At 58.8% G+C, this 57,671-nt stretch carries 48 protein-coding genes, 1 tRNA gene and 1 pseudogene (1 of these 50 running past the window's edge); 29 read left to right on the top strand and 21 right to left on the bottom strand.

Going from position 1 to position 57,671, the window contains the following annotated elements:
* The 3 genes in view from MWU38_RS07920 to rsmD are tightly spaced (at most 10 nt apart) and all read left to right on the top strand, a layout consistent with a single transcriptional unit that may run on beyond the window.
* Positions 1–540: the 3' end of an aromatic ring-hydroxylating dioxygenase subunit alpha gene (locus MWU38_RS07920; RefSeq protein WP_247271315.1), read on the top strand. The gene continues 630 nt to the left of window position 1, outside the view; 540 of the gene's 1,170 nt are visible here — the last part of the coding sequence; its start codon lies beyond the left edge, outside the window; the stop codon is at positions 538–540.
* Between the two features lie 10 nt (positions 541–550).
* Positions 551–1,339, top strand: coding sequence for a pseudouridine synthase (locus MWU38_RS07915; RefSeq protein WP_247271314.1), 789 nt, complete (start codon positions 551–553; stop codon positions 1,337–1,339).
* A complete protein-coding gene (gene rsmD, locus MWU38_RS07910) occupies positions 1,339–1,884 on the top strand; it encodes a 16S rRNA (guanine(966)-N(2))-methyltransferase RsmD (protein WP_247271313.1) in 546 nt (181 codons plus the stop codon). The genes MWU38_RS07915 and rsmD overlap by 1 nt, the downstream gene beginning before the upstream one ends.
* A gap of 76 nt (positions 1,885–1,960) precedes the next feature.
* On the opposite strand, the gene MWU38_RS07905 is transcribed toward rsmD, so the two are convergent.
* Complete coding sequence (locus MWU38_RS07905; protein ID WP_247271312.1) at positions 1,961–2,263, bottom strand: hypothetical protein; 303 nt, start codon at positions 2,261–2,263, stop codon at positions 1,961–1,963.
* A gap of 295 nt (positions 2,264–2,558) precedes the next feature.
* Positions 2,559–2,948, bottom strand: coding sequence for a hypothetical protein (locus MWU38_RS07900; protein WP_247271311.1), 390 nt, complete (start codon positions 2,946–2,948; stop codon positions 2,559–2,561).
* A 272-nt stretch (positions 2,949–3,220) separates the two neighbouring features.
* Here MWU38_RS07900 and MWU38_RS07895 point away from each other — a divergent pair, with 272 nt between their 5' ends.
* Entirely contained in the window at positions 3,221–5,536 is a 2,316-nt protein-coding gene (locus MWU38_RS07895; protein WP_247271310.1) for a UvrD-helicase domain-containing protein, read from the top strand.
* On the opposite strand, the gene MWU38_RS07890 is transcribed toward MWU38_RS07895, so the two are convergent.
* From MWU38_RS07890 to MWU38_RS07880, 3 genes are all read right to left on the bottom strand, one after another.
* Positions 5,533–6,180 (bottom strand): hemolysin III family protein, encoded by a 648-nt coding sequence (locus tag MWU38_RS07890; protein WP_247271309.1) that lies wholly within the window; start codon positions 6,178–6,180, stop codon positions 5,533–5,535. The two genes, MWU38_RS07895 and MWU38_RS07890, sit on opposite strands and share 4 nt — an antisense overlap.
* Positions 6,181–6,204: 24 nt before the next feature.
* A complete protein-coding gene (locus MWU38_RS07885; protein WP_247271308.1) occupies positions 6,205–7,602 on the bottom strand; it encodes a DEAD/DEAH box helicase in 1,398 nt (465 codons plus the stop codon).
* A gap of 158 nt (positions 7,603–7,760) precedes the next feature.
* Complete coding sequence (locus MWU38_RS07880; protein WP_247271307.1) at positions 7,761–8,375, bottom strand: hypothetical protein; 615 nt, start codon at positions 8,373–8,375, stop codon at positions 7,761–7,763.
* 185 nt (positions 8,376–8,560) lie between these two features.
* Between MWU38_RS07880 and MWU38_RS07875 the strand changes: the two genes are divergently transcribed.
* Both MWU38_RS07875 and MWU38_RS07870 read left to right on the top strand, forming a co-directional pair.
* Positions 8,561–10,000 carry an FAD-binding oxidoreductase gene (locus MWU38_RS07875; RefSeq protein WP_247271306.1) on the top strand — a complete coding sequence of 480 codons (1,440 nt, stop codon included), beginning with the start codon at positions 8,561–8,563 and terminating at the stop codon, positions 9,998–10,000.
* Between the two features lie 137 nt (positions 10,001–10,137).
* Entirely contained in the window at positions 10,138–10,923 is a 786-nt protein-coding gene (locus MWU38_RS07870; protein ID WP_247271305.1) for a SapC family protein, read from the top strand.
* Between the two features lie 246 nt (positions 10,924–11,169).
* Here the strand turns inward: MWU38_RS07870 and MWU38_RS07865 are convergent, their stop codons facing one another.
* Positions 11,170–12,234: an N-formylglutamate amidohydrolase gene (locus MWU38_RS07865; protein WP_247271304.1), complete on the bottom strand. Its 1,065-nt coding sequence runs from the start codon at positions 12,232–12,234 to the stop codon at positions 11,170–11,172.
* Between the two features lie 250 nt (positions 12,235–12,484).
* Between MWU38_RS07865 and MWU38_RS07860 the strand changes: the two genes are divergently transcribed.
* The 5 genes from MWU38_RS07860 (at position 12,485) to MWU38_RS07840 (ending at position 18,065) form a co-directional block, all read left to right on the top strand.
* A complete protein-coding gene (locus MWU38_RS07860) occupies positions 12,485–12,874 on the top strand; it encodes a response regulator (protein WP_247271303.1) in 390 nt (129 codons plus the stop codon).
* Between the two features lie 94 nt (positions 12,875–12,968).
* Positions 12,969–13,043: transfer RNA gene (locus tag MWU38_RS07855), tRNA-Val, on the top strand.
* A gap of 219 nt (positions 13,044–13,262) precedes the next feature.
* Positions 13,263–14,483: an NADP-dependent isocitrate dehydrogenase gene (locus tag MWU38_RS07850; RefSeq protein WP_247271302.1), complete on the top strand. Its 1,221-nt coding sequence runs from the start codon at positions 13,263–13,265 to the stop codon at positions 14,481–14,483.
* Positions 14,484–14,604: 121 nt separating this feature from the next.
* Positions 14,605–16,248, top strand: coding sequence for a bifunctional GNAT family N-acetyltransferase/carbon-nitrogen hydrolase family protein (locus MWU38_RS07845; protein WP_247271558.1), 1,644 nt, complete (start codon positions 14,605–14,607; stop codon positions 16,246–16,248).
* Between the two features lie 53 nt (positions 16,249–16,301).
* Positions 16,302–18,065 carry a cation:proton antiporter gene (locus MWU38_RS07840; protein WP_247271301.1) on the top strand — a complete coding sequence of 588 codons (1,764 nt, stop codon included), beginning with the start codon at positions 16,302–16,304 and terminating at the stop codon, positions 18,063–18,065.
* Here the strand turns inward: MWU38_RS07840 and alaS are convergent.
* The 7 genes from alaS to smpB all read right to left on the bottom strand — a co-directional run bounded on the left by alaS (position 18,062) and on the right by smpB (position 29,411).
* On the bottom strand, positions 18,062–20,731 hold the full coding sequence (gene alaS / locus MWU38_RS07835) for an alanine--tRNA ligase (protein ID WP_247271300.1): 2,670 nt from the start codon (positions 20,729–20,731) through the stop codon (positions 18,062–18,064). The genes MWU38_RS07840 and alaS overlap by 4 nt on opposite strands.
* A gap of 279 nt (positions 20,732–21,010) precedes the next feature.
* The gene (gene recA, locus MWU38_RS07830) at positions 21,011–22,066 is read right to left on the bottom strand and encodes a recombinase RecA (RefSeq protein WP_247271299.1); all 1,056 of its coding nucleotides are present in this window, start codon (positions 22,064–22,066) and stop codon (positions 21,011–21,013) included.
* Between the two features lie 168 nt (positions 22,067–22,234).
* A complete protein-coding gene (locus MWU38_RS07825; protein WP_247271298.1) occupies positions 22,235–23,932 on the bottom strand; it encodes a hypothetical protein in 1,698 nt (565 codons plus the stop codon).
* A 15-nt stretch (positions 23,933–23,947) separates the two neighbouring features.
* The gene (locus MWU38_RS07820) at positions 23,948–25,444 is read right to left on the bottom strand and encodes a DUF4139 domain-containing protein (RefSeq protein WP_247271297.1); all 1,497 of its coding nucleotides are present in this window, start codon (positions 25,442–25,444) and stop codon (positions 23,948–23,950) included.
* A 76-nt stretch (positions 25,445–25,520) separates the two neighbouring features.
* The gene (locus MWU38_RS07815) at positions 25,521–27,893 is read right to left on the bottom strand and encodes a PAS domain-containing sensor histidine kinase (protein WP_247271557.1); all 2,373 of its coding nucleotides are present in this window, start codon (positions 27,891–27,893) and stop codon (positions 25,521–25,523) included.
* A gap of 210 nt (positions 27,894–28,103) precedes the next feature.
* Entirely contained in the window at positions 28,104–28,649 is a 546-nt protein-coding gene (locus tag MWU38_RS07810) for a DUF2062 domain-containing protein (protein ID WP_247271296.1), read from the bottom strand.
* Between the two features lie 282 nt (positions 28,650–28,931).
* A complete protein-coding gene (gene smpB / locus MWU38_RS07805; RefSeq protein ID WP_247271295.1) occupies positions 28,932–29,411 on the bottom strand; it encodes an SsrA-binding protein SmpB in 480 nt (159 codons plus the stop codon).
* A 67-nt stretch (positions 29,412–29,478) separates the two neighbouring features.
* Between smpB and MWU38_RS07800 the strand changes: the two genes are divergently transcribed.
* Positions 29,479–30,570, top strand: a complete 1,092-nt coding sequence (locus tag MWU38_RS07800) for a succinylglutamate desuccinylase/aspartoacylase family protein (RefSeq protein WP_247271294.1) — start codon at positions 29,479–29,481, stop codon at positions 30,568–30,570.
* Here MWU38_RS07800 and dapA read toward each other — a convergent pair.
* Positions 30,567–31,448, bottom strand: coding sequence for a 4-hydroxy-tetrahydrodipicolinate synthase (gene dapA / locus MWU38_RS07795; protein ID WP_247271293.1), 882 nt, complete (start codon positions 31,446–31,448; stop codon positions 30,567–30,569). The genes MWU38_RS07800 and dapA overlap by 4 nt on opposite strands.
* Before the next feature lie 195 nt (positions 31,449–31,643).
* Between dapA and MWU38_RS07790 the strand changes: the two genes are divergently transcribed.
* From MWU38_RS07790 to MWU38_RS07780, 3 genes are read left to right on the top strand one after another with little or no spacing between them, the layout of a single operon-like run.
* The gene (locus MWU38_RS07790) at positions 31,644–33,509 is read left to right on the top strand and encodes a lytic transglycosylase domain-containing protein (protein ID WP_247271292.1); all 1,866 of its coding nucleotides are present in this window, start codon (positions 31,644–31,646) and stop codon (positions 33,507–33,509) included.
* Positions 33,510–33,518: 9 nt separating this feature from the next.
* Positions 33,519–34,001, top strand: coding sequence for a GreA/GreB family elongation factor (locus MWU38_RS07785; protein ID WP_247271291.1), 483 nt, complete (start codon positions 33,519–33,521; stop codon positions 33,999–34,001).
* Positions 33,994–34,470 (top strand): hypothetical protein, encoded by a 477-nt coding sequence (locus MWU38_RS07780; protein ID WP_247271290.1) that lies wholly within the window; start codon positions 33,994–33,996, stop codon positions 34,468–34,470. The genes MWU38_RS07785 and MWU38_RS07780 overlap by 8 nt, the downstream gene beginning before the upstream one ends.
* Before the next feature lie 94 nt (positions 34,471–34,564).
* Here the strand turns inward: MWU38_RS07780 and MWU38_RS07775 are convergent, their stop codons facing one another.
* A complete protein-coding gene (locus MWU38_RS07775) occupies positions 34,565–35,233 on the bottom strand; it encodes a porin family protein (protein WP_247271289.1) in 669 nt (222 codons plus the stop codon).
* Positions 35,234–35,544: 311 nt separating this feature from the next.
* On the opposite strand from MWU38_RS07775, the gene rlmN reads away from it, so the two are divergent.
* The 4 genes from rlmN to MWU38_RS07755 all read left to right on the top strand — a co-directional run bounded on the left by rlmN (position 35,545) and on the right by MWU38_RS07755 (position 38,663).
* Positions 35,545–36,804 (top strand): 23S rRNA (adenine(2503)-C(2))-methyltransferase RlmN, encoded by a 1,260-nt coding sequence (rlmN, locus tag MWU38_RS07770; protein ID WP_247271288.1) that lies wholly within the window; start codon positions 35,545–35,547, stop codon positions 36,802–36,804.
* Positions 36,801–37,394, top strand: a complete 594-nt coding sequence (locus MWU38_RS07765) for a class I SAM-dependent methyltransferase (protein ID WP_247271287.1) — start codon at positions 36,801–36,803, stop codon at positions 37,392–37,394. Before rlmN ends, MWU38_RS07765 begins: the two co-directional genes overlap by 4 nt.
* A complete protein-coding gene (locus MWU38_RS07760; protein WP_247271286.1) occupies positions 37,391–38,047 on the top strand; it encodes an MOSC domain-containing protein in 657 nt (218 codons plus the stop codon). The genes MWU38_RS07765 and MWU38_RS07760 overlap by 4 nt, the downstream gene beginning before the upstream one ends.
* Positions 38,048–38,180: 133 nt before the next feature.
* A complete protein-coding gene (locus MWU38_RS07755) occupies positions 38,181–38,663 on the top strand; it encodes a glycine zipper 2TM domain-containing protein (RefSeq protein ID WP_247271285.1) in 483 nt (160 codons plus the stop codon).
* Positions 38,664–38,667: 4 nt separating this feature from the next.
* Here the strand turns inward: MWU38_RS07755 and MWU38_RS07750 are convergent, their stop codons facing one another.
* Positions 38,668–39,528, bottom strand: a complete 861-nt coding sequence (locus tag MWU38_RS07750) for a PhzF family phenazine biosynthesis protein (protein WP_247271284.1) — start codon at positions 39,526–39,528, stop codon at positions 38,668–38,670.
* 87 nt (positions 39,529–39,615) lie between these two features.
* On the opposite strand from MWU38_RS07750, the gene MWU38_RS07745 reads away from it, so the two are divergent.
* Genes MWU38_RS07745 through MWU38_RS07735 form a run of 3 tightly spaced genes read left to right on the top strand, consistent with a single transcriptional unit; the run spans position 39,616 to position 41,820 of the window.
* Positions 39,616–40,371, top strand: a complete 756-nt coding sequence (locus tag MWU38_RS07745; protein WP_247271283.1) for an SDR family oxidoreductase — start codon at positions 39,616–39,618, stop codon at positions 40,369–40,371.
* Positions 40,368–41,063 (top strand): cytochrome b/b6 domain-containing protein, encoded by a 696-nt coding sequence (locus MWU38_RS07740; protein ID WP_348646870.1) that lies wholly within the window; start codon positions 40,368–40,370, stop codon positions 41,061–41,063. The genes MWU38_RS07745 and MWU38_RS07740 overlap by 4 nt, the downstream gene beginning before the upstream one ends.
* A complete protein-coding gene (locus tag MWU38_RS07735) occupies positions 41,056–41,820 on the top strand; it encodes a molybdopterin-dependent oxidoreductase (RefSeq protein WP_247271282.1) in 765 nt (254 codons plus the stop codon). Before MWU38_RS07740 ends, MWU38_RS07735 begins: the two co-directional genes overlap by 8 nt.
* Positions 41,821–41,823: 3 nt before the next feature.
* Here the strand turns inward: MWU38_RS07735 and MWU38_RS07730 are convergent, their stop codons facing one another.
* Positions 41,824–42,267, bottom strand: coding sequence for a DUF1801 domain-containing protein (locus MWU38_RS07730; protein WP_247271281.1), 444 nt, complete (start codon positions 42,265–42,267; stop codon positions 41,824–41,826).
* Between the two features lie 92 nt (positions 42,268–42,359).
* Between MWU38_RS07730 and MWU38_RS07725 the strand changes: the two genes are divergently transcribed.
* Entirely contained in the window at positions 42,360–43,706 is a 1,347-nt protein-coding gene (locus tag MWU38_RS07725; protein WP_247271280.1) for a cyclopropane-fatty-acyl-phospholipid synthase family protein, read from the top strand.
* A gap of 1 nt (position 43,707) precedes the next feature.
* On the opposite strand, the gene MWU38_RS07720 is transcribed toward MWU38_RS07725, so the two are convergent.
* Positions 43,708–45,048 carry an acyltransferase gene (locus tag MWU38_RS07720; protein ID WP_247271279.1) on the bottom strand — a complete coding sequence of 447 codons (1,341 nt, stop codon included), beginning with the start codon at positions 45,046–45,048 and terminating at the stop codon, positions 43,708–43,710.
* Between the two features lie 164 nt (positions 45,049–45,212).
* Here MWU38_RS07720 and MWU38_RS07715 point away from each other — a divergent pair, with 164 nt between their 5' ends.
* The gene (locus MWU38_RS07715; RefSeq protein WP_247271278.1) at positions 45,213–46,427 is read left to right on the top strand and encodes an argininosuccinate synthase; all 1,215 of its coding nucleotides are present in this window, start codon (positions 45,213–45,215) and stop codon (positions 46,425–46,427) included.
* Between the two features lie 71 nt (positions 46,428–46,498).
* On the opposite strand, the gene MWU38_RS07710 is transcribed toward MWU38_RS07715, so the two are convergent.
* A complete protein-coding gene (locus tag MWU38_RS07710; protein ID WP_247271277.1) occupies positions 46,499–47,050 on the bottom strand; it encodes a hypothetical protein in 552 nt (183 codons plus the stop codon).
* A gap of 517 nt (positions 47,051–47,567) precedes the next feature.
* On the opposite strand from MWU38_RS07710, the gene MWU38_RS07705 reads away from it, so the two are divergent.
* On the top strand, positions 47,568–48,137 hold the full coding sequence (locus MWU38_RS07705) for a septal ring lytic transglycosylase RlpA family protein (RefSeq protein ID WP_247271276.1): 570 nt from the start codon (positions 47,568–47,570) through the stop codon (positions 48,135–48,137).
* Here MWU38_RS07705 and MWU38_RS07700 read toward each other — a convergent pair.
* Positions 48,127–48,741, bottom strand: a complete 615-nt coding sequence (locus tag MWU38_RS07700; RefSeq protein ID WP_247271275.1) for a hypothetical protein — start codon at positions 48,739–48,741, stop codon at positions 48,127–48,129. The two genes, MWU38_RS07705 and MWU38_RS07700, sit on opposite strands and share 11 nt — an antisense overlap.
* Positions 48,742–48,858: 117 nt before the next feature.
* On the opposite strand from MWU38_RS07700, the gene MWU38_RS07695 reads away from it, so the two are divergent.
* Genes MWU38_RS07695 through MWU38_RS07685 form a run of 3 tightly spaced genes read left to right on the top strand, consistent with a single transcriptional unit; the run spans position 48,859 to position 51,349 of the window.
* Positions 48,859–49,701: a Dam family site-specific DNA-(adenine-N6)-methyltransferase gene (locus MWU38_RS07695; protein ID WP_247271274.1), complete on the top strand. Its 843-nt coding sequence runs from the start codon at positions 48,859–48,861 to the stop codon at positions 49,699–49,701.
* Positions 49,702–50,214, top strand: coding sequence for a hypothetical protein (locus tag MWU38_RS07690; RefSeq protein ID WP_247271273.1), 513 nt, complete (start codon positions 49,702–49,704; stop codon positions 50,212–50,214). It begins immediately after the preceding gene.
* Complete coding sequence (locus tag MWU38_RS07685; RefSeq protein ID WP_247271272.1) at positions 50,204–51,349, top strand: DGQHR domain-containing protein; 1,146 nt, start codon at positions 50,204–50,206, stop codon at positions 51,347–51,349. Before MWU38_RS07690 ends, MWU38_RS07685 begins: the two co-directional genes overlap by 11 nt.
* 38 nt (positions 51,350–51,387) lie before the next feature.
* Here MWU38_RS07685 and uvrA read toward each other — a convergent pair whose 3' ends face one another.
* Positions 51,388–54,309: an excinuclease ABC subunit UvrA gene (gene uvrA / locus MWU38_RS07680; RefSeq protein ID WP_247271271.1), complete on the bottom strand. Its 2,922-nt coding sequence runs from the start codon at positions 54,307–54,309 to the stop codon at positions 51,388–51,390.
* Between the two features lie 303 nt (positions 54,310–54,612).
* Between uvrA and MWU38_RS14920 the strand changes: the two are divergent.
* Positions 54,613–57,671, top strand: a pseudogene (locus MWU38_RS14920) (hypothetical protein); the annotation flags it as partial.

The following is a 57,671-nucleotide window of genomic DNA, read 5'->3' as shown; positions in this document are numbered from 1 at the left end:
GTGAAGGGCAATTGGAAGCTCATCATGGATGCCTTCCTCGAAAGCTACCATGTGACGCGCCTGCACGCGAACACCATTGGGCCGTTTTTCAAGGACGGCATCACCAGCGGCGATATGGTCGGCCCGCATATGCGATCGGCCGTCGGGCGGCTTGAGGAAATGGAGAATGTCGATTTCACCGATATGGCCGCGATGCGCCGGGTGATCACCTTTGCCTATCAGCTTTTCCCCGCGACCGTCATCGTGCCCAGCCCCGACTACATCAACGTCATGGTCCTCATGCCGACCGCGCATAATCACACCATCGTGGAAGACTTCATGCTCATTCCGGAGGAGCCCAAGAGCGAGAAGGCATTGGATCACTGGGAGCGCAGTTGGAAGCTTCTGGATGGCGGCGTTTTCGCCAGCGAAGACTTCCGCGCAGCCGAGCTTGGCCAGCAAGGGCTGGAAAGCGGCGCGATCAAGCAACTGACAATGGGGACACTCGAAAGCGGCATCGTTCGCTTCGATGCGATTGTGCAGGAGCACTTGAACGCTTAAGGGGCTTTTCATGCCCACAAACCCCAAAAAGTCAGAGGATCGCCCAGAGGGCGACCGTATCGCCAAACTGCTCGCGCGCGCTGGCGTTGCCTCGCGCCGCGAGATTGAGCGCATGATCGCTGACAAACGCGTCACCCTTGATGGAAAGCCGGTCGAGACGCCTGCAACCTTTCTCAAGGACTTGCGCGGCGTCAGCGTCGATGGGAAACCCGTCGGCGGACCTGAGCCCGCGCAGCTTTTCGCGTTCAACAAGCCGACCGGACTCATCACCGCAGAACGCGATCCTGCGGGCCGTGCGACGATTTATTCGGCCCTGGTGAACGCCCTTCCCAAGGGCACTCCGCGCATGATGCCCATCGGGCGACTCGACCTCAACACCGAGGGGCTGTTGCTTCTCACCAATGATGGCGGCCTCAAACGCACCATGGAATTGCCTTCATCAGGCATCCCGCGCACCTACCGCGCCAGGGCGTTTGGCGAGATCGCGCAAGAACAGCTCGAAGCGTTGAGCGAAGGCGTTGAAATCGAGGGCATCCGCTATGGTCCGATTGACGCCAATCTCGATCATGGATCGGGCGGTAAGGGGCACAAGAACCACTGGATCGAGATCACCATCACCGAAGGCAAGAACCGTGAGGTTCGCCGCGTGCTTGAATATCTCGGGCTCAAGGTGAACCGGCTTATCCGCATCGGCTATGGCCCCTTTGCGCTGGGCGACTTGCCGCGTGGACAGGCGGCGCGCATCAAGAAGGGCGACCTTGATCGCTTTGTCGCGAGCCTCAAGGGAGGGCGCCGTTGATGCGCATTATCGCTGGCGAATGGCGCGGGCGTAAGCTTTCCGCGCCCAAGGGCGATGCCACCCGCCCTACCGCCGATCGCACGCGCGAGACATTGTTCTCCATGCTCACAAGCCGGCTGGGAAGCTTTGAGGATTTGCGCATCGCCGACCTGTTCGCAGGTTCGGGCGCGTTGGGGCTCGAGGCGCTTTCGAGGGGCGCTGCGCATTGCCTTTTCGTTGAACAGGACCGTGACGCCGCGGACATGATCCGCGCCAATATCACGGCGCTGGATGCGCGTGGACGTTGCACCGTGGAAGCAGGTTCCGTGATGGGCCTTCGCGCAGCAAAGGAACCGCTCGACCTGATCCTGCTCGACCCGCCCTATCGCTCTGGCGCTGGCGAAGTGGCGCTTGACCGGATGCTGCGCCTTGGCTGGATTGGCGAGGCCACGTGGATCGCGCTGGAAACCGCATTTGACGAAGAACCCCAGATCAAGGGTCTCACCGTCGAGACAAGCCGCAAGGTCGGAAAAGCACGCCTTCACATCATGCAGCGCGCTGCCTGACTCGCCTTGCGACATCAGACACAAAAAAGGGCAGCGTAAACCGCTGCCCTTTTTTGTTGTCGCCAGTTTTGCGATCTTACATCTGGCTCGCGGGCTTGCCCGGCCAGTAATCAAGCGGGCGATTGCCCCAATCAAGGCCTGCTGCACGCGGATTGATGCAGCCGTCATGATCGTCATTCATGCACACATCATAGACCTTGCCGTTGACGCGAACCTTGGTCGCCTTGCCGTCGTCGTTGCGCTCGATAATCACCGGCGTTTGCGCCTTGGTCGAACCATCGCGGGAAGAATATTCGTCGCCCTCTGCCAGAGCGGTTCCTCCGACGCTGAGTGTTGCAATGGATGCTGCGGTGATGAGGCTTGCTACAAGGTTCTTCATGGGCTTGTCCTGTGATTGTCCTTTTTTCCGTTCCGTCGATGCTAAGTTAATCAACCATCACCGGCATCGTTCCGAAAAAAACCAAATTGTCTGCCCAGCGCGACCACTGCCGCAACCGTTGGCGCGACCGTTGGCGAGTTCCCAAAAGGAAGGCAGACCCACGCTTTTTCCAAGCGCGAGTCTGCCTTTGCGAGGGTTGATAAGGAAGAGGATCAGGAAAGGGCGGCAAAGGACTGAATAAGCGCCCAAACCGTGTGTCCTCCCGACCAACCGCTTGCCTCTTGTCAGGCCTTTCCTAACCGGGAGAAGACGCTGCACGTGCCTCAATCTGGCTCCACGCCCCCTCGCGTTCGGGGCCGGTCATCGCCGTAAGCGCAATTTTGTCCTTGTCGGTAAGCATCCAGAACATTGTCTGACGCGGCTCGGACAGCTCCCAGTAGTAACCTTGCGTCTCTTCCGGCCAACTCATGTAGGCGGTCTGCTTGTCGGCGGGCCATGTGCCGATCTCTGCCTGCTGCCCTGCCGAAAGCTGCGGCGCGTTCGTTGCCTCAGGGGCTGCATCGCCGGCGCCATCTTCCTGCGGCTGCGCGGCGGTGAGCGGCGCGTCGGCAAGAGCGGGGGATGCTGCAAGAAAGCCCAGCGCTGCTGCGACAAGACCGGAGGTGTGATAGTTTGATTTAGGCATTGGATACTCCTTGAAAGGTGAAACCCAAGCGCTGACGAACAACCGTCTTGTGGCAGGCCATTATCGCGGCGCATAGCCTGCCCCCCCTGCCCCAATCGCGTGAGGCCCACGGATCAGCGAATGACGTTCACAAAACCGGACGGGTTGAATTGCCACAAGAAATTAGCGCCAAGATTAGTCGGGGAGTGGCGCTTGCCGACAGGTGCGTGCGCCCCCACATTATGCAAGATTGCAATCCCAACATTTGTTCTATACTTGTTCCCCAATATCCTATGAGTGCACAATTGCCCCAATCTGTTTCTTCCGGCGCGCCTGATAATGGTGTCCCGCCCTATGCTGCGCGTTTGAACCCGCCGCAGCGTGAGGCTGTGTTGACGACCGAAGGGCCGGTGCTGATGCTAGCTGGCGCTGGCACGGGTAAGACGGCGGCGCTGACGGCGCGCATGGCCCACTTGGTGGCAACGCGGCGTGCATGGCCAAGCCAGATCCTGTGCGTGACCTTTACCAACAAGGCTGCACGCGAAATGCGTGAGCGGGTGGCCGCCCACTTGGGCGCACCCGGTGAGGGATTGCCGTGGCTCGGCACCTTCCACTCGATCTGCGCCAAGATGCTGCGCCGTCATGCGGAACTCGCCGGGCTACAGAGCAATTACACGATCATCGACACCGACGATCAACTGCGGCTTTTGAAACAGCTTATCAACGATCACGAGCTGGATGAGAAACGCTGGCCCGCACGTTCATTGGCTGGGCTTATTGACCGTTGGAAAAACCGCGGGCTCAACCCCGATGATCTCGATGCAGCCGAAAACGAAGCCTACGCCAATGGCAAAGGCGCGCAGATGTACGGTGCGTATCAGGAGCGTTTGAAGGCTCTCAACGCCTGCGATTTCGGCGATTTGATGCTGCATATGCTGAACATCTTTCGGAAGCACACCGATGTTCTCGCCGAGTATCAGCAGCGTTTCAAATACATCATGGTGGACGAATATCAGGACACCAATGCGGTCCAGTATTTGTGGCTGCGACTGCTCGCGCAGGCGCACAAGAACATCTGCGTGGTCGGTGATGATGACCAGTCGATCTATTCATGGCGCGGCGCAGAAGTTGCCAATATCCTGCGGTTTGAAAAGGATTTTCCGGGCACCGCCGTGGTGCGACTGGAGCAGAATTATCGCTCCACCCCGCAGATCCTGGGAGCGGCCTCCGGCCTGATCAGCGCCAATTCGCAGCGCCACGACAAATCGCTTTGGACCGAAAGTAACGGCGGCGACAAGGTCAAGGTGATCGGCGTATGGGACGCACCCGAAGAAGCGCGGCGCGTTTCCGAGGAGATAGAGCGGCTGGAGCGCGAGGGCGCGCCGCTTAACCAGGTCGCCATCCTCGTACGCGCGCAATATCAGACGCGCGAATTCGAAGACCGCTTCATCCAGGTCGGCATCAACTACCGGATTATCGGCGGTTTCCGCTTTTACGAGCGCGCCGAGATCCGCGATGCGCTCGCCTACCTTCGCGTGATCGCTCAACCGCAGGACGATCTGGCGTTCGAGCGCATCTATAACCAGCCCAAGCGCGGGCTCGGCTCCAAGACGCTTGAGAAGATGCACATTCATGCGCGCCAGGTCGGTCTGCCGCTCGCGGCGGCATCGCTGCAACTGGCTGACAGCGACGAATTGCCCAAGCGCGCGGCGAACACCATCGGTTCGCTGATGCGGCAATTCTTGGCGTGGCGCGAGGCGGCCGAAGTCATGCCGCCTTCGGATCTGTTGCGACAGGTGCTCGACGAAAGCGGCTACAACGACATGCTCGCCAAGGACCGCTCTGCCGAAAGCGCAGGTCGTGCAGAAAACCTTTCCGAACTTGCCCGCGCAATGGAAGAGTATGACAGCCTTGGCGACTTCCTCGAACACGTCAGCCTCGTTATGGACAATGACCGCAGCGACGCGGAAGAGACCGTCACCATCATGACGATGCACGCGGCCAAGGGCCTCGAATATGACAATGTCTTTTGCGTGGGCTGGGAGGAAGGCGTCTTCCCATCGCAACGCGCAATCGACGAAGGAGGTCTTGCCTCTCTGGAGGAGGAGCGCCGACTTGCTTACGTCGCGATCACGCGGGCCAAGCGCAAATGCACGATCCTGCACGCGGCAAACCGCCGGATTTACGGCCAATGGACCAGTTCGATCCCCTCGCGCTTTATCGAGGAATTGCCCGAAGAATTCATCGATTCCGAAACGACCATGAGCGGCGGCGCATCGCTCTGGCGCGCAAACTGGAGCGAAAGCGAAGACCCGTTTGCCCATGTCGCCGAGCAAAACCCCACCCGTGCGCAGGCGCGCGGCCCCGGTTGGCAGCGCGCGATTTCATCGGGCTATGAAACCAAGCAAAAACGGCTTGCGGAACCCGGACGTTCGGCGGCAAGCTTCGCCGCAGCGCCCCGCTCCGACATCGCAATTGGCGCCATGGTCGAGCACAAGAAATTCGGCACAGGCTGCGTGATCGATCAGGAAGGCAATAAGCTTACCATCCAGTTTGAAGAAGCGGGCGAAAAGCGCGTGATCGACAGCTTTGTGAGCGTGGTGAGCTAGGGCCCGACGCCCACCTCAGATACTGCGATCCAGATGCTGGCGAAAAACGATAGCCCGCCAAACGTGCCAAAGGCGTGCCAGATCGGATAGCGGTAGAGCATCGCTTTGCGGCGATAGAACAGCGTCCCCACAGTGTAGAAAATCCCGCCCCCCGCAATTAGGGCAAGGCTCAGTTTGGGCAGGCCAGCGGTGAAATCAGGCAGCGCGAAAAGCGCAAACCAGCCCATCCCGAGATAGGACATGAGCGACCACGGCGAATCAGGATTGCCTCCCGCAAGCTTGAAACCGACGCCGATGAGCGCGAAAAACCACAGAAGGCCCTGAATCACGAAGGCGCTCGGCGTGCCGCACACCACCAGCAGCGGGCCGAATACCCCGGCAATCACGACATAAATCGCGGCATGGTCCAAGCGGCGCAGAACGGCTCGCAAGTCATGGCGGGGGAGTAAGTGGTAAGCGAAAGAAATGCCAAGCGAGAACAGCGCCGCACACGCATATATGACAACCGCCGCATTCAGCAGCGCATCACCGCGCGCGCTCGCTTCGCGGACCAAAAGAATGCTCGCCGGAATGAGAAATGCAAGCCCGCCCGCATGGACCCAGAAATCGGCCCGGCGCTCAGGAAGCGTCTTGCTGGGAAACATCGTCTCGTCCCAAATCGGGTGAGTTTATTCGCCGAACCCTATGTCGAGGAAACCGGGCTTTGGACCGTTCCACTCGCCTGCTGGCACGGGTGCATCGTCCTCGTCCTGCTTGCGGGCGCGGGTCTTGCGCTTGGGCTTTTCTTCCGATGGCTCCGAACGTTCACGACGCGGCTTCCTGGACGCTTCGTCTTCGCTGTCCTTTTTCGCGCGGCGGCTTCGGGTGGGCTTCTTCTCTTGGGGCTTTTCTTCGGCAGCATCCTCGTCGGATGGTTTGCTCTTGCCCGGTTGGGCAAGTTCAACCCGCACGTCTTCCTTGCCGAACACTTTGACCGGATTGCCGGTCAGCTTCTCGACATTGACCATGGCCTCTTCGTCGACCTTGGAGACCAAGGTGAAAGCGCGCCCTTTGGCCCCTGCCCGGCCTGTGCGGCCAATGCGGTGAACGTAATCATCCGGGTGCCAGGGCGTATCGAAATTGAAGACGTGCGAGACGCCTTTGACATCGAGCCCGCGCGCCGCAACGTCGGAGGCGACAAGAATGTTCACATCACCAGATTTGAACCGCTCAAGCTCTTTCAGACGCGAGCTCTGGTCCATGTCCCCGTGAATTTCGCTCGAGGCAAAACCGTGGCTCTGCAGGCTCTTGTTGAGCTCGCGCACGGTGGTCTTGCGGTTGGCAAAAATGATCGCGGTCTCGACCTGATCATTCTTGAGCAGCCAGCGCAAAGTCTCGCGCTTCTTGCGTTGATCGACCGGTATCTTGAACGCGGTAATATCCTTGTTCGTGGTCGCCGCGCGGGCCGTCTCGATCCGCTTTGGATTGTTCAGGAATTTCTTGGAAAGCTTTTCGATCGGAGGCGGCATGGTCGCCGAGAAAAGCATGGTCTGACGCGTCTCCGGAAGCTTGTCACAGATGAACTCGATATCCGGGATGAACCCCATGTCGAGCATCCGGTCGGCTTCGTCGATCACCAGGAGCTCGCAGCCCGAAAGAAGGATCTTGCCCCGTTCAAACAGGTCCATCATCCGGCCCGGCGTCGCGATAAGAACATCGACGCCCTCGTTCAGAGCCTTCACCTGATCGCCCATCTGCACTCCGCCGATAAGCAGCGCCATCTTGAGGTCGTGGTTCTTGCCGTATTTCTCGAAATTCTCGGCAACCTGTGCGGCAAGTTCGCGTGTGGGCTCCAGGATCAAAGAGCGCGGCATAAGCGCGCGTCTGCGGCCCGATGCCATGACGTCGATCATGGGCAGCACGAAGCTTGCGGTTTTACCCGTGCCGGTTTGCGCAATCCCGATGATGTCCTTCATCATGAGGATGGGCGGGATCGCTTCAGCCTGAATAGCGGTTGGCTCGGTATAGCCAGCCTCTTCGACGGCTTTGAGCAATTCGGGAGAAAGGCCGAGATCGGCAAATGTCATATGTTCGAATATGTCCGGATAAAGTGATGCACTATAGTCGTTTCGCAATGGCCCTCGGTGCTGCATTGCACAAGCGCGGTTACGAAGGTGCGCTCCGCTTGGCCAAAAAGGCCTCTAAAGTCAAGAAATGGGGCGAAGGGTCGTGCGCTGCGGCACAATCAATCGTCGACCGCGACGAGGCGGCGCATCCCTGCAACCTCGCATTTTGCGCCGCTGCGCGATTGCAGAAGATCGCGTTTGACGCACAAACGTCCATCTTCATTGCGCTCGATGTAAAAGCCCGAATAAAAGTCGCGCGCCCTGCATCCGCGCTCAAGATTGAGGCTGACGATGCGCTGATCGTTCAGAAACAACAGCAGGCGATTGCCATTGCCCGTCTGAACCCCGGCGATACCCGACACGGGCACGCAATTGTCCATCTTGCGCTCTTCAAACGTTCTCGAGACGCCTTGACGCGGCAGCCTTGCAAGCAGGCTGTTGCGACTGCTCTGGCGATAGGGCGAGATGCGGATGGTCACCCGCCGCTCGATCCGCACCTGATTGGCCCTGTGCGAATTGTAAAGTGCTTCCAACGGGTTGGCGGCGCTCACCTCGGGTTGCAGCGAAACCTTTGGCGGTTCGCTGTGCGACGCGTTTTCGATACCGGGCGCGGTGCATTGGGGGGTTAGCGGCGTTGCAACATCGTGCGTTTCGTCTGCTCCTGCTGCAACGCTTCCGAAGCCCAAAGGCAAAAGAAGCGCAAGCGAAGTCGCAAAGGCGAAACTGCTAGGCATGAAGTCCCTTCAACCCTCCAGGAAAACCGAGCCTCAAAAACCAGACCCCGAAACCAGGTGCGCCAACGATCGGGCGCTGCGAAAGCACACGAACTAGCAGTGATCGTTGAACGCTGCCTTAATGTGCGCCCCAATCGCCGCAAAGCGCTGGTAAAATCGGCCAGCGGTGTGGCATAGACGCCGCAATGAATGCAGCTTTTCCCCACCTCAGCAGTTTTGCAGCCAAGGCCGGCGACATGCTCGGCCCAAAGGGCTGGACCACCCTTGCCGACGATCTTGAGCCATGGCTTACCGATTGGCGCGGACGTTACACCGGCAAGGCATTGGGCCTTGCGAGCCCTGCATCGACCCAGGAAGTCGCCGCATTTGTGAAGCTTTGCGCTGAATATGACGTGCCCATCGTGCCACAGGGCGGCAACAGCGGAATGGCCGGCGGCGCAACGCCCGACGAAAGCGGCGCCTCGGTGCTTTTGTCGATGCGCCGCATGAACGCGATCCGCTCGCTTGATGCGGGCGCCGGTCAGGCGGTTTGCGAGGCGGGCGTCATTCTACAGACGTTTCACGAGGCAGCCGAAGAGGCGGATCTGCGCTTCCCCCTCACCCTTGGCGGCAAAGGGTCAGCGACGATTGGCGGGCTTATATCGACCAATGCGGGCGGCACGCAGGTGCTGCGCCATGGCACCATGCGCGCACAGGTTCTGGGGATTGAGGCGGTGCTTGCCGACGGGAGCATCTTCAACGCTTTGACAGTCCTCAAAAAGGACAATCGCGGATTTGACCTCAAGCAGCTCCTGATCGGATCGGAGGGCACTTTGGGCATCGTCACCGCGGCCACCTTGCGCCTTCTTCCTGCGCCACGGGCGCGTGCGACCGCATGGGTGGGCCTTGGCGCCCTGCCCGATGCGCGCACGCTTCTTCGCAGGATTGACCGGGCGCTGGGAGAGACCCTGGAAGGCTTTGAAATCATTCCCGACCATTGCCTCGACAGTGTTCTTGCCCACCTTCCCGATGCGCGCAGTCCACTGCAAAACCGCCATGCGTGGAACGCGCTTATCGAATGTGTCGCGGTCGAAGGTGACGATGCGGCCTTGCGCGACGGGCTGGAAGAAGCTCTTGCACAGGCAGTGCAGGACGGCCTTATCGAGGACGGCGTAATTGCCGCGAATGAGCGACAGGCAGAAGACTTCTGGACCTTGCGCGATTCCATCTCCGCCGCCGAACGCGCGCTTGGCCCTGCGATGCAGCACGACATCAGCGTGCCGGTCGAAAAAATGCCCGAATTCATTCTTGAGGCCTCGCCCGCTATCGAATCCGAGTTCAAAGGCAGCCGCGCGGTTGCATTTGGCCATCTGGGGGATGGAAATGTGCACTTCCACGTGCTCGCGCCAAGCGGCGCAGTGCCGGGCCAATGGGAAGAGAGCGAAGGCAAGAAAGTCAGCGCGCGGGTCTATGATCTGGTAACCCGGTGGGGCGGCTCGATCAGTGCAGAACACGGCATCGGCCAGATGAAGGTCGGCGATCTCCATCGCCTCAGCGATCCTGTCGCTCTTGGCATTATGGCAAGCGTCAAGGACGCGCTCGATCCCAAGGGCCTGCTTAATCCGGGCAAGCTTTTGGCCAAATAGGACGCGCAAGTGGGCACACCGCTTGCGCCGCGAAGCAGGAGCGCCTAAAGCCGCGAGCGCATTTGACGGGTGGGGGATATGCGAGCTTCGCGCGAACCCGTCTCCCATATGAGATTAACCGGTTTAGGAGAAACCACATGGCCAGCGCGCCGAAACCGCAACTTCCACTGTTTTACAACGACCTGCTTCCGCTCAACAGCCGCGATCACGGCGATCATGTCGTAACCGCTTTTGGCGATGCGTCTTTCCTCGCCGACACCCACGCGATCCCGCTCACCGTTGACGAATTCGTCGATGCACAGCGCAACTACCCGATCGTCTTCACCGCAAACGACTCTCCGCTGCCGATTGCTCTGATGGGTTTGAATGAAGGCGTGAACACCTTCATCGACAAAGAGAACAAGCTTGAGCCGGGCGTCTATGTCCCTGCTTACATCCGCCGCTACCCCTTCATCCTCGCAAAACTTCAGTCCGACAGCGAAGACATGTCGCTGTGTTTTGATCCAAAATCGGGTGTTGTTGTAGAAGGTAAAGAAGGCAACGCACTTTTCGAAGGCGAAGGCGAAGAGCGCAAAGCAACCGAATACACCAACAACATTCTCGAGTTCTGCCGCCGCTTCGAAGAGTCGGGCCAGCGGACCAAGGCCTTCCTTGAAAAGCTCACCGAACTCGACCTTCTGATGGACGGCGAAATCGCCATCACTCGCAACGACATGCCCGATAAACCCTTCGTTTATCGCGGGTTTAAGATGGTTGACGAGAAGAAGCTGCGCGAGCTTGCAACCGACAAGGTCGAAGAGCTCAACAAAAGCGGCATGCTTATGCTGATCCACGCGCACCTGTTCTCGATGAACCTCATGCGCATGGTGTTCGAGCGTCAGACCGCGCAAGGCAAGGTGCCGCTTCCCGAGGCTAAAGCTTAAGGGTTTCTTCCCTAACCCTAGGGAAAACAAGACCATTTCCGATTAAGTTGGGGCGGCCTGCTGGTTGAAAGCGGGCCGCCCTGAACTTATATCAGGCCTGTTGGCGGTTACCCCCTCATGAGCCGCCGCGGAGCGCTCGATATTTCGCAGCGATCCTCCCTGAACCTGGCCACCTCGTGCTTCCCCCCCCTTTCGCACGAGGTGGCTTTTTTGTCGGGAGAATTCGAAAGACCGGCGACGCGGGCTCTATTCCGCCGCTTGCGCCACATGACGCCCGGAGCCAAGCCCCGCCGTTTCCGCCCCGAGAATGCGCACCAACCCGGCCAGCATCTGCGCAAGGGGCCGGACGTTTTGCGAAGGCTCTGAAAGCGAGGGGTCCAGATAGGAGCTTCGGCACAGCTCAATCTGGATGGCGTGGATCCCATGATTGGGCCGTGCGTGGCGGTCGAGGACATAGCCGCCGGAATAGGGGCGATTGTGCGAGGCGACCTGCCCTTGCTGTTCGAGATAACGGAACGCGTGCGCGGCAAGGATATGGTCACACGACGCGCCATAACGGTCGCCGATCACGATTTTGGGCACCGCCTCTTCATTGTTTCTGCGTCGAAGGGGCGGCATGGAGTGCAGATCGATCAGCAGCGCCGCGCCCCACGCGTCGCGAATCCGCGCAAGCTCGCCTTCAAGGAAGGCATGATAGGGCCGGTGAATCTGTTCAATTCGCCGCGCCAGTTCATTGTAAGAGAGTTTGGAGCGCCAGATCTCGCCAGTTCCGGGCAATCGGCGCGGCACAATTCCAAGTCCGCTGCGAGCCCGTGCATTGCTTGACGGACCCGATGCGCGTTTTTCGTCAAATGCGCGCGTATCGAACCCCTTGGGACGGGCCACCATGCCCCAGTCGATGTCGTCAGAGGCGCGGTTGAGATCAATGATCGCACGCGGTGCATGGGCGACCAACAATCCCGTGCCAGTCGCACGTGCGATTTCCACCCCGACCGCATCCACCCGGCGATCTTCCAAACGCAGTTGCGAAGACCCGGGATCGCGCATTTGTCTCACGATCTCTTCGGAATAATTGCAGCCCGCATGGGGCACAGCGATCAGGACAGGCAAAGGCATATCGCGCGGTGCGACATGCACAAACGCAGGACTTTTTCCCTCGCCCTCGCCCTGATCATCGCCATCGCCATCCGACGCAATCGTTCCGCCTTTGGTCGTCACATACCCCTTCCCCTCGCCCAGATCGCGGGTCGAGGCGCGACGGGGCGACGAGGCTGGCTGCGCTTGCTGATGATGCCGTGAATGAGACCGCATGGGAGCTCCTTGCTGCCCGCATTACGGGGCCAAGTCAAAGGGTGATTAGGCGTAATTGGCCCGTTCCCGAACCGATGAGGCAAGCAGGTCTGCAACGGGAAAAACGCCTCACAAAACCAAATCGCTTTGCGCCGGTGTCATTCGCCAAGTTATTCAGGTTAGCCGTTTGGTCAGTTCTGGACGTTTCAAATGGGGTCAATTCGCAAGATCACAAAACATTTCTTAAGTGATTTGGGCTATACCCTTGCGCATGACGACACCCTCTACGCCCCGAATCCTTCTTGCCGAAGACGAAGAAGCGATGCGCGCCTATCTTGAGCGCGCGCTCACCAAGGCTGGTTTCGAAGTGACCAGCGTTGATCGGGGGACCGAGGCTGTTCCGCTTTTGGAAAGTGAGCATTTCGACCTGCTCTTGTCGGACATTGTCATGCCCGAAATGGACGGGATCGAGCTTGCGCAGCGATGTGCCGAGCTGTCGCCTCGCACCAAGGTCATGTTCATCACCGGCTTTGCCGCCGTTTCCTTGCGGGCAAGCCGCGAACAACCGCACGCAAAGGTTCTTTCCAAGCCTTTCCACCTGCGCGATCTCGTGCTTGAGGTGGAGCGCGTCTTTGAAGAACAGCGCGAGGCGCAGATTTAGCGAAAATTCGCTCGAATCGCTTGCACTCGCTTGCGAGCTTCGCTAACGCGCGGCCTCTCGCAGGCGATTGACTGCAAGAACACAATGATGGTGCGGGCGTATAGCTCAGGGGTAGAGCACTATGTTGACATCGTAGGGGTCCCAAGTTCAAATCTTGGTACGCCCACCATCATTCTTCCAAAAGGCGTCGCGATTGCGGCGCCTTTTTGCTTTCGGGCGCCTGTTTGCTTTCGCACCGCTGGTATTTACGCCCCCATCGTGGCCTCCGGCATCTTGCAAACTTGCAACAATATGCACCTCTGCTAGAGCCCGTTGGCACAGGATGGGATCACACATCCAAGCAATTCAAATACGACGTTCCCCGGACGGAAGGACAAGGCGTTCGCCCATGCAAAAAATTCAGGTTAAAAACCCGGTCGTCGAGCTCGACGGCGATGAAATGACCAAAATCATCTGGCAGTGGATCCGTGAAAGGTTGATCCTGCCTTATCTCGATGTTGATCTGAAGTATTACGATCTCTCGGTCGAAAAACGCGATGAGACCGACGACCAGATCACCATCGATGCCGCCAATGCGATCAAGGAACACGGCGTTGGCGTGAAATGCGCGACCATCACCCCTGATGAAGCGCGCGTTGAAGAATTCAACCTCAAGAAAATGTGGAGATCGCCAAACGGCACGATCCGCAATATTCTTGGCGGCGTGGTTTTCCGTGAGCCTATCGTGATCGACAACGTGCCGCGCCTTGTGCCCGGCTGGACCGACCCAATCGTGGTTGGCCGTCACGCGTTTGGTGACCAGTATCGCGCAACCGACACCCTCATCCCGGGCCCTGGCCGCCTGCGCATGGTGTACGAGGGCGACGACGGCACCGAGATTGATCTCAACGTCTTCGACTTCCCGAGCTCGGGCGTTGCGATGGCGATGTACAACCTTGACGATTCGATCCGCGACTTTGCGCGCGCTTCGATGAACTACGGCCTCGACCGTGGTTGGCCGGTTTATCTCTCGACCAAGAACACCATCATGAAAGCCTATGACGGCCGCTTCAAAGACCTGTTTGAAGAGGTGTTCGAGAACGAATTCAAAGACAAGTTCGCAAAAGCTGGCATCACCTATGAACACCGTCTGATCGATGACATGGTGGCATCCGCTCTCAAATGGTCGGGCAAGTTCGTCTGGGCCTGTAAGAACTATGACGGCGATGTTCAGTCCGACACCGTGGCGCAAGGCTTCGGCTCGCTCGGCCTTATGACCTCTGTTCTGATGACGCCCGATGGCAAGACCATCGAGGCAGAAGCTGCACACGGCACCGTCACGCGCCACTATCGCCAGCACCAGCAGGGCAAGGCGACCTCGACCAACCCGATTGCCTCGATCTTCGCGTGGACGCGCGGCCTCATGTATCGCGGCAAGTTCGACGAGACGCCCGATGTGGTCCGCTTTGCCGAAACGCTCGAGCGGGTCTGCATCGAGACGGTCGAAAATGGTCAGATGACCAAGGATCTGGCGCTTCTCATCGGTCCGGGCCAAAACTGGCTCACCACCGAACAATTCTTCGAGGCGATCGTGCAGAACCTCGAAAAAGAAATGCAGAACTGGGCGTAACACGCGCACTTGCACTTGGAACAAGCCCGCTGAAAAGGCGTAGAATCAGGGCGGCCTCTCTGTTCGAGCGGGCCGCCCTTTGTTTGTCGAGAAAAGGTATGTGGGTTTGACTGACGATCGTTTGAACCAGAGTAGCAGGAAAGCACGCCTCGAAGTGCGCCAGGCACGCCTGAAGGATGTGCGCGCGATTGGCGACCTTGTGCGGCGCGCCTATGATGACCTGCCCGCTTATACGCAGGGCGAAATCAGGGGGCAGATCAACAACTACCCCGACGGCTGTTTCGTCGCTCAACTCGACGGCAAGATCGTCGGCTATTGCGCCTCGATGCGGCTCGATGAGAATGTCGCGCTGAGCGATCACACCTGGGACGAGGTCACCGGCAACGGCTTTGGTTCACGCCACGATCCGACCGGCGACTGGCTCTATGGCTATGAGCTTTGTGTTGACCCGAAAGTGCGCGGAACACGGCTGGGCCGGCGGCTTTACGAAGAGCGGCGCGCACTTGCCGAACGTCTGGAGCTTACCGGAATAGTCTTTGGCGGGCGTATGCCGGGCTATGCCCGCGCCAAACGTCGCAAGAACAACCGGGCCGACAATCCGCAGGAATATCTCGACCTGATCCTTGAGGGAAAGGTTCACGATCCGGTCTTGCGCTTCCAGCTTGCCAACGGGTTTGAACCTTCAGGCATCCTGCGCAAATACCTGCCCGAAGACCGTGCGAGCCGGGGCAACGCGGTGCGCATGGTGTGGCGCAATCCATATGTTGATGGCGATGCGCCGAAAAAACACCGCCTGCCGCGCGATGTCCAGGGTGTGCGCATCGCCACCTGTCAATTGCAGGCGCGCGCAGTCTCGAACTTCGATGAATTCATGAGGCAGGTGAAGTATTTTGTCGATGTAGCAGCGGATTACGAGAGCGACTTTATCGTCTTTCCCGAACTCTTCACACTGATGCTGCTGTCTGCCAAAGAGGACCAGCTTAATCCGCAAGAAGCCATCGAGGCGTTGAGCGAATACACCCCGCGCATCCGCACCGCGCTTTCCGAAATGGCGCTGGCGTACAACATCAATATCATCGGCGGATCGCACCCAACGCGGATGCCCGACGGTGACATTCACAACGTGGCTTATGTGTGCCTGCGCGATGGATCTATCTACGCGCAGGAGAAGATCCACCCCACTCCGAACGAGGCCTATTGGTGGAACATCAAGGGCGGCGATTCGATCGACGCCATCCCCACAGATTGCGGGCCGATTGGTGTGCTTATCTGTTACGATTCCGAATTTCCCGAGCTTGCCCGAAGGCTGGTCGACGAAGGGGCGCGGATCATTTTCGTCCCCTTCTGCACCGACAGTCGCCAAGGCTATATGCGGGTGCGCTATTGCGCCCAGGCGCGGGCAATCGAGAACCAGTGCTACGTCGTGATGAGCGGCAATGTCGGCAATCTTCCCAATGTTGCCAATATGGACATCCAATATGCGCAAAGCTGTATCTTGACGCCTTGCGATTTCCCTTTTGCGCGCGATGGAATTGCGGCCGAAGCTTCGGAGAATGTTGAAACGCTCACGATCAGCGATGTAAATCTGTCCGACCTGCAATGGGCCCGCGCCGAAGGAACGGTTCAAAACCTCGCAGACAGACGGTTCGATCTTTATCGCATTGAATGGGATAAACGCGTAGGCAACATTTCAGACCCGCTTGGCGAGGACGAGCACAAACAACCTTCAATCCCCTCCAGCGGTCGAGGGCACGGAGGCGGTTAAAAGTGTTGTCGCAGCGGACTTCAGCGTATTTTTCAGGATGGGACGACTAAACAATGGCCGGCGAACTGACCCTCTCTCCGGTGATGTCCGATGCGCTGGTGATCCTTGGATCGGCCGGCATCGTCATCCCAGTCTTCGCGCGTTTCCGCATCACCCCGATTATCGGATTTATCCTTATCGGCGTTCTTGTCGGTCCCTTCGGGCTCGGCGCGATGGTCGATCAGTATGAATGGCTATACTGGATAACCATAAGCGACCCCGGCGCGCTGGCTCCCTTTGCGGACTTCGGGATCATCCTGCTGCTATTCGCGATCGGGCTGGAACTGTCGTTCAACCGCTTGTGGCAAATGCGCAAACTCGTGTTCGGGCTCGGCAGCCTCGAACTGCTTATCATCGGCAGCATATCGGCGGCTTTCTTTGGTCAGTATTCGGGCATGAGCACCACCGCCGCACTTGCATTGGGATTTGCGCTCGCTTTCTCCTCAACCGCCATTGTGCTGCCGATTGCGGGCACCAAAAGCCCGGTCGGGCGCGCAGCCCTGTCCATGCTTTTGTTCGAGGACATCATGATCGTGCCGATCATCTTCATCCTCGGCGCGCTTGCCCCCACGGCGGCAGCGGGCGGGGTTGAAGGGCTCACCAGCACGCTCGTCTCGGGCGGGGTGGTCGTTATCGTGCTGTTGGTGGCGGGCCGCTTTGCCCTTCCCCGCCTGTTCAGCCAGGCCGCGCGCACCAAAAGCCCCGAGCTGTTTCTGGCAGCCACAATGCTCGTCGTCATCGGTGCAAGCCTCGCGACATCGGCGACCGGCCTCTCACCCATCGTTGGCGCGTTGATCGCAGGGCTGCTGATCGCAGAAACCGAATACCACGGCGAAGTTGAAACCATCATGGAACCGTTCAAGGGCCTCGCCCTTGGTGTTTTCCTCATCACCATCGGGATGAGCGTCAACCTGCTCGAAGTGTGGGCCAACTTTGGCGAAATTCTCGCCGCTTTGGTCGGTCTTTTGCTGTTCAAGGCGACCATCACCGGCACGCTGCTTAAAATGATGGGCGCGCGGCGCAGCACCGCTGCGGAAACGGGTGTTTTGATGGCGAGCCCTTCCGAGACCTCGCTCATCGTTCTTGCCGCTGCGACCAGCGCGCTCGTGATCGACACCGAAACAGCGCAATTCTGGCAAATCGTGACCGCGCTCGGCCTCACCGTCACCCCGCTTCTGGCAAAGCTTGGCCGGGTGATTGCAAGGCGGATCGAACTTGTCCCGGAACTGCCCGAGGAAGATACGCACGAAGCACGCACAATCATTATCGGCGGTGGGCGCGTGGGCCGCTTGGTCGCCGATATGATGACCAAGCACGAGCAAGCCTATGTCATTCTCGACAGCGATCCGGACCTCATCAGCGATGCCAAACGCAATGGCTACCGCGCGACATTCGGGGACGCGGCGCGTGGGGATGCGCTTACCCGTTTGGGCGTGGAAACCGCGCCATCCGTGGTCCTCACCATGGACGAGCCAGTGCTTGCACAAAGGCTGGTCGGCAAATTGCGCAAGGAGCATCCCGAGCTGCTGATCGTCTCGCGCGCCCGCGACACCGATCACGCAGCGAGGCTGTACCGCGCCGGCGCAAGCCATGCCGTTCCCGAAAACCTTGAAAGCTCGCTCCAACTGTCCGAGGCGGTGTTGGTCGATATCGGCGTGCCAATGGGGCCGGTGATCGCCTCGATCCACGAAAAGCGCGACGAATATCGCGAGCGTCTGGAAATTGATGGCGGCCTCAAAGAGCGCCCCAAACTGCGCACCTCGAAAGCCGAAGGCTAGGCGTTCTCGCTCGCGAGCGTCTGCTTCACGGCATTAATCGCATCAGCAGCCTTGGAACCGTCCGGGCCGCCGCCTTGCGCCATGTCCGGACGCCCGCCGCCGCCTTTTCCACCAAGTGCTTCGACACCTGCGCGCACCAGATCGACCGCGCTGAAACGATCGGTCAGATCCTCGGTCACTGCTGCGGCGATGCTGGCCTTGCCATCGTTCACCGCGACAATGGCCGCGACACCTGTGCCAAGGCGCTGTTTCGTTTCGTCGAGCAGAGGCCTCAGTTCCTTGGGGTTGAGCCCTTCGAGAACCTGTCCGCTGAACGCAACGCCGCCGACCTCTTCATCGGCTGGTCCTGCGTCTGCGCCACCTGCGCCTCCTCCACCAAGCGCGAGCGCTTTCTTCGCCTCGGCCAGCTCTTTTTCAAGCCGCTTGCGCTCGTCCATGAGCGCGCTGATCCGGGCGGGCACCTCCTCGGGTGTCGCCTTGATGACGGTCGCTGCCGACTTCAGTGCTTCTTCGCGGGCGACCAGCCAATTGCGCGCCGCATCACCGGTCAGCGCCTCGATCCGGCGCACGCCAGAAGAGACCGCGCTTTCGGAAATGATGCGGAACAGGCCAATGTCGCCGGTCGCATTCACGTGGGTTCCACCGCACAATTCGACAGAATAGTTACGGCCCTCGCCGCCTTTTCGGCCCATCGACAAAACGCGCACTTCATCGCCGTATTTTTCACCGAACAGCGCAAGAGCGCCTGCATCCACGGCATCGTCCGGGCTCATCAATCGCGTCGCAACCGGTTCATTTGCAAGGATTTCGGCATTTACCTCGGCTTCGATCGCAGCGATGTCTTCGCTCGACAATGCCTTGGGGTGGGAGAAGTCGAACCGCAGCCGGTCGTCTGCAACGAGCGAACCTTTTTGCGTCACGTGATCGCCAAGCTGACCGCGCAATGCTGCGTGCACCAAGTGCGTGGCGGAGTGGTTGGCGCGAACCTGATTGCGGCGCGCGGCGTCCACATCGAGTTGCACATTGTCGCCCACTTTCACCGTGCCTTCCGTGATCGCGGTGTGATGCGCGTGCAAACGACCCAAAGGCTTGCTGGTGTCAGTCACCGTTGCCGCAAGCCCGTCGGGCGAACTGATCGTTCCCGCATCGCCTGTCTGCCCGCCGCTTTCGCCGTAGAACGGGGTCTGGTTGGTGAGGATCACAACCTCATCGCCGGCTGATGCGCTTGTCACTTCGGCGCCGTCCTTGACGATTGCGACCACAGTGCCCTCGCCCGATGTTGCGGTGTAGCCGGTGAACTCGCTTGCGCCTTCGCGCTCGGATATGTCGAACCAGATTTCGTCCGATGCCGCTTCGCCCGAACCCTTCCACGCAGCGCGCGCGGCTTCCTTCTGGCGGGTCATCGCCGCGTCGAACCCTTCGCGGTCAACCGCGATCCCGCGCGCACGAAGCGCGTCTTCGGTAAGATCGTAGGGGAAGCCGTAGGTGTCGTAGAGTTTGAACGCAGTCTCGCCGTCAAGCTCGCCGCCCTCGCCCATATCGCCGGTGGCTTCGTCCAGCAGTTTGAGGCCCTTGTCGAGCGTCTTGCGGAATTGGGTTTCCTCGCGAAGCAACACTTCTTCGATAAGCGCCTGCCCGCGCTGAAGCTCCGGATAGGCCTGCCCCATTTCCGTGACGAGCGATGGCACGAGGCGGTGCATCAATGGTTCGCCTGCGCCAAGCAAGTGCGCATGGCGCATCGCGCGGCGCATGATACGGCGCAGTACATAGCCGCGCCCTTCGTTCGAGGGCAGCACGCCGTCTGCCATCAGGAATGAGGTCGAACGAAGGTGGTCCGCGATCACGCGGTGCGATGCGGTGTTGTCGCCGGAAGCTTCAACACCCGTCAGACCTTCCGAGGCCGCGATCAGCGCCTTGAATGTGTCGGTATCGTAATTGTCATGCACGCCTTGCATGACCGCCGCGATCCGCTCCAGCCCCATGCCGGTATCGATCGAGGGGCTCGGCAAGTCATTGCGCGTGCCGTCCGCCTGTTGGTCGAACTGCATGAACACAAGGTTCCAGATCTCGATGAAACGGTCGCCGTCTTCATCGGGGCTTCCGGGAGGGCCGCCGGGAATGTGCTCACCATGGTCGTAAAAAATTTCCGAGCACGGCCCGCACGGCCCCGTCTCGCCCATCGACCAGAAATTGTCATTGGTGGCGATGCGGATGATGCGATCTTCGGGAAGACCGGCGATCTTGCGCCACAGGTCGAAGGCCTCGTCGTCCGTGTGGTAAACGGTGACGAGAAGCTTGTCGGCAGGGATGCCCCATTCGCGGGTGAGAAGCGTCCAGGCGTTCATGATCGCTTGCTCTTTGAAGTAATCGCCAAACGAAAAATTGCCGAGCATTTCAAAGAAGGTGTGGTGGCGCGCAGTGTAGCCGACATTGTCGAGGTCATTGTGCTTGCCGCCAGCGCGCACGCATTTTTGCGAAGACGTCGCGCATGGGCCCGGAGGTGTTTCCAGTCCGGTGAACACATTCTTGAACGGGACCATCCCCGCGTTCACGAACATGAGCGTTGGGTCGTTATACGGCACCAGCGGCGCGCTGGGCACGTTCACGTGGCCCTCGCCTGCAAAAAAGTCCAAGAAAGATCGACGAATATCGTTTGTTGATGTCATGCCAGAATTCAAGCCAGTTAGCGTTGTCCCGCGTGCAGGTAAGCCATGGCGCACGACGCGACAAGCGAAAGAAGGGCAATAGTTTCGATCACAGTGGATGTGTGACGCCATGGCACGCAGCAAGATCGCAAAGCCCAAACGAAAAACCGGCGCCGGGCCAAGCCACCGCGAAGGCAGCTGGCAAAGCGCCGGTGTTCCATTTTTCCGGGCGGCACGTTAACGATCAACGCGCGCTTGGCATGCTCGCTATTGCGAGCGCCCGCTTAAGGAAGAGATGACTTACTCCGCGTCCGGGCCAGTCATCATCTCCTCGGCGACCTCGTCGGTTTTACCGCGAATGGCGGCTTCCAACTTGTCGCAAGTCTCCGGGTTTTCCTTGAGAAACGTCTTCGCGTTTTCGCGGCCCTGACCGATGCGCACGCTGTCGTATGAATACCAGCTGCCCGATTTTTCGACCACGCCGGCCTTAACGCCAAGGTCCAATATCTCACCGATCTTGGAAATGCCCTCGCCGTACATGATGTCAAATTCGACCTGCTTGAACGGCGGTGCGACCTTGTTCTTGACCACTTTGACGCGGGTCGAGTTGCCGATCACCTCATCGCGGTCCTTGATCTGACCGGTGCGACGAATGTCGAGGCGAACAGAAGCGTAGAACTTGAGCGCGTTGCCGCCCGTCGTCGTCTCCGGGTTGCCGTACATCACGCCGATTTTCATGCGCAGCTGGTTGATGAAAATCACCATGCACTTGGAACGGTTGATCGACCCGGTGAGCTTGCGGAGCGACTGGGACATAAGCCGCGCCTGAAGGCCGACGTGGCTATCGCCCATCTCGCCTTCGATTTCCGCGCGCGGGACAAGCGCTGCGACCGAATCGACCACAAGGACATCAATCGCATTGGAACGCACGAGAGTGTCCGTGATTTCGAGAGCCTGTTCGCCGGTGTCGGGCTGCGAGACGATCAGCTCGTCAATATCAACGCCCAGCTTTTTGGCATAAACAGGATCAAGCGCGTGCTCGGCATCGACAAAAGCCGCCGTGCCGCCCGCTTTTTGCGCCTCGGCAATGCAATGCAGCGCGAGCGTTGTTTTACCCGAACTTTCCGGGCCATAAACCTCGATCACGCGGCCCTTGGGAAGGCCGCCGATGCCAAGCGCGATATCAAGGCCGAGCGATCCGGTGGAAATCGATTCCACCTGCATCGCCTCTTTCGAGCCGAGCTTCATCGCAGAGCCTTTGCCAAAGGCGCGATCAATTTGTTGAAGAGCAGCGTCCAGCGCTTTTTGACGGTCCACGTCTTTATCCTTGTCCACGAGCTTAAGTTGAGTAGCCATCGCACGCACTCCTTCGCTTGCAAAGGTCCGATTAAGCACTTTTAACCAGACCTAAGGGAAAGCCCTCTTGCCACCCCTTCGCTTCGTCTTGTTGGAAAGCATGTACTCAATTTGTTCTCAAAGAACAAGAGGGGAACGAAATTTTTCTTCAAACCCCTCCAGACCGCCTCACGGAAGCTTCACCCGCCAGCGGACATCGCGCGTTTCATAAGGGGCGAGAACGAGCTTGCCGAAGACCTGCCCGTTCTTCGTTTCGGTTTGACCAAGAGGCCATCGAACTTGCCCCGAGCCGGCGCGACCAAGGACGATGCGCGTTTCGACGCTGTGATTATTGGCATTGGTGAATTCGGCAGTGATCGCTCTCCATTTGCTCTCATCGCGTTCATCATCAAATGCCTCCAATGGTCTGCAACTGGCGCTGACGTGCTGGCTTTGCCCAAGATCAAGCTCGATATCCTGACCCACTGCATAATCGCGCAGTGAATTTTCATTCACCAGCAGCGGGCCAAAGGAACTGGGTTCGAACAGGTTGAAGGCCCCTTGAGGAAGGGCAATGCCCAGCCCCTGCTCGTTCTCGTTTTCGGTTTGCAGGAAGATCGTGGCCTGCCGGATACCCGTCTGCGGATTTCGGCGGATCAATGAGGAGGCCCCGCAATTGATCTCGTAAATATAGCGCGCGCTGACATCGTCCCTGTTCAGAAAGGCGACCTGCTTGATCCCTTGCGCGCTCACCGTTACCCGTTCGGGCACGCGGTAGAGTTTGAGGTCACCCAGTTGCTCTTCCGACGCTTCCATTACTTCCGAACTGAGCGCCATGGCGGCCATCGGCGCAGGTTGCAGGCTCTCCGTTCGTTTCATTGCAGTCACGACGATCACATCGTTTTCTGCATAATCAGCGTATTGCTGGAACGTCAGCGGGTCAGCATATCGCGGAATGGGTGAGCCTGCCGCCGTGCTGCCAAGGGGATAGCAGGACAGGCGCAGCGGCTCTCCGCTTGGAGGATCGGCCAGCTCGGCATAGTCGGAAACAACGCTAAGCTCGCCAGCCACCACGAGCAGCTGCGCATCATCGAAACTCTGGGCGTTGTCATTGAGGACGGTGAGCCAACTGAGCAGGCCCATCTCGAAATCATCGGCCCCGCCCTGCTCTTTCAAGGAGGCGACATAGTTCGCCTGCCAATCGAAACCCCATGAAAGGTAGGTCAGCGTAACCGCATAGGTCCCGCCGGTTTCGTCTCTTGTGTCGATGGAAAAGACCGGCTGAGCCGACAGCCCATCGGGTACGCGGTCAAAACCCAGCGTTTCGGGAAGGCCGGCGCAGCGCACCGCCTCGAAACCATCGCCCGTTTGCAAGACCAGCCCGCCATCTGCGCGCGTGCGCACGATCGCCTGCTCGGATACGGCATTGCCGGTTGCGGGATTGGTTCGCGCGATCGTCACACGGTTCCCGAGCGCGCCGTTGACGAGCGCTGCAGGAGACAACAGTTCGGCATTGCGATTTTTCTCTATCGTGCCGCCCGGAAGGCCGGTGACAATGGCGCTGACGCCCACCATGCCTTCTGCCACCCCTTCAAACCGGATCGTGCTTTCGCCCGGCGGCAGCGTCACTTCGCGCCTTTCGCTGATCATCGCAAAGCCGCGGGGGTAGTCGGCGTTCATTGCCTCACCCTCGGACCGATTGGGGTCACGGTAGATCGTGACCGAGAGATCGCTTGGCGGCTTGGCGTAGACGACCTGACGCTCAGCAGCGATGGTATCGGGCGCAGGGTCGGATGCAGCGTTATCGTGCGCAAGCACCGGCATCGCCGCAGGCACAGATGCGAGCGCCAGACCGAGCGCTGTTGTAAAAGATGGGGAACGCGTCATGCGGGTGCGCTCCTGTCAGTAACGTGTTTCGTAAACGACCCTTACGACCCGCTTGCCCTCGGCAGGCACAGGGACGATCCATTTGCGGGTGTCGGCATTGATCTGCTCGCCTTCGATATCCTCGCTCGTGATGCGATAATCATAGGCATACCAATACCGCATCAGCCCCGATTGGGTGAGATCGACCTCGACGCTTTGCGCTTTGGCATTGGTCAGCGTGTAGCGCATTGTGGTCCGATAGAATGTCTTTGGTCGCTCGACATCATATTGGCGCGTTACCTCGCCATCTTCGATCACGCGGTAACGCGCTGTGCGCTCCCATTCGGCGGAAGTGATTTTTTCGCGCGATTCGACCTCGGCCTGAACGCTGATGTCAAAGGCCGAGCCGGTTTGCAGCAAAAGCTCGCTGCCCATGGGAGTGTGGCCAAGCCCGTTTTCGCCAATAAATTGCGGCGTCCCCTGGCTGTCGCGTTGATAGAAGCGCACCGTGCCAGCAGGCAGAGCATCGCCCAACCCCTGATCGCGGGAGGTTGAAAACGAGATGCCCGAAAAGACGTTCACCGGATTGCTATCGTTGGCAAGCCAGCCGACATTACGGGTGTAAACCTTGCGAGCGGGTACGGCCTGCACATCAAGAAAGCTCACCTGCTTTGTTTGCGCATTGGCAATCGTGGTTCGCTCGGCAATGGGGTAGAGGTAAAAGTCGCCCAGACGCTCACGGTCGGCGGCCTCGGTTCCAATTGATATTGCACCCATGTTACCAAAGCCGCGCCGTCCCCGCCCGTTGGTCGTCGGATCGCCTGCAACCAGCAATGTGTTTGCGCGGTGGAATGTGGTGCCGGTATTGTTTGTGAGCGTGACCCAGCCCTGCATATCGATCGTGCTGTCTTCTTCGTTGAACAAAGCAACGTAATCCGCGCTCCAGCCGAGCCCGCTCGACAGATAGCGGATCGAAACCGGGCGTCGCCCTGACCTCTCGCTTTCCAGATTGACCGAAAGCGTAGGGCGCGCACGCAGGTTTGGCGGCACTTCGTCAAAGATCACACGGACCGGCAGACCATCATCGCGCAGGACCTCGATCCGGTCCCCGATCTGGACAACCACGCCGCCCGCCGTGGAAAGTACCTTGGCCCGCTCGCGCGTTTCACGGCCTGTGGCAGGGTTCGTGCGCAACAGGGTCACGGTCTCACCAATGGCTTTATCCATCAGCTTGCCGGGGGTCAGCAAATCGAAATCGAAATTCTGTTCGATGATCGTGGTTCGCGGAGCGTAGAAGCTTAAGGTCTGCGGGCTGATGCTCGCGGAAACATCGGGCAGTTCAACCCGGCTGCGCCCCCTGTCGATATCGATCTGGCGCACGTCCTGGATAAGCGCGCGATTGGAATTGTAGATGGTGACGGACACATCGCCCTGAGCCGTCTCCTCTCCGCTTGCGTTAATCGACTGCGATGCCGCCGCAGAGCTCAAAAGCGCGCCTGCGCTCAATGCCAAAAGCCAATGTGCCTGTTTCATGCGACCTCCCCAATTGCGTTGCACGAAGCGTGCGATTTGTGAGCTTTACGCGATATGAATGCGCGTTCCAGCCCGTTTAGTCGACCTCTTGTGCGCGTGCCTCGGCCATTACCATGGCGACTTTCTCGGTTATGGCCGCCACGCTGAAGGGCTTGGGCAGAAAGTGCATTTTCGGAATGTCGATGTCCTTGCGAAGGGCCTCTTCGGCGTAACCCGACATGAACAACACCGGGATTTCGGGATTGGCCTTGCGGATGGCACGCACCATTGCCGGACCGTCCATTCCCGGCATGACGACATCGCTCACCACGATGTCAAAATCCGCATCGGGTGCCTCCATTGCTTCCAGCCCATCCTCGCCATCCGAACAGGCGGTGATCTCATATCCGGCCCGCGCGAGAGCGCGTTCGGCAACCGCGCGGACCATGTCCTCGTCCTCGACCAGCAAGACCTTACCACCTGCCGACCATTCCGAAGACGCCTCTGGCACGGGCGCTTTGCGCCGTTGCGGCGCTTCGCCGGCGTGAACCGGGAAATAGATCGTGAAGCGCGCGCCGATGGAGCCACCTGAATTGCCGGTCGCGTTGTCGGCAAAGATATAGCCGCCCGATTGTTTGACGATGCCGTAAACGGTCGAAAGGCCAAGCCCTGTGCCCTTCCCCTGTTCTTTCGTGGTGAAAAAGGGTTCGAACAATTTGGGCAGAACCTTGGGCGGAATACCGCCACCGTTATCCTGAACTATAAGGACGGTATAATCGGCTGCGGGCAGGATTTCAGAGCCCAGCTTTACCACCTCGTGCGATTTGACCGAACGGGTGAGGAGCGAAATGCGGCCCTTCACCTTCTCAGCCCGTGTGCGCCCATGCGCGCCATTCATATTGATTGCATCGCGCGCATTGACGGCAAGGTTCATGATCACCTGCTCAAGCTGCTGCGGGTCGGCGCGCACCGGGCCCAGATTGCGGTCATGCTGAACGAAATAGTCGATTTTTTCGCCGACGAGCCGCTTGATGAGGGGGCCCACCTCGCTGATCACATCGGGCAGTTGCAGGATTTCCGGACGCAATGTCTGCTGGCGCGAGAAGGCGAGCAATTGCCGCGTCAAAGAAGCCGCACGGTTGGAGTTTGCACGGATCTGCTGGATGTCGTCATAGTCGCTGTCGCCCGGCGTATGGCGCAGCAGCATCAGGTCGCACGTGCCGATAATCGCGGTCAGCACATTGTTGAAGTCATGCGCGACACCGCCGGCAAGCTGGCCCACGGCTTGCATCTTGGTCGCTTGCGCCACCTGGCGTTTGAGCTGCGTTTCCTCAGAGGTATCGGCAAGGCTGATGAGCACCGCCGCCTCGCCAAGCCCGCGCACCCCGACGAGCCCCATCGAGACGGGTTCATCGGGCGATGCAGACAGACGGACCGCCATATCTCCCCGGTTCGCAGGGCCCCTGCCATACCGGCGCACCGCATCGGAAAGCGCCCCCTTGTCTTCGCGCACCACAAGATCAGTGGGAAACGAGGGAAGCTGCCCCTCCGCACGCCCGACCGAACGTAAGAAAGCGTCATTGCCAAACAGGAAACGCCCGTCCCGGTCGGTCATCGCAAGGCCGAGCGGCAATTGCGACAACAGCGCCTCGAGTTGGGCAACGCCCGCCTGCGCCGAGCCATCCCAACCGCTGCCAACACCAACTCCGCTATCGACGAGCAACATGAGCGTGGTGCCCTCATCCGGGCTTGGCGGCAGGCCCGCCTGCCCCACCTCGGCCAGCGGCACGTCGATCAACGTTTGCGGAGTGCCATTGCGGCCTTCTCGCGCAAAGAAGATGCGTTCGCGCTCGTCCGCGCGCAGGAAGGAGACAAACGACTGCCCGACAAGCGTCGCCGTCGCATCACCCACCGCTCTTTCGGCAAATCCTGCCCCGACGCTCCGGATGGTGCCATCTGGCGCGGTGATCGCCGCCTCGATCCCCGCCCGGCTGAGCATGGCACCAAACGGGCCGGAGAGGTTCATCTGAACCGCTTCGCCCGGCGTCGGAATGGCAAGGCGTTCAAACCGCCAGATCAGGTGGTCTTCACCCCGCCCCGCGCGGGAGACCGTAACCGCCCAGCTGCGCAAAGAGATATCTTCGAACTTTTCAATCGCGGCATCGCCATCGCGCCATGCTTCGCGTGCGGCACGGTTCAGCGCCTCCAGCCCGGAACGCTCTGCCTTCAGGACTGGCGGCGAGGTTTGTGTGCCGAAACCTTGTGTGTAGGCGCTGTTGGCGCAAACCAGCCGGTTGGCCCTGTCGGTGATCGCAATCGCCGCCGCGCCTGCGCCACCCTCGATCGCGGCAACCGTCACCGACCAGTCCGGGCTTGAGACTTCGGCAGCTTCTGGCGGCTTGGTAAAGCGTTCTGCGGCTGCCGCTCCAAACAACAGCACGGTAAGCCCGCCGAAATAAACGCCCGTCATCACCGCGCTCGAAGTCGCGGCGAACAAGGCAACCGCACTCAAGACAAGGGCAACACCCACGATGATCAGCAAGGTGCGTCCTGACTGCGCTTCGGGCAAAGTGCCGAGCGCGCCAGATTGATCGCCGGTGTCTGAGATTTTCTTGGTCACGCCTTGGCTTGCCTTTGATGATCCGGAACCAGTCAGACCGGAGCTGTCTTGGCGCAGATACTACTGCGCGCCGCCACCAAGGTCGAGGTCGTCCCCCGCACGTTTCAAACGTTTTGCCCGTTTGCGTGAAACTTTGCGCGCAACGATCACCCGCCAGATACCGCTCGCAAGCAGATAGCCCACCGCTGATGAAATGACCGCCAGAACAAGAAAGCCGAGAACGGTCACTCCGGCCAATTGGAATGCGTCAACGATGTAGTCCCACCAGACCCCTTCGGCCTGCTCCATCACGATACCCGATGCCGCGGCATCGATGCGCAGGATAAAATTGCCGACACGATTGGCGATCACTGCCCAGAAAGCGATGGTGAACGGGTTGGTGACAAACGTTACCGCCGCAGCCAGCGGCACATTGGCGCGCGCAGGCCAGGCGAGGAACGCCGCCAGAAAAATCTGGCCCACAGGAATGATGAAGGCTGCAAACAGGCCAAGCGCCACACCGCGCGGGACCGAGCGCCGGGTAAAGCGCCAGAGTTCAGGGTTGAGGAAGCGGTGGGCAATGGGCGCCAGATACTTGTTCTTCGCCATATCTTCGCGGTTGGGCATAGTGCGGCTCAACCGATGTTTCATCCACGCCCATGGGTTGGGCAGAAAGCCCGGGGGTGAAGAGGAGGAAGAAGGAGACTGCGCGCTCATAATCTTACAATATTACCACCAATGCCCATCTGGCCGTGCGAGGATATTCGCGATCAGGCCAGGCGGGCGCCGCCACTGATCGCATATGGGTATCACTAAGCGCCTGACCAATGGGTGAACTGGATTAATGACATTATTACGTCCCTTAAGACGCGCGCTTCGTCATATCTGTTCCAAAATGCACAAAACTTATCAGCGTTCTCGCATCAAACGCGCCTTGTCGCGCTTCCAATCACGCTCTTTGATGGTGGCGCGTTTGTCATGGGCCTGCTTACCCTTGGCAAGCGCCAGCTCGACCTTCGCGCGGCCCGTGCGGTTGAAGTAGATCGACAGGGGCACAAGCGTCATGCCCTTGCGCTCAACCGCGCCGAACAGCTTGTTGATCTCGCGCCCGTTGAGCAGCAATTTGCGGGGCCTGCGCGGTTCGTGGTTCTGGCGGTTGCCGTGTGAATATTCCGGAATGTTGGAATTGATCAGCCAAACCTCGCCATCACGCACTTCGGCATAGCTTTCCGCGATGGTCGCCTGACCTGCACGCAAGGCCTTCACCTCGGTACCCTGAAGCGCAAGTCCGGCTTCGAACTTTTCCTCGATGTGATAGTCGAAGCGCGCCCGCCGATTTTCGGCGACCGTTTTCAATTTGTCGAAAGTTTCAGGTTTGGGACGTGCCATGATGCTGCGCGAGATAGGCTGCGAGTTGCCGCTTGCCAAGCGGTGACATTCGGGCACAGAGGGATTTGTGAGCGAGGAACCTTCAAAAATGCACGCGGCTGATTGGACAGATTTCAAAATTGGAGACGAAAGCATTGCTCCGGGCAGCCAGGCCGATGTTGGCCTGCCGATCACCACTCTGGCGACCGGCTACGACTCGCAACTTGCCGTGCGCGTGCTGCACGGGGCAAAGCCCGGACCAACGGTGTTCATCAGCGGGGCTATCCACGGCAATGAATTGAACGGAACCGCGATTGTTCAACGCCTCGCAGCACAAATCGACGCAGGCAATCTTGCAGGCACGCTATTGCTGGTACCGGTTGCCAATATCTTCGGATTTCTGACCCGCAGCCGCTATTTGCCCGACAGGCGCGACCTCAACCGCTCATTTCCCGGAAGCGCGGGCGGTTCGCTCGCGGCACAGGTCGCCAATGTGTTCTTCAGCGAGATCGTGAACAGAGCATCACTTGGCATTGATATCCACACCGCCGCAATCCACCGCTACAACCTGCCGCAAATCCGCATCGCAGCCGGCAATGAAAGACTACTCGAGCTTGCAAGGGCGTTTGGCGCGCCGGTCATCATCGAAAGCCCGTTGCGCGACGGATCGCTTCGCGCGCTCGCTGATAGTGAAGGCGTCGATATGCTGCTCATGGAAGCGGGCGAGGCGCTGCGCTTTGACCGCTTTTCCATTCAAACGGGTGTTGCCGGAGTGAAGCGGGTGCTGGCGCATCTGGCGATGATTGAACAGGGCGCAGAACTGCTTGAACTCCATCCGTCTGCGCGCTCGAAAAAGACGCAATGGGTCCGCTCTCCCAGAGGGGGTGTGTCGCACCGGGTGCGCAAATCAGGCGATGCAGTCAGGAAAGGCGATCTCCTCGCGGCCGTAACCGGGCTTTTGGGTGAAGATCCGGAAGAGATTTTGAGCCCGATCGACGGCATTATTATCGGCCATGCGACCTTGCCGGTCGTCCATCAAGGCGATGCCATGTTTCACATCGCCCAAGTCGAAGATGCCCAGCGCCTCGGCGAGCGGATCGAAAGCTTGAGCGATGCGATTTATGCAGGGGAAACCGGAGGCTTTGCCGAAACCCTGCTCGACGAGGACGAGGTGCTTTAGACCAATCCTGCGTGTTCGAGAGCTTCGTCCACCGCTTTGCGCGATGCTTCGGAAGCTTCGACAATGGGCAGGCGAACGCTTGGCGAAAACCATTCCTGCACCCGGCTGAGCGCATATTTGACCGGAGCAGGCGAGGCATCGGAAAACATTGCGTAATGCAGCGGGAAAAGGCGGTCGTTCAATTCACGCGCGCGCTTCAACTCATTGTTGTTGATCGCTTCCTGAAATTCAGCGCACAGCGCCGGCGCAACATTCGCAGTCACCGATATTGCGCCCCTGCCCCCTGCTGCATTGTGCGGCAACCACAATTCGTCATTGCCCGAAAGCTGACAGAAATCGCGGCCGATGCCCATGCGGTGATCGGCCACGCGCGACAAATCGCCTGACGCATCCTTGATCGCGACGATCTGTTCGGGATATTTTTTGACAAGCGCGACCACCGTTTCGTCTTCGATATCGGTCACGGTGCGGCTGGGCACGTTGTAAAGAACGATCGGAAGATCGCATTTTTCCGCAAGATAGCTGAAATGCGCCATCAATCCTGCCTGGCTTGGCCGGTTGTAATAAGGCGCTACGCACAGTCCTGCTGCTGCGCCCGCTTTCTTGGCGAAGTTCATGTGCAGCGCGGCATTGCGCGTATCGTTCGAGCCGCAGCCCGCGATAACCGGAACGCGCCCGGCGGCCTGTTCGATGCACACTTCGATCACGCGATGATGCTCTGCATTGGACAGCGTGGAGGCTTCTCCCGTGGTCCCGCATGGCACAAGCGCGCTACTCCCGCTTTCGATCTGCCAGTCGACAAGCTTGCGAAAGGCGCTCTCGTCAAACGATCCGTCGCGAAAAGGAGTCGCTAGAGCGGGAATGGAGCCGCTGAACATTGTGTAATTCCTGTATTGATCAATAGTCGTGAAATTGGTTGAAAGGGGACAAATTCCCCAACCTGTTCAGCGCCTACTAAGGAGCCCACCTGCAATATGTCCAGCATGGTCAGAAATTTGCTTACATCCCCGATTGCCCTTGCCGCGGTTGCTGTGTGCTCGATTGGCGCCTTTGCCTCGCCCTCGTCCGCTCAAATGAGCGGGTCCGAGAGGGGCGGCAATATGGTCGCCGGACAGCCGCAATTTGCCGGCGCAGCCATCGCCAGGTGGGAGCGGCTTCAGGGAAATGGCGAATTCTCGTTCAGCGAATATGCCGGCTTTGCGCTGGCCTATCCCGATTTTCCACGCATGGAGATTATTCGCAGAAAAGCGGAAGACCGGCTGGACGAAGAGGCCCCGCCGCGCGATCAGATCCTCGAATTTTTTGACGCCCACCCGCCGGTGACGAATGCAGGACGTGCGCGCTATGCTCTGGCTCTCGCCGGCGCTCAGCGCGAAGATGCGTATGCCGTTGCAACGCAAGCCTGGCGCGGGGGTTCGATGTCCGGACCTGCCGAAGCGTATCTGCTCGGACTTTTCGGATCGCGCTTTTCCGAAGACGATCACGCAGCGCGCATGGATGCGTTGTTGTGGCAGAGCGATGCCGAGGCGGCAGAGCGGCACATGATAAATGTTTCGCCTGCGAAACGAGAACTGGCGATGGCGCGTCTGGCGCTTGTGCGCGGTTCGACGCCGCAGGCAGCGGGCCTTCCCACGCCCACAGGCGCGCTTGGCGATGCGGGCTATGTCTATAATCTAGCGCGCTATTATCTGGCTCGCCGCGACACGGGCAGCGCGATCAACCTTCTCAAAACCCGTCCCGATTTCGCATCGCCTGCGCTCGATAGCGAAGCGCTCGTTGGCGTAATCCTGAGCACTGCCGAGGCGGCCAATGCTTCGGACACTGTGCGGATCGCGACCAAGATTGACGATCTGTTTGCGCCGGGAACGGACATTTCCGAAGGCTCCTTCCGTCTTCGTGACCGCTATACCGACCTCATGTGGATGGGGGGCACCAATGCCTTGTGGCGGCTTGGCGACGGGGCAACAGCAGCGCCCCTGTTCTTCCGTTATGGAGAGGCAGCCAAAACGCCATTGACCAAGTCGAAGGGCTATTTCTGGGCGGGACGCGCAGCGCGCGATGCCGGGCAGAATGCCGACGCGACACGCTATTTCGAGATGGCGGCGCAGTATCCGCACTACTATTACGGCCAGCTTGCGCTTGGCGCGCTTGGCCGCCCAATGCCGCAATTTGCCCCGCTTCCCCAAGTCGACATGAACGCAAACGAGCGCGCCGAGTTTGAAGCGCGTCCGTTGGTGAAGGCGATCCGTTCCATCGCGAGCAACCGCCAGAAATGGCAGACCGAACGCCGGTTCTTCCAGGCGATCGGGGCAAGCGCCCAAACGCCTGAAGATGTGGCCGCCTATGCGCAGCTTGCGGCTGAAACCGGCCTTCCTGAAATGGCCGTTGTTGTCGGCATGGAAGCGGGCGCGAACGGTATCAAGGACGTAGAGCGCGCAGGATTTCCCATTGTGCCGACGCCGCGCGTCAATGACTGGACCATGGCGCACGCGATCATGCGGCAGGAAAGCGAGTTTGACCGCACCCGGCGCAGCCACGCCAACGCCATCGGCATGATGCAGCTTCTGCGCAGCACTGCGCGCGAAGAGGCGGGCATCCTTGGCATCCAATATATGAGCGCCAATCTTACCGAAGACCCGCTCTACAATATCACGCTTGGTGATGCGCACTTTGCGCGGCGCATGGACCTATATGATGGTGCCTATCCGCTGGCGATTGCGAGCTATAACGCTGGCCCGGGCCGTGTGCGCGAATGGGTGCGGCTCAATGGCGATCCGCGCTATGGCAGCGTCGATTGGGTCGAGTGGATCGAGAAAATCCCCTCGAATTTTGAAACGCGCTATTACGTGATGCGCGTGATCGGCAATGCGGTGACGTATTCGCACATGTATCCGGGCGAAGCAGGTCTGCCGCGCACGGTCGATACGTTCCTGCCCTGAACACTTCTGATGGCGAACAGGCCCGGTCCCCCCATCACCCCGCAAGGCATGGCGGCGCTAAAGGCGCGCTATGATCACCTGCTGGGCAAGGAACGCCCCGAGATCGTCGAGATCGTCAGCTGGGCGGCGGGCAATGGCGACCGGTCGGAAAATGGCGACTACCTTTATGGCCGCAAGCGTATGCGCGAGATTGACCGCGAGCTTGGCTATCTCTCGCGCCGGATGAAGGCGTGCCGCGTGGTCGTTCCGTCTGATCAACCCGACAAGACGCGCGTGTTCTTCGGCGCAAAGGTTGAACTTGCGGACGAGGACGATGAGCGCAAGCACCTGCAGATTGTGGGCGATGATGAACAGGACGCAGGCCAAGGCCGGATCGGATGGTCGTCACCCATCGCCAAGGCATTGAAAGGCGCATCAATCGGGGATTGTCGCACGGTAAAGCTTCCCGGCGGCCTCAAGGAATGGGAAGTCATGGCGGTGAGTTATGACTAAAGCTGCCCTGCCCCTTCTCGCGCTTCTGGCTATTTCAGCGCCTGCAACCGCTCGCGACAGCCTAGGCGTGTATTCCAATTGGGCCGCTTTTCGCGATGATACGCCCAGCCGTTGCTATGCCATCGCCAAGCCGCGCGGCAACAACGCATCGGCCTCTTTCGCCAGCGTCGCCACATGGCCGGACAAAGGCATTCGCGGGCAACTGCACTTACGACTATCGCGCGCGGTTGGCGATGACGGTGACGCCGTGCTCAGTATTGGTGGCGAGGAATTTGCGCTGGTCGCCAAGGGCCGCAATGCCTGGGCAAGCGATGGCCGCATGGACGCACAGATCGTTGCCGCCATGCGCTCTGCCTCGCGCATGAGCGTCGCAGCGCGCGGCGCGAATGGTGCGCGCTTCTCCGACCGATACAGCCTGACAGGCGCGGCGACCGCAATGGACGCGGCAACAGTGGGATGCGCACGCTAATTATCTCAAGGCGTATCGAAGTGCCGCGCCCGGAAAAAAAGCCGGCCCCATCACAGATGAGACCGGCTCGGTTTTCAGTCGGTTGTGTGCCCGATTAGAAGCGGAAACCCACTCCGGCCATTACCTGGTGCCGGTCGAGGTCGATGTCGCCAAGCTCGACATCGCCAAGGCCGTCATCTTCAAAATCGATTTCAGCATCGGTGTAGTTCGAATAGCGGTATTCGACCTTGGCGTAAGTGTTCGTGCCAAGGAGATATTCGAGGCCGGCGCCGAGACGAAAACCGTCGGTGTCGATCGAACTGCGGAACTCATCGCCGTCAAACGATGCAGAGACGTTGTAACGCGCATTGGTGTAACCACCCTTGGCGTAAACCAGGGCATTCTCACCGACGCGGGCGCCGATGCGCGCGCCAAGATAAATGTCGCGGCCGCTTTCAACGTCGCCAAAGCCGAAGCCTTCGAAGTCGCCCTCGTCCACTTCAACTTCTGCGGTTGAATCGCTCAATTCGGCCTCGACGCCAAGCACAACGCCGCCTGCGTTGAAATCATAGCCTGCCTCAACGCCATAACCGAACCCTTCGATTGATTCATCGTTGTCCTCGTTCAGGTCATCATCAACGTCGCTACCTGCGCGGCTTGTATCAAAGCCGGCAATCACGCCTACGCGCGGACCGGTGAAGGGATCATCGCTGCTTTGAGCCATGGCAGGAGCAGAAGTTGCTGCGACCGATGCGGCGGCGAGAAGATACAGTTTGTAGTTCATTTGGTACTCCATGAAATTGACGTGCCCATTTGCAGGCGCGTTAATTTCCCAACGGCGCACGAACCGAGATGTTTCATTAACCTCGCACAACAGGATTATGTTGCAAAAGAGACACAAAGTGTAAGTTGGAGTGTTCTTTTCGTGCGCCCAACTGATGGGCGTCTTGGGCATCGACGAAGCGTTAGCTGTGCTCGGCCAATGCAGGGAACGAAAACAGACCATGGAGGATTTTCGCGCCCGCCCCGTCTTAAGCGTGTTCGCACCGATCCCTTTGATTTGTTCGAACAGCGCGCCTATATGCGTCCGCAATCATGGCAGACACCACTCTTATGACCATCCCCGGACAGGTTGATCCGGTTCCTGTCGCGCGCGACATCACGCCGCGCGAGGATGGTCGCATCGACCTTATCGGCCTACCGCGCCCGCGCATTCGCGAACTGTTTGAAGAAGCAGGGCTGGACGCGCGGCAGGCCAAATTGCGCTCGAAACAGGTGTTTCACTGGCTCTATCACCGCGGCGTCACCGAGTTTGATGCGATGACCGATATTGCCAAGACGATGCGCCCGTGGCTGGCGGAGCGGTTCGTCATCGGACGCCCCAATGTGGTCGAGGCCCAGCATTCATCGGACGGCACGCGCAAATGGCTGCTGCAAACCGACGACGGCCACGATTTCGAAATGGTCTTCATTCCCGATGCAGACAGGGGGACCTTGTGCGTATCGAGCCAGGTCGGCTGCACATTGAACTGCACCTTCTGTCACACCGGCACCATGCGCCTTGTGCGCAATCTCACTCCGGGTGAGATCGTGGGTCAGGTGATGCTGGCCCGCGATGCTTTAGGCGAATGGCCCAAAGGCGTGATGGACGGGCTCGACGAGGCTGAGGATGCCAAAGATCCAGTCGGCCACTACACCGCCGATGGCCGCCTGCTCACCAACATCGTGATGATGGGCATGGGTGAGCCGCTCTATAATTTCGACTATGTGCGCGATGCGCTCAAACTCGTGATGGACGGCGATGGTCTTGCACTTTCGAAACGGCGCATCACCCTTTCCACCAGCGGGGTAATCCCGGCGATGGAACGGTGCGGGCAAGAGATCGGAGTGAACCTTGCGGTGTCGCTCCATGCGGTCACCAAAGAGGTGCGCGACGAGATCGTGCCGTTGAACAAGAAATACGGGCTCGAAGAGCTGCTGCAGGCGTGTGCCGACTATCCCGGCGCCTCCAACGCCAGGCGCATCACGTTCGAATACGTCATGCTCAAGGACAAGAACGACAGCGACGAAGACGCGCGCGAGCTTGTCCGGCTGCTGAAGCAATTCAATCTGCCCGCCAAGGTCAACCTCATCCCGTTCAACCCATGGCCGGGCGCGAATTACGAATGCTCAACCCCGGAGCGGATCAAGGCGTTTTCCGACATCGTCTTTGAAGGCGGCATCAGCGCGCCGGTGCGCACTCCGCGCGGCCGCGATATTGATGCAGCCTGCGGTCAGCTCAAAACGGCAGCGGAGAAGAAAAGCCGCGCGCAAAGGGACCGCGAGGCGGCGGCGCAACTGGCCACTGGCGAGTGAGCATCGACCCGGCAACGTTTGAATTCTACCAGTCGGGCGCGCCCCACTTCTCCCTGAACTCCGCGATTAGCCATTCGCGGCATCTGGATCACTTTCTCGACCGGCTCGAGCCGCGCGCGCGGGTGCTGGAACTTGGCTGCGGCGCAGGCCGCGATGCGGTTCGTATTGTTGAGCGCGGATTTGACCTAGATGCGACCTACGGCGTGCCCGCGATGGTGGCCAAGACGAATGAACGCCACAATCTCACCGCGCGATTGATGCGGTTTGACGAGTTGGTGGCGGTTGACGAATACGACGCCGTTTGGGCCCACGCCTGCCTGTTGCATTGTCCCCGCGATGAATTGCCCGGCGTGCTCGCACGTATTCACCGCGCGCTGAAGCCTGGCGGCTATCATTATGCGAGTTATAAGCTGGGCGATTGCGAAGGGCGCGATCTGCTGGGGCGACTGCACAATTTCCCCTCGCCCGATTGGCTGTTTGAGACCTATAGTGCGGCTGGATTTAAGCCAGTTGTGCATGAAGTCTTTGCAGGCAAAGCAAGCGACGGAACACAGCGCGATTGGTTGGCTCTTACAGTGAGGATGCAATGAAACGCACTTTGGAGGCCATTTGCACCGGCACCGCGCGCCCCTTTAACGGCGCAGAACTCAGCGCATTCGCCAAGCGCCCGCGCGAGGGCAAGGTGCAGATCATCGAAGACGGGTTTGCCCCTGACGAACAGGCCGACCGCAAACACCACGGCGGCCCCGACATGGCGCTCCACCTCTATCCGCTTGCCCACCACGATTTCTGGCGGGAAGAACTGGGCGATATCGACCTGCTGAAAGAGCCCGGCGCGTTCGGGTCCAATCTGGCGGTTCGTGACCTTGTCGAAACGCAGGTCCATCTGGGCGATAAATTCCGCCTCGGCACCGCGCTGATCGAGATCAGCCAGCCGCGCAAACCCTGCTGGAAGATCGAACACCGCTTTGCCGACCATTGCAACTCCAAGGGCATGGTCGCGAAAATCGTCAGATCAGCGCGCTGCGGGTGGTATTTCCGGGTGCTCGAAATGGGAGAGGCACAGGCGGGCGACACGCTGGCGCGGATTGAACTTGGCCATGAGGATTGGGACATCGCCCGCGCTTCTTTCGCGCTTCATGCCGGAACAGGTTCGCAAGAGGATTACGCCGAGCTTGCCGCGATGGAAGTGCTTTCGGCGGCAGAGCGTGAGCGGGCGAAAGCGAAGCTGAAAACGGCCTGATCGCCCCCGGCTCGCCGCACTCACAATTCGGCTCGTCTCATTACCGCAAATCCAACGGGTCGTTCATCTGAGGTTCTCCTGTGATGAACGAAATCGCTTTCGAGCCCACATTGAGGCTGGAAAGGAAACACCCATGAAAACGCCAACAAAGAGCCTTGCACTGATCGCCGTCACGGGATCGCTCGCCGCAATGAGTGTTCCCGCTCAGGCCGCGGACATGTCTGCGCCCACTCAAATCACCACCGAGTTTGCCGCTTCGCCATTGATGGCTTTGACCACCGGTGCGGATTATGCAGGCCGCGATCGGTACGATGATGACCGGCGTTATCGCCGTGGTCGCGGGCGGTATGATGACCGCGTTTATGACAACCGTGGCCGTTACCGCGAGCCGCGCCGTATCCGCGACCGTGATCGCATCTGGCGCGGGCGCGACGGCAATTATTATTGCAAACGCGACAATGGCACTACGGGCCTCGTGATCGGAGCCGGTGTCGGCGCACTGCTTGGCCGTTCGGTCGATACACGCGGCGACCGCACCGTTGGTACGCTTCTTGGCGGTGCCCTTGGTGCGGTGATCGGTCGCGAAATTGACCGCGGCGATGTGCGCTGCCGCTAAAAATTCAGGCGAAGGGGCGCTTCGTTAAAAGAAGCGTCCCTTGCTTGGTTACGATCTGGCATCGGCCACCGATCCATATGTCGCCGCTATCGTCCTGCGCGCAGGCGACAAGGCCATTCGCACCCACTTTGCGCCCCTGCCCTGCGGTGTAGGAGCCTTCGGGCAGACCGTTTTCAAACAGGTGGATTGCAACGCCTGCGTTAAAACTGCCCGTCACCGGGTCTTCGTTCAGGTTGCCGAGAGCGTCGGCGAAGAAAGCGCGCAGTTCCCAATCGCGTTCGAATCCTGCCTCATGCGGTCCGGCAATGCCGACGTCCGTGCCAAGCGGCGCCTTGGACGCAGGGTTTGCAGCAAGCACGTCGGCCGATGATTTAAGACGCAAAAGCTGCCACTTCGGCCCGTTCACGACGTGCACGGCCTCGATCACGGCGGCCTCGTCCACGCCGGTGTAGGCAATCGCAGAGGCGCGCTCTTCGCCGGTCAATGGCTCATGCTTGAGAAGCGGCGGCGCTTTGAAGGCGAGCGTTTCGCCCTCTTGCCGAATATCGACAAGGCCAATGCCGCATTCCTGCACCACCCGCCCAACGCTCTTGGGCTGGCCGCCTGCTTCAAGCCATGAATGGCACGAGCCGAGCGTCGGATGTCCTGCAAAGGGAAGTTCGCCGCCCGGGTAAAAGATACGAACGCGGTAATCCGCTGCCGGATCGCTGGGCGGCAGGAGAAAAGTCGTCTCGGAAAAGCCGAGCCAATTGGTGAACGCCTGCATCGCTTCCGCGCTCAGATCATCGCCGCCATGCACCACGCCAAGCGGATTGCCCGAAAGCGGCCCGTCGCAAAACACATCAATCAAATCGCAGGTCGGCATCTGAAAAATTTCCCTTCGCCTGTAACCTTATGGCGCGCTCGCGCGTTACGCTAGGCAAGGCCACATTTTTCTGTTTCTAAAGGTATCATGACCAAACCAGCCGTTCTCATCACCGGAAGCGCCACCCGCCTTGGCGCCGAGATTGCGCGCGGCTTTGCTAACGCGGGATGGCATGTGGTAATCCATCACCTAACCTCCGACGACGAGGCAGAAGCACTGCAGAACGAGTTGCCGAGCGCAGAGACAGTGTGCTGCGATCTGGCCGATCACGAGGCTGCGGTCCGCATGGTGGACGCACTTTGCAGGAAGCTTCCCGAGTTTCGCTGTCTCATCAATTCGGCATCGATTTTTCAATATGACAATGCGCGCAATATAGAGGCGGACAAGACCGAACAGGCGATGCAGATCAATGCGCGCACACCTGCCTTGATGACGCAAAGCTTTCTCGCCCATGCGAGCAGCGCGGTGCCTCCTTGCGTGATCCAGGTTACCGATATGAAGCTGGAAAATCCGAACCCCGATTTTTTCAGCTACACCATGTCGAAACACGCACTTGCCTCGACGATCAGGATGTTTGCCGAGGACGCGGGCGATAATGCGCGCATTTACGGCATCGCGCCGGGCGCAATCCTGCCCAGCCACGACCAAAGCAAGGAAGAAACCGAAACCAGCCATGTGCTGAACCTGCTGGAACGTAAAACGGGAGCAAACGAGATCGTCGATGCGGCCCTTTTCCTCAGCACTGGCGCGCTCAAAAGCGGCTCCACCCTCTTTGTCGACAGCGGTCAGCACCTGCTCGATCAGCCGCGCGATGTGATCTATCTTGCACGCGAGGAGGCATGATGAACAAGGGTCCAGCCAAACGCCACGCGCTCACCACCCGTCTTTGGCATTGGACCAACGCTGCTGCCTTCGTGGTGCTGTTCATGTCCGGCCTCAATATCTCCAACGCGCACCGTGCGCTTTATTGGGGCGACTATGGCTATGACATGAGCGAGGCGTGGCTGATCGTTACGCGCTTTCCCGCCTGGATGACGATCCCGCAGCGTTACGACCTTGCCGAGGCGCGCGATTGGCACAATCTGTCGGCATGGATATTTGCGCTTGGCCTTCTCGTCATGTGGGCGATGAGCCTTGTGAACCGCCACTTTGCGCGCGACATTGCGACTTCGCTCAATGATTGGCGCCCCGCAGCGTGGAGAGCCGCGATCAAGGAGCACGCGCAGCCCGGCGACCATGGCGACAAGAGCTATAATGCGGTTCAGAAGATTTCTTACGGTCTGGTTCTTGGCATCGGTTTGCCGCTGATGATTGCGACCGGCCTTGCGATAAGCCCCGGGTTCGAAGTGAGCGCGCCGTGGCTCGTCGAAGGGCTCGGCGGGCGTCAGAGCGCGCGATCGCTGCATTTTCTTTGTGCTTGGGGGCTTGCCGGCTTTGTCGCGGTGCATCTGGTGATGGTGCTGTGGTCGGGGCCGCTCACACAGATTGGCCGCATGATTACCGGTGGACGCCGCGAGGGGGACGCAAATGCCTGAAAAACCAGTCACAGCTATAAAACGCCGCTCGCTCCTTGCAGGCCTTGCCGCCATGCCCGCCGCCGCTTGTACCGAGCTTGCCGAGACAAAGCCCGTGGGCGACCTGTTTGACGCTGCCGAAGGCTGGCACCGCGCCGCCCACCGCAGCCTTGCCGCGCGCCAGGCATTGGCGCCCGAATATGCGCCCGACGAACGCTCCCCCGATGTGAAAGGCAATGGCACGGTCAGTGTCGAAACCCCTGAATACCAGGAGCAATTGGCGAAAGGCTTCCCCGATTGGCGGCTAGAGGTTCGCGGGCTTGTCGATAATCCGCTGAGCCTGTCGCTGGCAGACCTCAAAGCCCTCCCCCAGCGCACGCAGATTACACGCCACGATTGCGTCGAGGGCTGGAGCGCGATTGGCGAATGGAAGGGTCCCAAGCTTTCCGACCTGCTCGATCAGGCCCGTGTTAGCGACAAGGCCAATTTCATCGTCTTTCGCTGCGCCGACGTGCTCTACAACCGCGACTATTACGAGAGCGTCGATATGGTCGATGCCTATCACCCGCAAACGATCATCGCGCATGAGCTAAACGGCGAGCCCCTCCCTGAGAAAAACGGCGCCCCCTTGCGCGCCCGGATTGAACGGCAGCTGGGCTACAAGCACGCCAAATATCTCACCGCGATCGAAGCAGTTGCGAGCTTTGACGACCTTTACGGCGGCAAAGGCGGGTTTTGGGAGGATACTGGCGATTACCAGTGGTATGCCGGGATCTGATCCTTATTCGGGATAGATGCGGTTCATCGTCTCCCAATCGGTTGCGATCATCTCCTCGAGCACGTTGAGGTCGATATCGGCCAATTTGTTGACGTAGAGGCACGATGCACCGGTCGAATGTTTGCCCAGCCGCTTTAGCGCATCCTCGCGCCGTTTTGCCTGAATATCATCGCAATAACCGCCCATAAGATAGAGCGAATGCTTGGCCTTGCGCGGGGAAAATCCCGCGCGGCACATATCCCCTTCGCGTCCGCTTGCGTATTTATAGTGATAGCTGCCGTAGCCGATAATCGACGGGCCCCACATCTGGGGCTCCTCCCCCGTCACCTTACGAAACAGCGCGTCCAAAACGCGCACGTCCTCGCGCTTTGATGCAGGCTCTACTGCGTCAATAAAGGCCTCGACCGACACCTGCGTCGGCTTCGTCTTGTTATCGGCCATGCTCATCCCTCCCCAAGCGCGTCCCAATCGACAATTGACATGATAGCACAACGCGCCGCACATTCGCAGTGTAACAGCAGAAGGGGACTGCTTGGACTATGTGGCTGCTCGATAAATTTCTGAAGAAAGCGATCAAACACGGCACCCTGATCGTCACCGACCATGATGGGCGCGAATACAGCTATGGCCCCGGCGGAGAATACGATCCGCTGATCGGTGGACGCGCTGGTCCCATCCGCATCAAACTGACCCACAAGAAAGCGGCACATCACATTGTGCGCTATCCCCAAATGGGCGCAGGCGAGGCGTTCATGTGGGGTTGGCTCGTCGTCGAAGAGCCGCACGATATCCGCGACATGATCCTGTTCGTGACCATGAATGCAAAACGCATGGGCGACAATATGCTCAAGGCGAAGGGCCCCGTTCGCAAGGCCTTACAGCGGGTGAAGGCGGCGGTGGACGGCATCAATCTGCGCAGTTCCGCCAGAGCCAATGCCGAGCACACCTACAACCTGACGCGCGAGCTGTACGAGCGTTTCCTCGATGAAGATCGCCAATACACGATGGCGTACTATCGGGAGGATGATCCGACCAAAACGAGCCTCGAGCAGGCACAGATGGACAAGAAAGCCCACCTGGCCGCCAAGCTTTACATGAAGCGGCCAGAGGACAATGGCGGCAAGCCGATGCGCGTGCTCGACATTGGCTGTGGTTGGGGCGGTTTCGCATTGTATCTCAACAAGATGTACGATTGCGAAGTGCTGGGCGTCGCGCTCGCCCCTGATCAGGTCGCCTTCTCGAACGAGCGCGCGCGTGAGCTTGGCGTTGATGACAAGGTCAAGTTCGAGCTGTGCGACTATCGCGATGTGCCTAGTAAAGAAGGGGGCGAATTCGACCGCATCTCCAGCGTTGGCCTGCTCGAACATGTGGGCACAATCCACTATCCGCAATTCTTCGAGCACACCAATCGGCTGCTCAAGAAAGACGGCGTGATGATCTCGCACTGCTGTGGCCGGTCGGGCGCGCCGGGTTACACCGATGCGTGGACGCGCAAGTATATCTTCCCCGGCGGCTATATCCCTGCCCTCTCAGAGCTTGTGACCGAGAGCGAGAAGTTCGGCTGGCAGGTGACCGATGTCGAGGCGATGCGCTTCCATTACAGCCACACCTTGCAGGAATGGTACAATCGCACGGTAATGCACCGTGAAGAGATCACCGAGATGTATGACGAGGTCTTTTACCGGATGTGGCTGTTCTATCTTGCGGGCGCGGAACAGTCCTTCCGCAACGGGACGATGATCAACTGGCAGCTGCAATATGTGAAGGACCGCGAAGCGATCCCGATGACGCGCGAATATATGGAAGCCGAAAGCGCACGGCTTCGCGCAATCGGCGAAACCCCGAGCTGGCGTTTTGATCCCGGGCTGAAAGAAGCGGCGGAATAACTTACTCGGCAGCTTTGGAAGGCCGGTAAATCGGCCCAAAGCCCAGCAATGCTGCCCCGACGAAGGGCGCTGCGACCACCCATATCCTCAAGCCCGTGATCCCTTCGGGGCTAGCGATGGTGATGCCGGCGGTACAACCAAGGCCGATGCAGATCAGCAGCACCCCTGCGACCGCCCGCGCGCGTGGCACGGTGCGCCCGCCCCTGATCGGGGTAAAGGTGCGCTCGTGCCGTGCGAAAATCCCGATCAGGGGCAAAGTCGCAAGGATATAGATTGCCAGCCACAAGGGGCGCGTTGCCCACCACTCGCCTGTGCCCGGTACGCTGCTGAGACCGATGCCGCCAAGCGCGATCCAGACAAAGGTCATCACCAGCACAAAAGCGGTGAGGTGCCACAAGAAGACGGTCATAATCATCCCGTTCATCAACACGGTCGCAGTCCACAGCCGGAGATTGTCGAGCATCCGCCTGCCCAGCGGCTCCAGCGCAAGCACCAGCCCGACCTGCACCACGCCCAGCGCCAGAAGCGCGAAAGTCGGCGGGAGCGAGTTGGAAAAACCATCGGGCGCTGACACCATGGAGACGGGATAGAAGCCATAGACCGTGACAGAGACAAGCACCGCAAGCCCAAGGGCGAACCAGAGCCCTGCGATGGCGGGACTTTTGAACCGCCCTTCCTGCCAGGCAAAACCCAGCTGGTGGATCGCCAGAAACACCCAAAGGAAATTGGTGAAGCTGATGTAGGGGACGCCATAGGCGAAGCGCAGGTAATCGACCCCCAGAACCAGCGGGACATACACCGCAAAACTCACCCAGCCGAAACGCTTCCACGCGCGCAGAGCAAGCGGCGTACAGGCCGTCACCAGAAGATAAACGGCAAGAAACCAAACCGGGATAAGCGCCGCCTCGGTTGCCATGCGGATTTGATCGCGCGGGAAACCCAACTGGGTCAGCACCACCGCGATGACCGCCCAAACCAGCAAGACCGGGAATGTCGGTGCAATCAGACGCTGAACCCGCGCGGCGAGCCAGTCGCGATAAACGCCGGTCTGCCCCGGTGAAGCTTTTCGCAAGGTCCCCTGCCAGCTTACCGAATTGGAATAGCCGCCAACAAGGAAGAAGACCGGCATCACCTGAAAGGCCCACGTCAGCCAGTGCGTCCACTGTGAGGTTTCAATCAAGTCACCGCGTTGCAGCGCGCCCGCATCGTCGACATAGAGCCCGGCCATCAACCAGTGGCCGAAGACCACCGCCATGATGGAGATCGCGCGCAGGAAATCGACCCAGCGATTGCGCTCCGGCGGGGTCATTTGCGCCATCTCGCGCGCTTTGTTCCACATCATCAGCACTCGAGCCCTCTCCCATGTCGCCAAAATCTAACCATTGGCACACAAAATATTGGTGGCCACACCCGCCTTCGCAAGTTTAAGGGGCCTCTACACTGTGCATGACCATGCGTTCGTCCATCGGTCGTTTGCATTGAAATTCGGTGAAAGAAGGCTCTGAAATGTCTGATATTAAGCGTGTTGTCCTTGCCTATTCCGGCGGCCTCGACACCTCCGTCATCGCCAAATGGTTGAGCGTTGAACGCGGACTTGAGGTTGTGACCTTCACCGCCGACCTTGGTCAGGGCGAAGAGATTGAGCCTGCGCGCGATAAGGCCCGCAACATGGGCATTCCTGACGAGCACATTTTTATCGAGGACCTTCGCGAAGAATTCGTGCGCGATTTCGTCTTTCCGATGATGCGAGCCAATGCCCGTTACGAAGGCGACTATCTGCTCGGCACCTCGATTGCGCGCCCGCTTATTTCCAAGCGCCTTGTCGAGATTGCCCATGAAACCGGCGCCGATGCGATTGCCCACGGGGCAACCGGCAAAGGCAATGACCAAGTGCGCTTTGAGCTTTCGGCCTACGCGCTTGACCCGTCGATCCATGTGATCGCTCCGTGGCGCGAATGGGATCTGACCTCGCGCACAGCTCTCATCGCATGGGCCGAGGCGCACCAGATTGCCGTTCCCAAGGACAAGCGTGGCGAAGCGCCCTTCTCCACCGATGCGAACCTTCTGCACACCTCGTCTGAAGGCAAGGTGCTCGAAGATCCGTGGGAAGAAACGCCGGACTACGTCTATTCGCGCACCGATCATCCGGAAAACGCGCCCGACACTCCGGAATATATCGAAATCGGTTTCGAGCGCGGCGATGGCGTATCCCTTAACGGCGAGGCGATGTCGCCTGCCACCTTGTTGACCGCTCTTAACGAGCTTGGCCGCAAGCATGGCATCGGCCGCCTCGACCTTGTCGAAAACCGCTTTGTCGGCATGAAATCGCGCGGCATGTATGAAACACCGGGCGGCGAAATCTATGCCGTTGCACACCGCGGCATCGAACAGATCACCCTCGACCGGGGCGCAGCGCACCTCAAGGACGAGCTGATGCCGAAATATGCCGAGCTCATCTACAACGGCTTCTGGTTCGCGCCAGAGCGTGAGATGTTGCAGGCCGCCATCGACCTTAGCCAAGAGAAGGTAACGGGCACGGTGCGCGTTCGCCTTTATAAAGGGCTTGCGAGCGTCGTGGGCCGCAAATCGCCGCATTCGCTCTATTCCGAGGCGCACGTGACGTTTGAGGACGATGCGGGCGCTTACGATCAACACGATGCAGAAGGCTTCATCAAACTGAACGCGCTGCGTTTGAAGCTCCTCGCGAAAAGAGATCGATAAGGGCAACCGGTGAACCTGCGGCGGTTTGCCAGCAGGTTTGCACCGCTCCAAGTCAGTCTTGCCGAGTCGCGTCAGACCCCCGTGCCGGTTATGAAATTTTGCCAAAGTTCGACTTTGCGAAAAGAACCACGGCGCACTCCCAATAGGTGCATTGGTTCCCGCTCTGACCAAGTAAAAGCGACGAGGCGTTGAGTTGTCCACTCGTGTCCACAAGCGATCTTGGGAAAAGTGGATAAGTCGCTCTTGCCAGCCTTGCGAAAAGCCCGGTCGAGGCGCACTTTCAACTTGTCTTCGGGACGGGAAAACTTGAGAAAGAAGAACCGCAAGGAACTGATTTCACGAGGATTTTCTCGAAACAAAGATACGGTGGCTGCTGTCCACGCTCGTCTTGAGAGAAGAAGTGCACAAAGCTCACGCCAAGTGCAAGTCTGATCGTTTGAAAGACTGGCGACGCAAAGCAACCGTTCAAGGCCGACATAGTGGCTGGCAATAGCTGTAGGAAAGAGTGCTTGTACGCAAGTGGGAGCAATCGGAACGAACAGTGTCTGACTTGCCAAACCCAGGATGACGGTCTCGGCGATGCCAGACGGCAGGCTGGACGCGAGAGTGGTGGCTTTGGCCACGACAGGAGCGAAGGCAAAGCACAAGGCAAAGTCGGATGCCGGCGCGAGCGTCGGTGGAAGGACCGCGAAGCAAGGCGGCACCGAAAGACGCGAAACCTGCAAGGGGGACGCGAGGAACGGAGCAGCTGGACGCGGGCGATACACCGGGTGCCAAGTGCGCTTTGGTCAGGATGCAGGAGGGGCGGCTTGCCCAAACCGAATGCAAACATCGGCCAAGCGACCACGCGCTGGTGAGAGTGGGGTCGGCAGCAATGCCGGCCCCATTTGCTTTTCTGCCCCCCTTCAGCCAATGAATCGTCGAGGCGTTGTGCGCGCAACGGGTGCTCCTGCGACTCCGCGTTGAGTGAATTCCGCACCTTTCTGCATCCGTGCTACCGCTCGCTCCACCGCCCCAATCACACCGATCATCGTGAATCCGCCCCTAAAGCGCGACGGGTAGATGCCCCCAGTTGGCGCGCCGGCTCCTATTTGTGTATGCGCCCCTCCCATTGGCCAAAGTGCGATGGGAGAGTAAAACGTGACCAAATTTGCGCGCAAGGCCGCAGGCATTGCCATGTTGGGTATCGCTTGCGTGACATCGCTTAATGCCTCTGCCGCCGCCGATGACGCGCGCACAGAAATGTCCGCCAGCTTCGTCCCACCGCAATCGTCAAGTTCATCCTCGGACTTCAGCGCCGAGTTCGACAGCATTATTGCCGATGCCGGTCCAGCCACGGGCGAGGATGCGATCACGGTCCCCGCGCACGCCGTCGACCTCAGCACCTTTGAGCCGCCCCGCGGGCCAAGCATCCTGCGCGATCTGGGCGCCGGAGTTGCCTCCTTTTACGGGCGGCGTTTTCATGGCCGTCTCACCGCCAATGGCGAGCGGTTTGACATGAACGCGATGACAGCAGCGCACAAAACCCTGCCGTTTGGCACCCGAGTGCGCGTCACCAATGCGCGCAATGGCCGCTCGGTTGTGGTGCGCATCAACGATCGCGGTCCCTTTATCAAAGGGCGCACCATCGACCTCTCGCGCGCCGCGGCAAAGCGGCTCGGCTTCGTTTCGCGGGGTCACGCGCGGGTGGAACTCGACATTATCGAATAGTCGTTCGCAAAACCTCGCCTAAAAACGGCCCCTCACCGTGTGTGTTTGAGACACTTGAGACACTGTCCAGACAGGCAAAATCATCCTCGTCCAGATCGTCGGCGTAATACGCCTCCATATCCTCTTTCAGCTCGGCGATGATGGTGTCCATATCGGTCTCCCTTTCGGGGAGTAGCGCCAGCTCCGCCACCTCCAGGTCAAAGCCATTGGCCGCATCGGCCACACCGCGGGTCTTCTCCAACCGGTCAAGCCGCCCGAGATGCGCAAGCAGCAGCCGCGCGTCATAGCGCGTTCGCGTGGCGACTTCCTCCCCGTGGTAAAAGACGCTTTCCTGCGTGCCATTGAGCGCGCGGTCGGCAAGCACCTCTTCCACCACAGCCCGCGCATGAAGCAGCGCCGCGTCCCATAGCTTTCGGAACGTCGGACAAGCCCGCCGCATCCGATAAGCCGTCGCCCGCGCCACCCCCACAGCCTTCGCCGCGCTGCGAACATTGCCCCACTCGGCCAAAGTAGTGAGAAACTTGGCCTGAAGCGCACGAGGAAAAGCGCGGGTGGATAGGGGCGTATTGGCGGTGAGGTCGGCGGTGTTGGCGAGATCGGTCATGGGGAGGCTCCGGTGTGGCATTACGCTGCGGCGCGCGTGGGGTGAGCGCCGCGCAGGCGTAGAGAAGGGAGCCAGCCCATTTACGCGAATTTTGCGGTGTAGGAAAACTCTGGCGTCTTGAATTTGCAAAATTTAAGGCTAAGCAGAAATGCTAAATGGGGACGCGGGATGAAGCCTTTTCTTAAGTGGGCAGGAGGAAAGCGTTGGCTTTTCACCTCTGAATTCATAGAAAAATTGCCATCATTCGATAGGTATATTGAGCCATTTTTGGGAGGCGGTGCAGGCTTTTTCGCTATTGCTCCTAAAAAGGCGATATTGAACGACTTAAATCCTGAGCTAATCAATCTTTATGAGATGATATCGACGAAGCCTCAGACCATCGCTCGTGGTCTAAAGCACCTTCATCAAGCACACTCGAAAGAGATGTACTACAAGGTGCGCGCTCGGGGATACACTCATGGACCGGTCGGAGCTATCCGCACTCTCTACTTGAACCGAACATGTTGGAACGGTCTTTTTAGGCTTAACTTGAAAGGCCAATTCAACGTGCCGATTGGCACTAAGAACGCAATCTTTGACGAAGCAGAATCATTTCAGGACTACGCTAAGATTATCAAGAGGGCGACGCTGATGTGTGGTGACTTTGAAGACTCGATAAACCTTGCTGGCGTTGGAGATCTTCTTTTTGTTGATCCACCTTACACAGTAAAACATAATATGAATGGCTTTGTGAAATACAACGAAGCTATTTTCTCGTGGGCGGATCAAGAGAGACTGTCATTTTCATTGCAACGAGCTAGTGAACGAGGTGCGTCGGTCATCTTAACAAATGCTGACCACCAGAGTGTTAGGGCTCTTTACGATGGATTTGGCAAACATTCCTCTGTTGCGCGCTCGTCGATAATTAGTGGACAAAGCTCTGGACGTAGCAAAACAACTGAATTTATCTTGGTTGCCTAAATGTATTGGGTAAAACAATATTTCAGCCAGCCCGATGTGCACTGGCGCTCTATAACCGAAGTGTTGATAATAGCGATCTGCTCGTTGGCTCCTTACTTCATCACTGCGTTTGTAAAATCGGCAACAGGTGACGGCGGGGTTGGTTTTGAGGTTGGCACGTTGTTCGCGCGCGGTCAGATCTACCTACTTGCCTATGCTCTTTTTGGCACAATTCTCTGGCTAGCAATTCTTCGAGGCGATCGCCCAAGGCACGCTGCAAGAGCCTATCTAGGAATGGCAGCAATATTATTGGTTCTTCCCATCGTAGGATTTATTGGCGTTGATCCCACATTCTCGACAATCGTCAACGATGACGTCGTTAGCTGGGGGTACTGGTTCTACGGGGCATTTCTCCTCATCCACTATCTTTTGCTGTTTTACATGGAGATAGCACCGCCCGATCTACAGGATACGTTCAAGCAAGGTACTAAGAGCCTTGATGACGAGTACAATAGGTTCAAAAATGGCCAGTAGGACTAAACTATCGCTTCCCTTTCAAGAGGTAGAACAGCCAGTCGGCAAGTTCTACTCAACCGTGATGCCCGCTCAAAGTCTGCTCGAAATTTGCCAGTTTGATTTTCGACAGATCAAAGAGAACAATGGGGTTAAAGACTTTATGGGCATCCAGCGAAAACTAAAGGATGATAGAGTCAAAGAAATCAGGAAATATATTGGAACGGTAGACGCGAGTTTTCCAACCTCAATCGTCGTTTCCGTTGATGAACGTTGCGCGTCGCTCGAAACCGTCGACGGATTGAAGCATTTAGTTTTAACGCCCTATGAGGATCCAGAGGACAAATCGGTCATTGTACCTTTTCGCGGGATTGCGCGCATCATAGATGGGCAGCACCGCCTCAAGGCGTTTGAAGGCACAAACTTCAACTGGGACCTCTCAGTGAACATTTTTGTTGGCATCGCTGAGGGGACTCAAGCTATGCTGTTTTCGAAAGTCAACCTCGCTCAAACCAAAGTAAATAAAAGCCTCGTTTACGACCTCTTTTCCTTGGACAAAGGAAGGAGCCCTGAGAAGACTTGCCATGAGCTCGTTGTTAGCCTCAATTCAAGGTCAGACAGCCCATTCTTCGAGAGGATTAAGAGGCTCGGCTCAGCCACCGAAGGGGTGTTTGGAGAAACTTTATCGCAAGCCACCGTTGTTCGTGGAATACTTCCTTACGTCTCGCGAGATCCAATGACTGACCGTGACATAGGTAAACGAACAGGTGTGTGGCCTGACCGAGGCCAAGATGACTTTGAACGGAGAATTTTCTACCCGCATTTCAAAGCTAACGAAGATCACAAGATTTTAGCAATATTGATCAATTTCTTCGGCGCGGTCAGCGAAAAGTGGGAAGTCGCATGGACGGACACTGGGCGAGGAGCCATGCTCTCGAAAACCAACGGTTATAACGCATTAATCCGGTATCTGAGAGAGGCTTATCTCAGTATAACCACCAAGCCTACCGTACCAACTAAGGAACAATTTCGATCCCTGCTTGATCGGTCATCACTGAAAGATAATGATTTCAACACGGATCGTTTCGTACCGGGATCAAGTGGCGCGGCAGCGCTTTACAGGGAGCTAGCGGAAACCCTTCCGAAAGAGGTTTAGGGTCCGAATTGAATTGCGTAACGGACTGCATCGACTAACTACCCCACCTTCGCCCGCTCCAACATCGGCTTCAAATACTGCCCCGTAAAGCTGCGCTCGACCTTGGCCACTTCCTCCGGTGTTCCGCTCGCGACAAGCTCGCCGCCGCGAACGCCACCATCTGGGCCTAAGTCCAGAATATGGTCCGCCGTCTTGATCACATCGAGATTGTGCTCGATCACCACGACCGAATTGCCCTGTTCGACAAGGCGCTGGAGCACTTCCAGAAGCTTCCTCACATCCTCAAAATGCAGGCCCGTGGTGGGCTCGTCGAGGATATAGAGCGTCTGGCCCGTCGAACGCTTGGCCAATTCCTTGGCCAGTTTCACGCGCTGCGCCTCGCCGCCCGATAGCGTCGTCGCCTGTTGGCCGACCTTTACATAGCCAAGTCCCACTTCGCACAGCATCGCCATTTTATCGCGGATGGGGGGGACGGCCTTGAAGAATTCGGCGGCATCCTCAATCGTCATGTCGAGCACGTCGGCGATGGAATGCCCCTTGAACTTCACCTGCAAAGTTTCGCGATTGTAACGCTTTCCGCCACATTCCTCGCACGTCACGTAAACGTCGGGGAGGAAGTGCATCTCGATCTTGCGCACGCCGTCGCCCTGGCATGCCTCGCACCGGCCACCCTTAACGTTGAAGGAGAAGCGCCCCGGCTTGTATCCGCGCGCCTGGGATTCCGGCAGCCCTGCAAACCAGTCGCGGATCTGGGTAAAGGCGCCGGTGTAGGTCGCGGGGTTGGAGCGCGGGGTGCGGCCGATGGGCGATTGGTCGATCTCGATCACCTTGTCGCAGTGTTCGAGGCCCGTCACCTTTTCATGCTTGCCAGCGATAATGCGCGCGCCGTTCAATGTGCGCGCGGCCGCTGCGTAGAGCGTGTCGATGGTGAAGGACGACTTGCCCGACCCCGATACTCCGGTGATGCAGGTAAAGGTGCCAAGCGGGATGGAGGCGGTGACGTTCTGCAGATTGTTCGCCTGCGCCCCGTGGACGGTGAGCGAAAGGCCATTGCCCTTGCGCCGATCCGTCGGAACAGCGATTTCGCGCCGCCCGGTCAGGTAATCGGCGGTGAGCGACTTTTTCGAGCGCATGATCTGCTTGAGCGTCCCTTGCGCCACGATCTCGCCGCCGCGCACGCCCGCTCCGGGACCGATATCGACGATATGGTCGGCGGTGCGGATCGCGTCTTCGTCATGCTCGACCACAATCACCGTATTGCCAAGGTCGCGCAGACGTTTGAGCGTTTCGAGGAGGCGGTCGTTGTCGCGCTGGTGAAGGCCGATGGAGGGCTCGTCCAGCACGTAAAGCACGCCGGAAAGCCCGCTGCCGATCTGGCTGGCGAGGCGGATACGCTGGCTCTCGCCGCCTGAAAGCGTGCCGCTGGTGCGGTCGAGGTTGAGATAGTCCAGCCCGACATTGTCGAGGAAGCCGAGACGCTCGTTGATCTCTTTGAGGATCGGCTTTGCGATCTGCTGTTGCTGCTCGCTCAGATGCTGGTCGAGGTCGAGGAACCACGCCTTTGCATCGGCTACGCTCATCCTGACGGGTTCGGCAATATCGGTGGGGCCGTTCTCGGACGGGATCTTCACCGCCAGCGATTTTTCATTGAGGCGTTTGCCGCCGCACGCCTCGCACGGTTGGGAGGTCTGGAACTTGGAAAGCTCCTCCTGCATCCACGCGCTCTCGGTCTGCGCCAAACGCCGGTTGAGGTTACCGATGACGCCCTCGAACGCCTTGTTGACGGTGTATTCCTTGCGCCCGTCCTTGAACGTCAGCGGCACCGGCATCCCGCCCGTGCCATGCAGGATGATCAGCTTTTGATCGGGCTCCAAGTCCTTCCACGGCGTTGTGATCTTGAAATCATACGCCTTCGCAAGGCTGGTGAGAACCTGCATATAGTACGGCGATGGCGGGTTGGACTTGGCCCAAGGCGCGACGGCGCCCTGTTTCAGGGTCAGCCCTTCGTTGGGGATCACCAGTTGCGGGTCGAACAACTGCTTTTCGCCGATCCCGTCGCAGGTCGGGCATGCCCCTTGCGGCGAGTTAAACGAAAACAGGCGCGGTTCGATCTCTTCGATGGTGAAACCGCTGACGGGACAGGCGAATTTTTCGGAGAATACGATGCGGTTGGCAGGCAGCCCCGCCCCCTTCATAGCCCCACCGCTGTCAGCTTCACCCTCACGCCCCGGCACAACGCCATCGGCAAGGTCGACGTAAGCAAGCCCCTCGGCAAGCTTGAGCGCCGTTTCAAACGAGTCCGCCAGCCGCGTCTGAAGGCCGTCCTTCACCGCGATCCGGTCAACGACGACTTCGATGTCATGCTTGAATTTCTTGTCGAGCGCGGGCGCTTCTTCGATCGGGTAAAGTTCGCCGTCGATACGCACGCGGGTAAAGCCCGCCTTTTGCCACTCGGCCAGCTCCTTGCGATACTCACCCTTGCGGCCCCGCACCACTGGCGCGAGGAGGTAAGCGCGGGTCCCTTCCGGCAATTCCATCACCCGGTCGACCATTTGCGAAACCGACTGCGCGCTGATCGGCTCTCCGGTCGCTGGCGAATACGGCACACCCGCCCTCGCCCACAAAAGCCGCATATAGTCATAAATCTCGGTCACCGTCGCCACGGTCGAGCGCGGGTTGCGGCTAGTCGTCTTCTGCTCGATCGAGATCGCCGGCGAGAGCCCGTCGATATGCTCGACATCGGGCTTTTGCATCATCTCAAGGAACTGGCGCGCATAGGCGGAAAGGCTCTCGACATAGCGCCGCTGCCCCTCGGCATAGATGGTATCAAAGGCGAGCGAAGACTTCCCCGACCCCGACAGCCCCGTGACCACAATCAGCGCATCGCGCGGCAGGTCGATATCGATACCTTTAAGGTTGTGCTCACGCGCACCGCGAACCGAGATTTTTGTAAGAGACATGAAGTGGATTTGTTCCGGAAATGTTCTAGGGTGTCAACACCAGGGCGACATAGACCCAACAGTTGTGCGGGAAAAAGGTGCCAGCGATATGGGGAGACACTGGTCGCATTGCAATCTGAGCGGGCCGGTAAGCGGGAGCGCCTAAGGCGCTAACGGGTAAAAATGGCAAGTCTTCACGGCAAACATTTGCAACACGAGATCAGTCTCTACAGATTAGAACACCAAAGTGCGCTTAGAGTGTTGATTGGCATGAGTAATTGTTGTTAGGCGGCCCTGCGCAATGTTTTTGAGGGGTCAGACTAAATGCCAGTATATGTGTCGGAATCTGAGTTGGGGCATCTGGAACAAGAGGGCGTTTCTCCTGCTCAACTTTTCACTTCGGCAGACAACCATACGATCGCAAGCTTGTCCGATGGCGGTTATTTGGTCACCTACAATGTGAGTTCCGGAACCTTCGCCGCTCTTTACGACGCTGATGGCAGCCTGCGTACTGAGCCGTTCGCGGTGGGCGAAGCAAACATGCAAAGCGTGGATACCGTCGGGCTACCCGGCGGCGGCTTCGTTTTGGTCTGGTCCGGTTCTCCAGTTTTGGTGAAAGCCCAGTTCTTCGATTCCGACGGAGCGCCAACAACATCAATCATTGGTCTGGATGGCTCGAACAACCGTGAACAACAGCCCGATGTTGCCGTCCTTGCCGACGGTTCGGTTTTGGTCGCTTGGGGAGCAAATTCCAACCCAGATACGATGCAGGCGCGCATCCTTGGCGAAGACGGTAGTTTTCTCACAGATCCCTTCACGTTGACCGAGGGAAGCAATTCGACTAATTTCTCAAGAGTACAGATCGCAGCCCTTCCCGATGGTGGTTTCGTCGCGTCTTGGAATGATGACCGAACCATCAAGGCGCAGGCATTCAACGATGCTCAACAACCGGTTGGCGCGCTCGTCGATGTGGGAGTTTCTGGCCCTGCCAATTCAGACCAGCGATATCAGTCGATCGAGATCCTCGAAGACGGCAATTATTTGTTGGTCTGGAACGAGCTTCCCAGCTCGTCTTCTTCCGACCTCATTGTCGGCGCGATCTTCACACCTGAAGGGGAAATGGTCGGGTCGCAGTTTCAGGTGAACACAAACACTGACTACGATACCATGCAACCAACCGCTGAAGTTCTGGGTGACGGATCGTTTGTCGTTGCATGGCGACTTGACGTACCGGGTGAAGGTCCAAACTTCTTCCAGATCGGTGACGTCATGGCCCGCCGTTTTTCCTCCAATGGACAGCCAATCGGCGATGAGTTCCGCATCAATGACGGGACGGACCTTGGTCAGGATACCCCGCTTATCGCTGCGTTTGGCACCGACGATGTGGCCTTCATTTGGCGCAACTGGGTTGAGGGGACAGTGCGCTCCGATATCCAAATGCTCAATGCCTATTCGGTGACCAACGGCTCAGATAGCGGCGACACCATTTCAGGCACGGCCGCAATTGACTATTTGCGAGGCTTGGCAGGAGATGACGTTATCAACGGCGGAGCAGGCGACGACGTTCTCGACGGCGGCGCGGGAGACGACACGATCAATGGCGGCGCGGGCAATGACGTGATCATCGTTCGCGATGAAGGCGATATAATCGAGGCCGGAACTGGCAATGATATCGTCATTGTGCAGAATCTGGAGCGTCCAAGTTTCTTCGACCCAAACAATGTGCTCACCCTAAACGCCGACGGCGGTGAAGGTCATGATGTACTATCCATTGCCGCTCAGACCCCTTTTTCGCCTTATGACGGTTCGGGTGTTAGTGGTTTTGAAGTGCTTTCAATGGAGGTGGGCGACACGTTCTCGTCAGTAGGCTTTGTCGGTCTTCATGGTCTAGAGCGCATCGTGATATCTGGGGACACGGCCTCTTTCACGCTCAGGGACAGCAACAATCCCGATGCTAATCTCTCTATCTCGGGGGGAACACGTGCTAATGGCAGCTTCATCAACTCCCACCTTGCGTCGATTACAGGAAGTGATGGCGTCGAAACCGTCGTGGTTCGAGATGGCTCTTTTGTTGGAGACGTCTCCTTGGGAGGTGGGAACGATTCATTCGTGGTCGAGCATGGGTCACTGCTGACCACGGCTATCACAAGCCTCGATGGTGGTACGGGCGATGAAGACGAACTGATTTATCTCTTCCCGGAAGCTTCGATCAGCGATTCCCTTGCAAATGTGACGGGTTTTGAGCAGCTTTTGCTCTCGCCGCCATTCGGGGAGCAACTCCAACCCCACACGTTCTCAAATATCTCTGGCTTTGATCTCATTTTCGCAAGCAGCTCAATATTCGGCGGCAACGTCAACGCGGCCGATATAGTCCTCTTGCCGGGGGCTGACTCTGATTTGTCCGACACCATATTGGGCGGAGCGCCAGGCGGATCGTTCACCATTAGCCAAGGGCTGACAGCGCACAGCTTTGTCTTCTACGATCCTCGCGGAGGACGACCTGACGACCACCCAGCGCGCTCCGCTCTTTTGGGCGCGACAATCATCAACGAAGGCATTATCCTGAACGAGGTGGACTTCGGCAATGGCGATGACCTTTATGACGGACGCAGCGGAACGGCCGGGGGACCTGTAACCGGCGGCGCAGGGATCGACGCACTGCTCGGCGGGGCGGGTTCGGAGAGCTTCTTTGGTGGGCTTGATGCCGACACTCTCAATGGTGGTGGCGGAAACGACCTGCTTGATGGCGGGAGCAATATCGACACGGCTGTCTTTGCTGGTGCCCTTGCTGACTACACCATCACACAAACGCAGCTTGGTGTGTTTGAAGTCGTAGGGCCCGATGGCACTGACACGCTCAGCACGATCGAGTTTGCGCAGTTTGACGATGAGACTGTCCGCCTGCTTCCTGGCCAAGGGGTGAGCGTCAACTTTCAGACCGCCGACCCTTCCCTCTATCAAGACGCGCTCACGGCATTACGCGATTTTGATGGCAATGCGCTTGGCGGCGATGGCGCTTGGCTTCGGATCGGGGAGGCGGACGTCAATGGCGATGGCGACATCGATCAGATCCTCGTCAACGATGCGATTGGGCGCTTTGCTACCGTTGGCACCGCTGATGATGGCCTCGTCTACTTCGACGACTTTAGCTGGGCCGGTGAAACGCGGGTGGCGGGTATCTACCTCGACCCGCTGGTGCAATCAGGCGATGTCGAACAGGGCAGCCCCTTCGACAGCCAGCAGCGTTTCCAGAATGACCTTGCGATCGAGAATATCAACCGCGTTCTGGGCGCGGATGACTATGATGGTGACGGGTTGCAGGAGGTGTATTTCGCGCTCACCGATGGCACAGCATTCTTGCGCGCCATCATGGAGGCCGATGG

Source organism: Qipengyuania sp. S6317L1, assembly GCF_023015615.1.
GTDB lineage: Bacteria > Pseudomonadota > Alphaproteobacteria > Sphingomonadales > Sphingomonadaceae > Erythrobacter.
The sequence above is the reverse complement of the archived record's forward strand: the minus strand, read 5'-3'. Positions and strand labels throughout refer to the sequence as shown.

Excerpts from the sequence above, each read along its gene's own strand:
- MWU38_RS07785 (WP_247271291.1), top strand. The coding sequence starts at position 33,519 with ATGGCGAACAGGCCCGGTCCCCCCATCACCCCGCAAGGCATGGCGGCG.
- MWU38_RS07780 (WP_247271290.1), top strand. The coding sequence starts at position 33,994 with ATGACTAAAGCTGCCCTGCCCCTTCTCGCGCTTCTGGCTATTTCAGCG.
- MWU38_RS07840 (WP_247271301.1), top strand. The coding sequence starts at position 16,302 with ATGGCCGGCGAACTGACCCTCTCTCCGGTGATGTCCGATGCGCTGGTG.
- MWU38_RS07740 (WP_348646870.1), top strand. The coding sequence starts at position 40,368 with ATGATGAACAAGGGTCCAGCCAAACGCCACGCGCTCACCACCCGTCTT.
- MWU38_RS07700 (WP_247271275.1), bottom strand. The coding sequence starts at position 48,741 with ATGACCGATCTCGCCAACACCGCCGACCTCACCGCCAATACGCCCCTA.
- MWU38_RS07730 (WP_247271281.1), bottom strand. The coding sequence starts at position 42,267 with ATGAGCATGGCCGATAACAAGACGAAGCCGACGCAGGTGTCGGTCGAG.
- MWU38_RS07890 (WP_247271309.1), bottom strand. The coding sequence starts at position 6,180 with ATGTTTCCCAGCAAGACGCTTCCTGAGCGCCGGGCCGATTTCTGGGTC.
- MWU38_RS07715 (WP_247271278.1), top strand. The coding sequence starts at position 45,213 with ATGTCTGATATTAAGCGTGTTGTCCTTGCCTATTCCGGCGGCCTCGAC.
- rsmD (WP_247271313.1), top strand. The coding sequence starts at position 1,339 with ATGCGCATTATCGCTGGCGAATGGCGCGGGCGTAAGCTTTCCGCGCCC.
- MWU38_RS07850 (WP_247271302.1), top strand. The coding sequence starts at position 13,263 with ATGCAAAAAATTCAGGTTAAAAACCCGGTCGTCGAGCTCGACGGCGAT.
- smpB (WP_247271295.1), bottom strand. The coding sequence starts at position 29,411 with ATGGCACGTCCCAAACCTGAAACTTTCGACAAATTGAAAACGGTCGCC.
- MWU38_RS07895 (WP_247271310.1), top strand. The coding sequence starts at position 3,221 with ATGAGTGCACAATTGCCCCAATCTGTTTCTTCCGGCGCGCCTGATAAT.
- MWU38_RS07725 (WP_247271280.1), top strand. The coding sequence starts at position 42,360 with ATGTGGCTGCTCGATAAATTTCTGAAGAAAGCGATCAAACACGGCACC.
- MWU38_RS07820 (WP_247271297.1), bottom strand. The coding sequence starts at position 25,444 with ATGAAACAGGCACATTGGCTTTTGGCATTGAGCGCAGGCGCGCTTTTG.
- MWU38_RS07885 (WP_247271308.1), bottom strand. The coding sequence starts at position 7,602 with ATGACATTTGCCGATCTCGGCCTTTCTCCCGAATTGCTCAAAGCCGTC.
- MWU38_RS07810 (WP_247271296.1), bottom strand. The coding sequence starts at position 28,649 with ATGCCCAACCGCGAAGATATGGCGAAGAACAAGTATCTGGCGCCCATT.
- alaS (WP_247271300.1), bottom strand. The coding sequence starts at position 20,731 with ATGACATCAACAAACGATATTCGTCGATCTTTCTTGGACTTTTTTGCA.
- MWU38_RS07790 (WP_247271292.1), top strand. The coding sequence starts at position 31,644 with ATGAGCGGGTCCGAGAGGGGCGGCAATATGGTCGCCGGACAGCCGCAA.
- MWU38_RS07875 (WP_247271306.1), top strand. The coding sequence starts at position 8,561 with ATGAATGCAGCTTTTCCCCACCTCAGCAGTTTTGCAGCCAAGGCCGGC.
- MWU38_RS07860 (WP_247271303.1), top strand. The coding sequence starts at position 12,485 with ATGACGACACCCTCTACGCCCCGAATCCTTCTTGCCGAAGACGAAGAA.
- MWU38_RS07750 (WP_247271284.1), bottom strand. The coding sequence starts at position 39,528 with ATGCCGACCTGCGATTTGATTGATGTGTTTTGCGACGGGCCGCTTTCG.
- MWU38_RS07880 (WP_247271307.1), bottom strand. The coding sequence starts at position 8,375 with ATGCCTAGCAGTTTCGCCTTTGCGACTTCGCTTGCGCTTCTTTTGCCT.
- MWU38_RS07760 (WP_247271286.1), top strand. The coding sequence starts at position 37,391 with ATGAAACGCACTTTGGAGGCCATTTGCACCGGCACCGCGCGCCCCTTT.
- MWU38_RS07865 (WP_247271304.1), bottom strand. The coding sequence starts at position 12,234 with ATGCGGTCTCATTCACGGCATCATCAGCAAGCGCAGCCAGCCTCGTCG.
- uvrA (WP_247271271.1), bottom strand. The coding sequence starts at position 54,309 with ATGTCTCTTACAAAAATCTCGGTTCGCGGTGCGCGTGAGCACAACCTT.
- rlmN (WP_247271288.1), top strand. The coding sequence starts at position 35,545 with ATGGCAGACACCACTCTTATGACCATCCCCGGACAGGTTGATCCGGTT.
- MWU38_RS07870 (WP_247271305.1), top strand. The coding sequence starts at position 10,138 with ATGGCCAGCGCGCCGAAACCGCAACTTCCACTGTTTTACAACGACCTG.
- MWU38_RS07755 (WP_247271285.1), top strand. The coding sequence starts at position 38,181 with ATGAAAACGCCAACAAAGAGCCTTGCACTGATCGCCGTCACGGGATCG.
- MWU38_RS07735 (WP_247271282.1), top strand. The coding sequence starts at position 41,056 with ATGCCTGAAAAACCAGTCACAGCTATAAAACGCCGCTCGCTCCTTGCA.
- recA (WP_247271299.1), bottom strand. The coding sequence starts at position 22,066 with ATGGCTACTCAACTTAAGCTCGTGGACAAGGATAAAGACGTGGACCGT.
- MWU38_RS07815 (WP_247271557.1), bottom strand. The coding sequence starts at position 27,893 with ATGACGGGCGTTTATTTCGGCGGGCTTACCGTGCTGTTGTTTGGAGCG.
- MWU38_RS07900 (WP_247271311.1), bottom strand. The coding sequence starts at position 2,948 with ATGCCTAAATCAAACTATCACACCTCCGGTCTTGTCGCAGCAGCGCTG.
- MWU38_RS07905 (WP_247271312.1), bottom strand. The coding sequence starts at position 2,263 with ATGAAGAACCTTGTAGCAAGCCTCATCACCGCAGCATCCATTGCAACA.
- MWU38_RS07825 (WP_247271298.1), bottom strand. The coding sequence starts at position 23,932 with ATGACGCGTTCCCCATCTTTTACAACAGCGCTCGGTCTGGCGCTCGCA.
- dapA (WP_247271293.1), bottom strand. The coding sequence starts at position 31,448 with ATGTTCAGCGGCTCCATTCCCGCTCTAGCGACTCCTTTTCGCGACGGA.
- MWU38_RS07915 (WP_247271314.1), top strand. The coding sequence starts at position 551 with ATGCCCACAAACCCCAAAAAGTCAGAGGATCGCCCAGAGGGCGACCGT.
- MWU38_RS07720 (WP_247271279.1), bottom strand. The coding sequence starts at position 45,048 with ATGATGTGGAACAAAGCGCGCGAGATGGCGCAAATGACCCCGCCGGAG.
- MWU38_RS07685 (WP_247271272.1), top strand. The coding sequence starts at position 50,204 with ATGGCCAGTAGGACTAAACTATCGCTTCCCTTTCAAGAGGTAGAACAG.
- MWU38_RS07690 (WP_247271273.1), top strand. The coding sequence starts at position 49,702 with ATGTATTGGGTAAAACAATATTTCAGCCAGCCCGATGTGCACTGGCGC.
- MWU38_RS07775 (WP_247271289.1), bottom strand. The coding sequence starts at position 35,233 with ATGAACTACAAACTGTATCTTCTCGCCGCCGCATCGGTCGCAGCAACT.
- MWU38_RS07745 (WP_247271283.1), top strand. The coding sequence starts at position 39,616 with ATGACCAAACCAGCCGTTCTCATCACCGGAAGCGCCACCCGCCTTGGC.